General features: G+C 61.3%; 54 protein-coding genes and 2 pseudogenes (1 of these 56 running past the window's edge). 34 read left to right on the top strand and 22 right to left on the bottom strand.

Features of this window, described 5'->3' with window-relative positions:
* Positions 1–996: the 3' portion of an L-aspartate oxidase gene (locus ACMUVN_RS08970; protein ID WP_028758301.1), read on the top strand. It extends 546 nt beyond the left edge of the window; 996 of the gene's 1,542 nt are visible here — the last part of the coding sequence; its start codon lies beyond the left edge, outside the window; it ends in the stop codon at positions 994–996.
* Positions 996–1,895 carry a carboxylating nicotinate-nucleotide diphosphorylase gene (nadC, locus tag ACMUVN_RS08965; RefSeq protein WP_028758302.1) on the top strand — a complete coding sequence of 300 codons (900 nt, stop codon included), beginning with the start codon at positions 996–998 and terminating at the stop codon, positions 1,893–1,895. Before ACMUVN_RS08970 ends, nadC begins: the two co-directional genes overlap by 1 nt.
* A 4-nt stretch (positions 1,896–1,899) precedes the next feature.
* Here nadC and ACMUVN_RS08960 read toward each other — a convergent pair whose 3' ends face one another.
* The 5 genes from ACMUVN_RS08960 to ACMUVN_RS08940 form a co-directional block, all read right to left on the bottom strand.
* A complete protein-coding gene (locus tag ACMUVN_RS08960; protein ID WP_097622413.1) occupies positions 1,900–2,388 on the bottom strand; it encodes a VOC family protein in 489 nt (162 codons plus the stop codon).
* An 88-nt stretch (positions 2,389–2,476) separates the two neighbouring features.
* Positions 2,477–3,724: an ABC transporter substrate-binding protein gene (locus ACMUVN_RS08955; protein WP_028758304.1), complete on the bottom strand. Its 1,248-nt coding sequence runs from the start codon at positions 3,722–3,724 to the stop codon at positions 2,477–2,479.
* Positions 3,725–3,750: 26 nt separating this feature from the next.
* Entirely contained in the window at positions 3,751–4,851 is a 1,101-nt protein-coding gene (locus ACMUVN_RS08950) for an ATP-binding cassette domain-containing protein (protein ID WP_028758305.1), read from the bottom strand.
* 3 nt (positions 4,852–4,854) lie between these two features.
* On the bottom strand, positions 4,855–5,793 hold the full coding sequence (locus ACMUVN_RS08945; RefSeq protein ID WP_028758306.1) for a carbohydrate ABC transporter permease: 939 nt from the start codon (positions 5,791–5,793) through the stop codon (positions 4,855–4,857).
* Positions 5,790–6,686, bottom strand: a complete 897-nt coding sequence (locus tag ACMUVN_RS08940) for a carbohydrate ABC transporter permease (RefSeq protein ID WP_049816520.1) — start codon at positions 6,684–6,686, stop codon at positions 5,790–5,792. The genes ACMUVN_RS08945 and ACMUVN_RS08940 overlap by 4 nt, the downstream gene beginning before the upstream one ends.
* Positions 6,687–6,868: 182 nt before the next feature.
* Between ACMUVN_RS08940 and ACMUVN_RS08935 the strand changes: the two genes are divergently transcribed.
* From ACMUVN_RS08935 to ACMUVN_RS08895, 9 genes are all read left to right on the top strand, one after another.
* Complete coding sequence (locus tag ACMUVN_RS08935; RefSeq protein WP_028758308.1) at positions 6,869–7,681, top strand: aldo/keto reductase; 813 nt, start codon at positions 6,869–6,871, stop codon at positions 7,679–7,681.
* Between the two features lie 131 nt (positions 7,682–7,812).
* Complete coding sequence (locus ACMUVN_RS08930) at positions 7,813–8,253, top strand: VOC family protein (RefSeq protein WP_028758309.1); 441 nt, start codon at positions 7,813–7,815, stop codon at positions 8,251–8,253.
* 255 nt (positions 8,254–8,508) lie between these two features.
* Complete coding sequence (locus ACMUVN_RS08925) at positions 8,509–9,528, top strand: LacI family DNA-binding transcriptional regulator (RefSeq protein WP_028759029.1); 1,020 nt, start codon at positions 8,509–8,511, stop codon at positions 9,526–9,528.
* A 30-nt stretch (positions 9,529–9,558) separates the two neighbouring features.
* Positions 9,559–10,317: a sugar phosphate isomerase/epimerase family protein gene (locus tag ACMUVN_RS08920; RefSeq protein ID WP_028759030.1), complete on the top strand. Its 759-nt coding sequence runs from the start codon at positions 9,559–9,561 to the stop codon at positions 10,315–10,317.
* A gap of 263 nt (positions 10,318–10,580) precedes the next feature.
* The gene (locus tag ACMUVN_RS08915; protein WP_047611942.1) at positions 10,581–12,533 is read left to right on the top strand and encodes a BTAD domain-containing putative transcriptional regulator; all 1,953 of its coding nucleotides are present in this window, start codon (positions 10,581–10,583) and stop codon (positions 12,531–12,533) included.
* A gap of 106 nt (positions 12,534–12,639) precedes the next feature.
* The gene (locus ACMUVN_RS08910) at positions 12,640–12,783 is read left to right on the top strand and encodes a hypothetical protein (RefSeq protein ID WP_164735880.1); all 144 of its coding nucleotides are present in this window, start codon (positions 12,640–12,642) and stop codon (positions 12,781–12,783) included.
* A 13-nt stretch (positions 12,784–12,796) separates the two neighbouring features.
* The gene (locus ACMUVN_RS08905; protein ID WP_028759171.1) at positions 12,797–14,059 is read left to right on the top strand and encodes a YcaO-like family protein; all 1,263 of its coding nucleotides are present in this window, start codon (positions 12,797–12,799) and stop codon (positions 14,057–14,059) included.
* Complete coding sequence (locus tag ACMUVN_RS08900) at positions 14,056–14,799, top strand: TfuA-like protein (RefSeq protein ID WP_063475716.1); 744 nt, start codon at positions 14,056–14,058, stop codon at positions 14,797–14,799. Before ACMUVN_RS08905 ends, ACMUVN_RS08900 begins: the two co-directional genes overlap by 4 nt.
* 68 nt (positions 14,800–14,867) lie before the next feature.
* On the top strand, positions 14,868–15,134 hold the full coding sequence (locus ACMUVN_RS08895) for a hypothetical protein (protein ID WP_004668299.1): 267 nt from the start codon (positions 14,868–14,870) through the stop codon (positions 15,132–15,134).
* A gap of 37 nt (positions 15,135–15,171) precedes the next feature.
* Here ACMUVN_RS08895 and ACMUVN_RS08890 read toward each other — a convergent pair whose 3' ends face one another.
* The 6 genes from ACMUVN_RS08890 to ACMUVN_RS08865 all read right to left on the bottom strand — a co-directional run bounded on the left by ACMUVN_RS08890 (position 15,172) and on the right by ACMUVN_RS08865 (position 19,057).
* On the bottom strand, positions 15,172–15,576 hold the full coding sequence (locus tag ACMUVN_RS08890) for a helix-turn-helix domain-containing protein (RefSeq protein WP_028759063.1): 405 nt from the start codon (positions 15,574–15,576) through the stop codon (positions 15,172–15,174).
* Positions 15,577–15,928: 352 nt separating this feature from the next.
* On the bottom strand, positions 15,929–16,765 hold the full coding sequence (locus ACMUVN_RS08885; RefSeq protein WP_028759064.1) for an amidohydrolase family protein: 837 nt from the start codon (positions 16,763–16,765) through the stop codon (positions 15,929–15,931).
* Positions 16,766–16,877: 112 nt separating this feature from the next.
* Positions 16,878–17,489, bottom strand: a complete 612-nt coding sequence (locus ACMUVN_RS08880; protein WP_127429854.1) for an ATP-dependent Clp protease proteolytic subunit — start codon at positions 17,487–17,489, stop codon at positions 16,878–16,880.
* A gap of 42 nt (positions 17,490–17,531) precedes the next feature.
* A complete protein-coding gene (locus tag ACMUVN_RS08875) occupies positions 17,532–17,891 on the bottom strand; it encodes an SRPBCC family protein (protein ID WP_028759066.1) in 360 nt (119 codons plus the stop codon).
* Positions 17,888–18,202, bottom strand: coding sequence for an ArsR/SmtB family transcription factor (locus tag ACMUVN_RS08870; RefSeq protein ID WP_028759067.1), 315 nt, complete (start codon positions 18,200–18,202; stop codon positions 17,888–17,890). The genes ACMUVN_RS08875 and ACMUVN_RS08870 overlap by 4 nt, the downstream gene beginning before the upstream one ends.
* A gap of 69 nt (positions 18,203–18,271) precedes the next feature.
* A complete protein-coding gene (locus tag ACMUVN_RS08865; protein ID WP_047611921.1) occupies positions 18,272–19,057 on the bottom strand; it encodes an IclR family transcriptional regulator in 786 nt (261 codons plus the stop codon).
* A 315-nt stretch (positions 19,058–19,372) separates the two neighbouring features.
* Here ACMUVN_RS08865 and ACMUVN_RS08860 point away from each other — a divergent pair, with 315 nt between their 5' ends.
* The 5 genes from ACMUVN_RS08860 to ACMUVN_RS08840 all read left to right on the top strand — a co-directional run bounded on the left by ACMUVN_RS08860 (position 19,373) and on the right by ACMUVN_RS08840 (position 26,392).
* Positions 19,373–20,107 (top strand): SDR family oxidoreductase, encoded by a 735-nt coding sequence (locus tag ACMUVN_RS08860; protein WP_047611919.1) that lies wholly within the window; start codon positions 19,373–19,375, stop codon positions 20,105–20,107.
* Positions 20,108–20,318: 211 nt separating this feature from the next.
* Positions 20,319–21,596, top strand: a complete 1,278-nt coding sequence (locus ACMUVN_RS08855; RefSeq protein ID WP_097542613.1) for an L-fuconate dehydratase — start codon at positions 20,319–20,321, stop codon at positions 21,594–21,596.
* A 222-nt stretch (positions 21,597–21,818) separates the two neighbouring features.
* On the top strand, positions 21,819–24,398 hold the full coding sequence (locus tag ACMUVN_RS08850) for a caspase family protein (RefSeq protein ID WP_414815023.1): 2,580 nt from the start codon (positions 21,819–21,821) through the stop codon (positions 24,396–24,398).
* A gap of 402 nt (positions 24,399–24,800) precedes the next feature.
* The gene (locus tag ACMUVN_RS08845) at positions 24,801–25,115 is read left to right on the top strand and encodes a hypothetical protein (RefSeq protein WP_063475710.1); all 315 of its coding nucleotides are present in this window, start codon (positions 24,801–24,803) and stop codon (positions 25,113–25,115) included.
* A gap of 17 nt (positions 25,116–25,132) precedes the next feature.
* A complete protein-coding gene (locus ACMUVN_RS08840) occupies positions 25,133–26,392 on the top strand; it encodes a methyltransferase family protein (protein WP_063475709.1) in 1,260 nt (419 codons plus the stop codon).
* Between the two features lie 13 nt (positions 26,393–26,405).
* Here ACMUVN_RS08840 and ACMUVN_RS08835 read toward each other — a convergent pair whose 3' ends face one another.
* Entirely contained in the window at positions 26,406–28,013 is a 1,608-nt protein-coding gene (locus tag ACMUVN_RS08835) for a hypothetical protein (protein ID WP_063476233.1), read from the bottom strand.
* A gap of 151 nt (positions 28,014–28,164) precedes the next feature.
* On the opposite strand from ACMUVN_RS08835, the gene ACMUVN_RS08830 reads away from it, so the two are divergent.
* From ACMUVN_RS08830 to ACMUVN_RS08800, 7 genes are all read left to right on the top strand, one after another.
* On the top strand, positions 28,165–28,755 hold the full coding sequence (locus ACMUVN_RS08830; protein WP_047613358.1) for a hypothetical protein: 591 nt from the start codon (positions 28,165–28,167) through the stop codon (positions 28,753–28,755).
* 192 nt (positions 28,756–28,947) lie between these two features.
* Positions 28,948–29,325 carry a hypothetical protein gene (locus ACMUVN_RS08825; protein ID WP_097596037.1) on the top strand — a complete coding sequence of 126 codons (378 nt, stop codon included), beginning with the start codon at positions 28,948–28,950 and terminating at the stop codon, positions 29,323–29,325.
* A gap of 212 nt (positions 29,326–29,537) precedes the next feature.
* The gene (locus ACMUVN_RS08820; protein ID WP_414815022.1) at positions 29,538–31,487 is read left to right on the top strand and encodes a DUF4384 domain-containing protein; all 1,950 of its coding nucleotides are present in this window, start codon (positions 29,538–29,540) and stop codon (positions 31,485–31,487) included.
* Positions 31,488–31,509: 22 nt separating this feature from the next.
* The gene (locus tag ACMUVN_RS08815; RefSeq protein ID WP_414815021.1) at positions 31,510–33,126 is read left to right on the top strand and encodes a caspase family protein; all 1,617 of its coding nucleotides are present in this window, start codon (positions 31,510–31,512) and stop codon (positions 33,124–33,126) included.
* Positions 33,123–35,666: a trypsin-like serine protease gene (locus ACMUVN_RS08810; RefSeq protein ID WP_414815020.1), complete on the top strand. Its 2,544-nt coding sequence runs from the start codon at positions 33,123–33,125 to the stop codon at positions 35,664–35,666. Before ACMUVN_RS08815 ends, ACMUVN_RS08810 begins: the two co-directional genes overlap by 4 nt.
* A 13-nt stretch (positions 35,667–35,679) precedes the next feature.
* Positions 35,680–36,861 carry a serpin family protein gene (locus ACMUVN_RS08805; RefSeq protein ID WP_414815019.1) on the top strand — a complete coding sequence of 394 codons (1,182 nt, stop codon included), beginning with the start codon at positions 35,680–35,682 and terminating at the stop codon, positions 36,859–36,861.
* 37 nt (positions 36,862–36,898) lie between these two features.
* Positions 36,899–39,301 (top strand): protein kinase domain-containing protein, encoded by a 2,403-nt coding sequence (locus ACMUVN_RS08800; protein ID WP_414815018.1) that lies wholly within the window; start codon positions 36,899–36,901, stop codon positions 39,299–39,301.
* 219 nt (positions 39,302–39,520) lie between these two features.
* Here ACMUVN_RS08800 and ACMUVN_RS08795 read toward each other — a convergent pair whose 3' ends face one another.
* A complete protein-coding gene (locus ACMUVN_RS08795; RefSeq protein ID WP_063475702.1) occupies positions 39,521–40,000 on the bottom strand; it encodes a GNAT family N-acetyltransferase in 480 nt (159 codons plus the stop codon).
* Positions 40,001–40,099: 99 nt separating this feature from the next.
* Positions 40,100–40,789, bottom strand: a complete 690-nt coding sequence (locus ACMUVN_RS08790; protein ID WP_063475701.1) for an HAD family hydrolase — start codon at positions 40,787–40,789, stop codon at positions 40,100–40,102.
* A 162-nt stretch (positions 40,790–40,951) separates the two neighbouring features.
* Between ACMUVN_RS08790 and ACMUVN_RS08785 the strand changes: the two genes are divergently transcribed.
* The 3 genes from ACMUVN_RS08785 (at position 40,952) to ACMUVN_RS08775 (ending at position 42,159) form a co-directional block, all read left to right on the top strand.
* Entirely contained in the window at positions 40,952–41,227 is a 276-nt protein-coding gene (locus ACMUVN_RS08785) for a type II toxin-antitoxin system ParD family antitoxin (RefSeq protein ID WP_063475700.1), read from the top strand.
* A complete protein-coding gene (locus tag ACMUVN_RS08780) occupies positions 41,208–41,558 on the top strand; it encodes a type II toxin-antitoxin system RelE/ParE family toxin (protein WP_088930357.1) in 351 nt (116 codons plus the stop codon). The genes ACMUVN_RS08785 and ACMUVN_RS08780 overlap by 20 nt, the downstream gene beginning before the upstream one ends.
* Positions 41,559–41,847: 289 nt before the next feature.
* Positions 41,848–42,159: a DUF982 domain-containing protein gene (locus ACMUVN_RS08775; protein WP_414815017.1), complete on the top strand. Its 312-nt coding sequence runs from the start codon at positions 41,848–41,850 to the stop codon at positions 42,157–42,159.
* Positions 42,160–42,448: 289 nt separating this feature from the next.
* Here ACMUVN_RS08775 and ACMUVN_RS08770 read toward each other — a convergent pair whose 3' ends face one another.
* Both ACMUVN_RS08770 and ACMUVN_RS08765 read right to left on the bottom strand, forming a co-directional pair.
* Positions 42,449–43,183 carry a phosphotransferase gene (locus ACMUVN_RS08770; protein WP_047611895.1) on the bottom strand — a complete coding sequence of 245 codons (735 nt, stop codon included), beginning with the start codon at positions 43,181–43,183 and terminating at the stop codon, positions 42,449–42,451.
* A 175-nt stretch (positions 43,184–43,358) separates the two neighbouring features.
* Positions 43,359–44,330 carry a DMT family transporter gene (locus ACMUVN_RS08765; protein ID WP_029868327.1) on the bottom strand — a complete coding sequence of 324 codons (972 nt, stop codon included), beginning with the start codon at positions 44,328–44,330 and terminating at the stop codon, positions 43,359–43,361.
* Positions 44,331–44,767: 437 nt separating this feature from the next.
* On the opposite strand from ACMUVN_RS08765, the gene ACMUVN_RS08760 reads away from it, so the two are divergent.
* The gene (locus tag ACMUVN_RS08760; RefSeq protein WP_047614520.1) at positions 44,768–45,736 is read left to right on the top strand and encodes a DMT family transporter; all 969 of its coding nucleotides are present in this window, start codon (positions 44,768–44,770) and stop codon (positions 45,734–45,736) included.
* Positions 45,737–46,137: 401 nt separating this feature from the next.
* Here the strand turns inward: ACMUVN_RS08760 and ACMUVN_RS08755 are convergent, their stop codons facing one another.
* On the bottom strand, positions 46,138–46,407 hold the full coding sequence (locus ACMUVN_RS08755; protein WP_254956313.1) for a 4-oxalocrotonate tautomerase: 270 nt from the start codon (positions 46,405–46,407) through the stop codon (positions 46,138–46,140).
* A gap of 42 nt (positions 46,408–46,449) precedes the next feature.
* On the opposite strand from ACMUVN_RS08755, the gene ACMUVN_RS08750 reads away from it, so the two are divergent.
* From ACMUVN_RS08750 to ACMUVN_RS08740, 3 genes are all read left to right on the top strand, one after another.
* On the top strand, positions 46,450–47,334 hold the full coding sequence (locus ACMUVN_RS08750) for a LysR family transcriptional regulator (protein ID WP_029868325.1): 885 nt from the start codon (positions 46,450–46,452) through the stop codon (positions 47,332–47,334).
* Between the two features lie 206 nt (positions 47,335–47,540).
* Entirely contained in the window at positions 47,541–48,383 is an 843-nt protein-coding gene (locus ACMUVN_RS08745; RefSeq protein ID WP_063475697.1) for a dienelactone hydrolase family protein, read from the top strand.
* A gap of 166 nt (positions 48,384–48,549) precedes the next feature.
* Positions 48,550–49,083 carry a hypothetical protein gene (locus ACMUVN_RS08740; RefSeq protein WP_049813668.1) on the top strand — a complete coding sequence of 178 codons (534 nt, stop codon included), beginning with the start codon at positions 48,550–48,552 and terminating at the stop codon, positions 49,081–49,083.
* Positions 49,084–49,103: 20 nt separating this feature from the next.
* Here the strand turns inward: ACMUVN_RS08740 and ACMUVN_RS08735 are convergent, their stop codons facing one another.
* Entirely contained in the window at positions 49,104–49,871 is a 768-nt protein-coding gene (locus tag ACMUVN_RS08735) for an alpha/beta hydrolase family protein (RefSeq protein WP_028759184.1), read from the bottom strand.
* Between the two features lie 319 nt (positions 49,872–50,190).
* Entirely contained in the window at positions 50,191–50,433 is a 243-nt protein-coding gene (locus ACMUVN_RS08730) for a hypothetical protein (RefSeq protein ID WP_028758720.1), read from the bottom strand.
* A gap of 161 nt (positions 50,434–50,594) precedes the next feature.
* Here ACMUVN_RS08730 and ACMUVN_RS08725 point away from each other — a divergent pair, with 161 nt between their 5' ends.
* Positions 50,595–50,954 (top strand): hypothetical protein, encoded by a 360-nt coding sequence (locus ACMUVN_RS08725; protein WP_028758721.1) that lies wholly within the window; start codon positions 50,595–50,597, stop codon positions 50,952–50,954.
* Here ACMUVN_RS08725 and ACMUVN_RS08720 read toward each other — a convergent pair.
* Positions 50,951–51,136, bottom strand: a pseudogene (locus tag ACMUVN_RS08720) (transposase domain-containing protein); the annotation flags it as partial. The gene ACMUVN_RS08725 and the pseudogene ACMUVN_RS08720 sit on opposite strands and share 4 nt — an antisense overlap.
* A 58-nt stretch (positions 51,137–51,194) precedes the next feature.
* Positions 51,195–51,491 (bottom strand): annotated as a pseudogene (locus ACMUVN_RS08715) (IS66 family transposase); the annotation flags it as partial.
* 558 nt (positions 51,492–52,049) lie between these two features.
* Between ACMUVN_RS08715 and leuS the strand changes: the two are divergent.
* Both leuS and ACMUVN_RS08705 read left to right on the top strand, forming a co-directional pair.
* Positions 52,050–54,563: a leucine--tRNA ligase gene (gene leuS, locus ACMUVN_RS08710; protein WP_028758723.1), complete on the top strand. Its 2,514-nt coding sequence runs from the start codon at positions 52,050–52,052 to the stop codon at positions 54,561–54,563.
* Between the two features lie 21 nt (positions 54,564–54,584).
* Positions 54,585–54,725, top strand: a complete 141-nt coding sequence (locus tag ACMUVN_RS08705) for a GrpB family protein (protein ID WP_141677034.1) — start codon at positions 54,585–54,587, stop codon at positions 54,723–54,725.
* A gap of 29 nt (positions 54,726–54,754) precedes the next feature.
* Here the strand turns inward: ACMUVN_RS08705 and ACMUVN_RS08700 are convergent, their stop codons facing one another.
* On the bottom strand, positions 54,755–55,012 hold the full coding sequence (locus ACMUVN_RS08700) for a CrpP-related protein (RefSeq protein ID WP_028758724.1): 258 nt from the start codon (positions 55,010–55,012) through the stop codon (positions 54,755–54,757).
* Positions 55,013–55,387: 375 nt separating this feature from the next.
* Between ACMUVN_RS08700 and ACMUVN_RS08695 the strand changes: the two genes are divergently transcribed.
* The gene (locus ACMUVN_RS08695) at positions 55,388–55,993 is read left to right on the top strand and encodes a LysE family translocator (protein ID WP_063475696.1); all 606 of its coding nucleotides are present in this window, start codon (positions 55,388–55,390) and stop codon (positions 55,991–55,993) included.
* The last annotated feature ends 250 nt before the right edge of the window (positions 55,994–56,243 follow it).

Here is a 56,243-nt window from a genome sequence, read left to right as displayed (position 1 = left end):
ATTCTGCCGACATTGAAGGTGGTGCTCGCCACCGGCGGCATTGGCGGGCTCTACGACGCCACTACCAATCCGATGGGCAATTTCGGCCAGGGGATCGCGCTTGCGGCAAGGGCCGGCGCTGATCTCGCCGATATGGAATTCGTCCAGTTCCATCCGACAGCACTCGATTCCCGCCGCAGGCCGCTGGCGCTCATCAGCGAGGCGGTGCGCGGCGAGGGGGCCTTGCTCGTCAACGAACGAGGCGAACGTTTCATGGCCCGCACTCCAGGCGCCGAGCTTGCGCCGCGCGACGTGGTGGCGCGGGCGATCAGCGCCGAAATTGCCCGCGGCGGCAAAGTCTTCCTCGATGCCCGCATTGCTCTCGGCAACCGCTTTGCCACGCGCTTTCCCGTCATCTCCGCCCTTTGCGGCGAGGCCGGCATCGATCCGGCAAAAGACCTCATCCCGGTACGCCCGGCAGTTCACTATCACATGGGCGGCGTGGCCACGGTTGCAAATGGCCGCAGCTCGGTGCCCGGTCTCTGGGTCGCAGGCGAAGCGGCTTCGACCGGCCTGCACGGCGCCAACCGGCTTGCCAGCAATTCGCTGCTGGAGGCGGCTGTCATGGGCATGCGGGCGGCACGCGACATATCGGGCATGCCCGCAAGTGCTGCCGGAAGCGCCTTCACCGAGAGCCTGCCGGTGCCTGCCGATGCATCGCTCGTCCGGTCGATCGTCTCGCGCCATCTCGGCGTGCTGCGCAATGCCGGCGCCATTCATGGCGCCATCGCCGCCCTGCTGCCGCTTGCCGAAGGCAACAGCCCTGCCGCCGATCCGGCCATCGTCGCGCTCTCGATCGCGGTTTTCGCCAGCTTGCGGACGGAATCACGCGGCGCCCATGCCCGCACCGATTTTCCGCTGAAGCTCGGCGATGCAAACCGCCGCCGGATGCGCCTTTCCCAAGTGCTGGAGATCGCCCGCGCGACCCCGTCCTATTCCCTTGCAAGGAGCGCCTGATGAGCCTTGTTCCCCTTCCGCGCCTGATCGTCGAACCCTTGGTCAGGCAAGCGCTGCTCGAAGATCTCGGTCTTGCCGGCGACATCACCTCGGCCTCGGTCATCCCTGCAGATCACCGCTCGACAGTGGTGATGGCCGCCCGGCAGCCAGGCGTGATCGCCGGCCTCGATGCCGCGGAACTGGCCTTTTCCCTCGTCGATCCGGAGATCGTCATGCGCCGCCATCTCCAGGACGGCGATGCGGTCAAGCCGGGTGACGTGATCGCCACCATCGAAGGCCCGTCGCGCGGTCTGCTGAGCGCCGAGCGCACCGCGCTGAATTTTCTCGGCCATCTCTCGGGCATTGCGACCGTGACGGCCGGGATTGCCGCCGCCATCAGGGGCACCAAGGCTTCCGTCGCCTGCACGCGCAAGACGACGCCGGGGTTGAGGGCGCTGGAGAAATATGCGGTGCGGGCCGGCGGCGGCATGAACCACCGTTTCGCCCTTTATGACGCGGTGCTGATCAAGGACAATCACGTCGCCATCGCCGGCGGCGTCGCCGAGGCGATTCGCCGGGCGCGGGCCGGCGTCGGCCATATGGTGAAGATCGAGGTCGAAGTGGACACCCTCGATCAGCTGCGTGAAGCGATGGAGACCGGCGTCGACGCCGTCCTGCTCGACAATATGACGCCGGATCAGCTGCGTGAGGCGGTCGCCATCGTCGCCGGCCGGGCCATCACCGAGGCATCCGGCCGCGTCACGCCGGCAACGGCCGCCGCGATCGCGGCCTCCGGCGTCGATCTCATTTCCGTTGGATGGCTGACGCACAGCGCGCCGGTACTGGATATCGGGCTCGATTTCGTCGAGGCAGCGTCCACGGCGGTAACAGCCCCGAAACGGATTGCACAGGTTCTGTGACCCTTCAGGCGTGTTTCGGCTGGGCTTCCTTGTCGCTGTCGAATTCCAGCAACTCGATCATCACGCCGAGATCGGGCACCGTGTCATAATAGGCATAACGCCCATGGCCGCCGTCGAATTCGCCGCGCTGGAGCAGGCGGTGGCCCTTGTCTTCCAGATAGCGGTTTCGCTTGGTGAGGTTCTTCGTCTTGAAGGCGATGTGGTGGCAGCCGGGGCCTTTTTCCTCCAATAGATCACGCCAGGCGCTTTTCTCCGGGCCGGGCTGCAGGAACTCGACATCGATATTGCCGAACTTGAACATGATGATGCGGCAGCCGACCTCGGCGGGCTTGCCGTTATAGACAGCCTGCGCCTCATCCGGCTCGGCAGCCTTGCCTTCCGGCGGCACCGGTTTGCCGGTCAGATCCGAGAACCAGGCGGCGGACTTCTGCACATCGTCGGTCACGAAGCAGATCTGCATGACGGCATCTTCGTCGAGCAAACGCTTGTCCATCGGTATTTCCTTTCTGCGAAGGGGTGGGACGGCCCGCCATTTCGGAAACGGACCGCCCCTCTCAGAGAAACCGCGAGCCAGAACCGCTCTAGCCGAGAATGGTCTTGTAGTTTTCCTTGATCTTGGCGATTGCGTCGTCGACGCTCATGTCGGGATCGCTCCAGAAGTTGAAGGCCACGTCCCAGATCGAGTTCTCCCAGTCGGCGTCGCTGATGGCATGCGGGTTTTGCACCTGATGCTTCGGATCGGCAACGATGCGGAGCACTTCCTTGGAGCAGGCATCGAGACTGTCCTGCGGCGCATCGAGGCGCACCGGCGTCGAGCCCTTGGCCTTGGCGAATTCCGCCTGGACGTTCGGATCGACGACGATCGCCGCAAAGTCGAGTTCGGCCTTGTCCTTATCCTCAGGCTGGCCGCCGAGCAGACCCCAGCTGTCGACGCTGGCAGCCACGGCTTTTGCGCCGGGGATCTGGATGCAGCCGAAATCCTTGCCGGCGGTCTTGCCGGCCGCCAGCCATTCGCCCTTCATCCAGTCGCCATGGATCTGCATCAGCGCCTTGCCGGTGATGACGAGATTGGTGGTGAGGTTCCATTCGCGGTTGGCCGAGCCTTCGTCGGCTGCCTGTTGGAATTTGCGCAGATAGTCGAAGACCTGGCGGAATTCCGGCGTGTCGAAGACGGCGGGATCGGGCTTTTCGCCATAGATCCTATTGAAGAAGTCCGGTCCGCCGATCGTCGCCGCCAGCGCATGGGTGAGGTAACCCACCTGCCATTGCTGGCCGCCGACGGCCAGCGGAATGACGCCCGCCGCCTTGATCTTGTCGAAGTCGGCAAACATCTCGTCGAGCGATTTCCAGGCCGTCGGATCGATGCCGACTTTCTTGGCGACGTCCATATTGTAATAGACCATGCCGTCGATGTGCAGCGCGGTCGGCACCTTCATCACCTGATCGTCGACAACCATCGAATGGGCCACCGCATCCGGATACTTGTCCGGGTAGCCATGCTCCTTGAAGAAATCCGTCAGCGGCCGGCCGAGGCCGGCCTTCACCAGATCGCGATAGACGCCGGGATTGGACTCCATGAACAGGTTCGGTGGGTTGCCGCCGGCAACGAGGTTCATCAGGTTGACGTTGGAGCCGGTGTCATGCGGGATGGCGATGTCGGTCCAGCTGTCGCCTTTGGCTTCCAGGTTCTTCTTGAGCACGTTCAGCGCCGCCACTTCGGGAGGCGCCGACCAGGTGTGGTAGATCACGAGATCGGTCGCTTGCGCGCCGAGGGGAGCAGCGCCCGCAAGCATGGTGGCGGTGATGCCGGCAAGTATCCTGTTCATCATTTCCATTCCTCCCTTTGGTTGCTCATTCACATTCGTCGCCCGGTGCGGGCGTCAAAGACATTGGCCTTGCCGCGCGGAAAGTCGGCTCGCACCGTCTGGCCGGCACTGAGGCCGGCGGCGCGGTCCGGATCGACGCGCAGCGCCAGCAATTGATCGCCGAAGCCGAGATAGGCGGTGGCATCGGAGCCGGTGCGTTCGGCATGTCTGAGCGGCAGCTCGAAGCTTGCCGCTGCATGGGCGAGCGGCTGATCGGCGACAACGAAATGCTCCGGCCTGAGGCCGATGATGACCTCGGCGCCGTTTTCCGGCGGCTGCGAAAACGCGTAGTCGCCGAGATTGATGACATCGCCCGTATCGAAGCCCGCCTTGACGCAATGTCCATCCACCTTCAGCCGCGCCGGACGAAGATTCATCGCCGGCGCGCCGATGAAGCCAGCGACGAAAAGATTGGCGGGCTTGCCATAGATCTCGTCGGGCGTACCGAATTGCTGGATGACGCCGCCGTCCATGACCGCGATCTTCGTCGCCATGGTCATCGCTTCGATCTGGTCATGGGTGACATAGACAACGGTCGGCCTCAGCGTGTCGTGCAGCTTCTTGATCTCCAGGCGCATCTCGGTGCGAAGCTTGGCATCGAGATTGGACAGCGGCTCGTCGAAGAGAATGACGCCGGCCTGCTTGACGAGCGCCCGGCCGATCGCCACGCGCTGACGCTGGCCGCCGGAGAGCTGGCCGGGTTTGCGGGCAAGCAGGGGCTCGATCTGCAGCAGCCTGGCGGCAGCGGCGATGCGCCGCTCGACCTCCGCCCGGTCAAGGCGGCTGGCGGCAAGGCCGAATTTCAGGTTTCCGTAGACGGTCTTGGTCGGATAGAGCGCATAGGACTGGAAGACCATGGCCAGGCCTCGATCCCTCGGATCGAGATCGGTGACGTCGCGCTCGCCGATCGTGATGCGGCCGTCGGAGACTTCGAGCAGGCCGGCAAGCAGATTGAGCAGCGTGGTCTTGCCGCAGCCGGAGGGGCCGAGCAGCACCAGGAAATCGCCATCCTCGACCGCGAGATTGAGATCATCGAGGATCGTCACCGCGCCGAACGATTTGACGATATGTTCGAAGGTAATGCGCGGCATGGGTCAACCCTTGATCGCGCCGGCGGTGATCCCCTGAACGAAGAACTTGCCGACGAGGAAATAGATGACGAGGGGCGGAATGGCGGTGAGCAGGGCGGCCGCCATGTTGTCGTTATAGGCGACCACGCCTGTGGAGACGGTGATGAGATTGGCGAGGATGACGGTCATCGGCTGGGTGCCGAGCCCGCCGAAGGTGACGCCGATCAGATAGTCGTTCCAGATCGAGGTGATCTGCAGGATCAGCACGACGATCAGGATATTGCCCGACATCGGCAGGATGATCTCGATGAAGATCCGCCAGAAGGAGCCGGAATCGATGATTGCAGCCCGCATGATTTCCTGGGGAATATCCTTGTAATAATTGCGAAAGATCAGCGTCAGCACCGGCATGGCCAGCACCGCGTGCACCACGGCGATGCCCCACAGCGTGCCGTAGATGCCGATCGCCGCGGTGATGCGGATCAGCGGATACATGATGACCTGGAAGGGCACGAAGGCGCAGATGAAGAGCAGGAAGAGAAAGGCGTTCGCCCAGCGCACATTCCAGAGCGCCAGCGCATAACCCGTCACGATCGACAGCGCGATCGACAGGATCAGCGACGGGAAGAGGATCAGCACCGAATTCCAGAAACCGACCTTGAGGCCGTTGCAGTTGATGCCGGAGCAGGCCTTGTTCCAGGCGTGGTCCCAGGCTTCGAGCGTCCAGACGTGCGGCAGCGAAAAGATCGCGCCTTCGCGGATCTGGTCCATCGTCTTGAACGAGGTGACGACGACGACATAGAGGGGCACGCAGAAAAACAGCGCGCACATGGTCAGGAACAGCAATATGGCGACGGAGCGCCCGGGAATACGTTTCCTCTTGCGGGGGAAGAAGGGCTGGCGCGGGCCGGGTGAAGCCTTCGTCGCCTCGTCCAGCACGGCTGCCTGCGTCACCACGGTCATCGCGAACCCCCGTTCGCCCGGCGCTGCTGCCAGGTGGTGATCAGCACCAGCGGCAGGAAGATCAGCGCGGTGATGACGAGCATGGTGATGGCGGCGGCCGAGGCATAACCGATATTGCTCTTTGCCGAGAGCGCGTTGATGGTGAAATAGGCCGGCACCCAGGTGGAATTGCCCGGCCCGCCATTGGTCATCGCCACAATCACGTCATAGGCCTTGATGACCCCGAGCGAGAGCAGTATGGCGCAGGTGATGAAGGTGAACTTCATCATCGGAATGATGATCTCCAGATAGAGCCGCCAGAAGCTGACGCCGTCGAGGCGCGCGGCACTCCAGATTTCGGTGTTGATCGATTTCAGGCCGGCGAGCATCAGCGCCATGTAGAAGCCGGAACTTTGCCAGATCGAGGCGAGGATGATCGCGTACATGGCAGTCTCGGGGCTCGCCAGCCAGTTGAAGCTGACCGAGGTGAAGCCGAGGCCATGCAGGAAATTCTGAAGTCCGAGCTGCGGATTGAAGATCCAGCGCCAGGCAGCACCGGTGACGATCAGCGAGACGGCAAGCGGATAGAGGAAAACCGTGCGGAAGAAGCTCTCGCCGCGCCATTCGCGATCGATCATCGCGGCGAGGACGAAGCCGAAGACGATGGCAAGTGCGCTGCCGATACCGAGAATGACGAGATTGTGCAGGGAGATCGCCCAGCCGGCATCGTTGAAGAGCCGCTCATACTGGCGCGTCCACTCGCTCCAGTCGATTTCATATTCCGGAACGCGGCGGCTGCGGGTCAGCGAAAGCCATGCCGTCCAGCCGATCGCGCCGATGAATGCGACGAAGGTGACGGCGACAGCCGGCGCGAGAGCCAGCTGGGGCATCATCCGGCTCCAGCGTAGTTGCATCTCTTCCTCCCAGACCCAACGCTCCCACATCGGACCAAGCCCGATAAACAGGCTTGTATTATCGTTAAACTATGATCAAAAATGCCCATGCGTCAACCGAGGATTTTCGGCCGATTTCGCTCCGAAAGAACAGAAAGCTCAGCCAAACAAGCCAAACGCGACCGGAACGAGGGAGAAGACATATGGAAAATCAGCGACTTATACCGCAACTGGGTTTCGGCACCTATGGCCGCAACGGCAAGGAGGGCATCGACGCCATCCTCTGCGCACTGGAGACGGGCTACCGGCATCTCGATACCGCACAGACCTATGATACCGAATTCGAGACCGGCGAAGCCTTGCGCCGGTCCGCCATTGCGCGGGGCGAGGTTTTCATGACGACGAAGATCTCGACCGACAATTTCGGCGAGGGCAAGCTCATCCCGTCACTCGAAAAGAGCCTGGAAGCGATGCGCATCGACCAAGTCGACCTGACGCTCATCCATTGGCCGGCGCCGAACGGCGCCATTCCCCTGAAGGTCTATCTCTCGCAGATCGCCGAGGCGCAGGAGAGGGGACTGACGCGGCTGATCGGCGTCTCCAACTTCACCATCGCGCTGCTGCAACAGGCAGAAGAAATCGTCGGAAAAGGGCGGATCGTCAACAATCAATTCGAGCTCAACCCGCTGATACAGAACAAAAAACTAGCTGAATACTGTCAGCGGAACGACATCATCGTCACCTGCTATCTGCCGATCGCCCGCGGCACGCTTTCCGGGGATCCGGTGCTCTGCGCGATCGCCGGCAATCATGGCGCGACGGTCGAGCAGGTGATCATCGCCTTTGAACTCGCCAAGGGCTATTGCGCCATTCCGACGTCGGGCCGGGCCGAACGCATCCGTTCAAATTTCGCCGCCGGCAAACTGCGGCTGAAACAGGAGGAGATCGCCCTCATCGAGGCGCTCGATCGCAACCAGCGTACCATCGATCCCGACTGGGGTCCCGATTGGGATTGAATCCGCCGGCGGTTGACAATTCCGATCGCGACGTTCAATTGTGATTTTGTATTATCGTTAATTCAAAATTGGCTTCTGTTGATCGAAACACAGTTGACGGCGGCGCCCGGCGCTGCCGGTGAGGAGGAAACATGCTTGGAATAACCGGCTACGGCCATGTCGCCATCAAGGTCAAGGACCTCGACGCCTCGCTCGACTTCTACCGCGAACGCCTTGGCTTTCCCGAGATGCTGCGCCTGAAGAACGACGACGGCTCGACCTGGCTCGTCTATCTCCGCATCACCGACGACCACTATCTCGAAATCTTCCCCGGCGCCGAAAACGACCGGGCGCCCGGCTGGAACGCCAACGGCGTCAACCACATGTGCTTTACGATCGACGATCTGGATGCGACGGCGACAAGGATCCAGGCGGCCGGCATCAAGCTCACCGCCGAGATCAAACCGGGGCTCGACGGCAATCGCCAGGCATGGATCGAGGATCCCGACGGCAACCGCATCGAGCTGATGGAGATGCATCCCGACTGCCTGCAGTACCAGGGTATCAAGCGGCTGCGGGCCGAAGGAAAATGACGCCACGGCATAATTCCTTAGATCAGAATCGATTTCAGGATAAAATTATGCAGTAATTCAAAGCGTTACAGCGTCCTTTGCGCGTCTGAAGAGACGCGCGGCGCTGTAAAGGAGAGCCGCCGGACGAGGTCCTGCGGCTTTCTCTTCCACCCTCTCCCGGCGAAAGCTTCCGCTTCCCCCGTGGAAGCTTTCGCTTTCCACCGGAGGAGGTTATGGAAGGAAGATTGAGCATCAGGACATATAGCCGCCCTCACGATGACCAGATCGAGCGTCCGCCTCAAAGACATTGCCGACAAGACCGGATTCTCCGTGAACACGGTCTCGCTGGCGCTTCGCGGCAGTCCGCGCATTCCGGAGGAGACGCGCCAGCTGATCCGCAGCATCGCCGAGGCGCTCAACTACCTGCCGAACCATATCGCCAAATCGCTGGTCAGCCGTGAAACGAAGACGATCGGCCTCATCCTCACCGACATCACCAATCCGACATTGATGCGAACGGCGCAGGCGATCGAACTGGAGCTCGCCGACAAGGGCTACGGCACGCTCTTTGCCACCTCCAACAACGATGCGGAGGAAGAGATCAGGGCGTTGGAAATGTTCCGCTCGCGCCAGGTCGACGGCATGCTCATCTATCCCCGCAGCCACCGCAAGCTCGATCATATCCGCAAGATCCGCCAGTCGAATTATCCGATCGTGCTGCTGGTCGGCGATCCGGATTCCGGCATCGACGCGGTCTGCGTCGATGAGAGGCGCGGCGCCTACAAGGCGACGCGGCATCTGATCGACACCGGCCATCGCAGGATCGGCATCATCGACAGCGCCAATCCGCTCGGCAATCTGGAAAAGAGCGAAGGCTACCTGCAGGCGCTTTCGGAAGCCGGCATTGCCTTCGAGCCGGCGCTGACGGCCGACCCGCAGGGCCATTCCGTGATAAAGGGCTATTGGGCGATGGACCAGCTGATGAGCGTGGCCGACCGGCCGACCGGCGTCTTTGCCGCCAATGATTCCCTGGCGATCGGCGCCTTGCGCTGGTGCCAGAAGAACGGCGTCAACGTACCTAGGGATGTCGCCATCATCGGCTTCGACAATATCGAATTCGCCGAACATGCAGCCACGCCGATTTCGAGCGTCAACTACGCCGTCGACATCGTCACCGAGCTTGCCGTCGAGCGGCTGATGCGGCTCGTCGCCGCCAAGGATGCGCTGCCCGACCCGCGCGTTACCATGATCGAGCCGGATCTCGTCATCCGGGAAAGTACCACCGGCCGAAGCTGAGAACCGGGCCGGCGCGAAGGGAGCAAAGACATGCGCTATCCGATCTCCTACCAGCTTTATTCCTCGCGCAATTTTCCGCCGCTTTTTGCCCAGTTTCCCGAGCTGAAGGCTTTCGGCTACGATGCGATCGAACCCTGGCTTCCGGCCTATGAGGCCGATGCCAAAGCTTTCCGCACGGCGCTCGACGACGCCGGGCTGAAGTGCCACTGCTTTCATATGCCGCTGAAAGGGCTGGTCGAAGAGCCGCAGCGTTTCATCGACATCGCGCTGACGATCGGCGCCACTATCATGATCCCGCCCTATGTGGCGCCGGAAGAGCGCGGCACCGCGACAGATTATTGGAGGAACCTCGGCGCGCAGTTGGCCGAAGGGGCGCAGCAGGCGGCAGAGCACGGGCTCAAGCTTGCCTGGCACAACCACGATTTCGAATTCTTTCCGCTGGCCGACGGGTCACGGCCGATCGACCATATCTTCGACGGCGGCGGCGACAATGTCTGGTTCGAGATCGATTGCGGCTGGATCACCCGGGCCGGCGCCGATCCGGCGGCCGAACTCAAGAGATTCGTCGACCGCATCATCGCCATCCAGATGAAGGACATGGCGCCCGGAGGCACTACGGCGGAAGACGGTTGGGTGGCGACCGGCGACGGCATCATCGACTGGGAAAAGCTCGTACCACTCTTCCGTCAGACAAAGACTGAGCATATCGTCACCGAGCATGACAATCCGGCCGACTGGCGCCGTTTCGCGCGGCGTTCGATCGAACACATCAAGGCGCTCGGCCTGTAGCGCAACGCCGATTTGCTCGGGGACAGCCTGTGATACGGGCCGTCGTTAGCTCAATAACCTGCCGCCAGGGTACGCAAACCGCATCCTGACGGAAGTGTTGGCAAAGCATCTTCTCGGCGAGCGACATGCGAAAATGCAAATAATCGATGAAATTTCTTCTTTTTTATAGCAAAGCCGCTATGCGCGGCGGCTTTATAGCTTTAACATGATGTCTTGACCGCCGGTGCGTTTGCGCGCCTTGGCTTTCGGGGGTGAGAACCGAGATGCAACGGACATCCGGGCAAATGTCGACGAACAGGCTGTGCCTGCTCGGAAGACCGCGATTGCTGGCGGCGGGGAAGGAACTCCCCTTGCCGGAGAAGTCTTATTTTCTTCTCGCCATGCTTGCTGCCGAAGCCGATCTCGAACTCGACCGCGAAACCGTCAGGCGGCAACTCTGGCAATCGGAGCTGCCGGAAAAGCGGGCAGGTAGTCTGCGCCAGCTCCTGGCGCGCATCGAACAGAGCATTCCCGCCGACCTTCCGCCGCTGCTGGCCGCGACCCGAACCCATATCGGCCTTGCCGCCGGCTGGGAGGTCGATGTTCATATCCTGAAACAGAAAGGGCCGCTCGCACCCGAAGACGGCGGCCTCCTGAACGGCGAATTGCTCGAAGGCGTCAAATCGCCGACGCAGGGCGCCGAGGACTGGCTGACCTTCGAGCGCCAGCGCATCGACGAATTGCGCTCCACCCATCTCGCCCGGCTGGTCGAAACATCAGACGATAGATCTGATGAAGAGCAGGTCACGCTTGCCAGGCGCCTGCTGGAACTCGATCCTGCCAGTGAGACCGCTTATCGTGCCCTGATGCGCACCTATGTCAGGATGAACGATCCGGCAGCGGCGCGTCAGGCCTATCTGAAGTGCAAAAGCCAGCTGAAGGACGACTTCGACACCGAGCCGGAGGAAAGCACCACCGCTCTTGCCCGCGAACTGAACCTGGTGCCGGCGGCACAAGCGGCTTCAGGTCACTCTCAGCCGGGGCCGAACCTTGCGATCACTCTGCTTGGCCAGCCGCGCATCATCATCCTGCCGCCGGAAAGCATTTTTACCGATCCGCTGATGGAGCGCGTCGGCAGGGCGCTTCTCGAAGACGTCACCATCGGCCTCAGTCAGCAGCGCGGCTTCAAGGTGATCGCGGCGCATACGAGTCTGGAAATCCTCAGCCGTTCGATCGATCCGTCGCGCGCCGTGTCCGGTCCGCTCGACCTCAGCTTCGACTATGCGGTCTACGTCACCATCCAGGGTCGCGACGAGGATGTCTTTGCGACCTGCCGCCTGACACGGACGACGACATCGGAGGTGATCTGGGCCATCGAGTTGCCGCTGGTCATGCAGAAGATCAGCGAATCCTTCGCGCATCTGACGCGGCGGATCGTTTCCTCGCTCGCCGACACGATCGAGCGCCACGAACTGGCGATGCCGATCGGCGAGGCGCCGCCATCCGCCTATCGTCTCTATCTGGAAGGCAAGCGGCTGATCGCCCAGACCGATCTGCAGCATCTGCGCCAGGCGCGCAAATGGTTCAAATCCTCGCTCAATCGTTATGAGCATTTCTCGGCTGCGCATGCCGGCGTGTCGCGCGCGCTCGGTATGGAATGGCTGATCCGCGGCATGCGTGACAAGGAACTGCTCGATGAGGCGAACGGCGCTGCCCGGCAGGCGCAGCAGTCCGACCCGAACAGCGGCCGGGCCTACCGCGAGCTCGGATTCGTGGCGCTCTATCGCCGCCGCTTCGACGAAAGCCTGGAATATTTCCAGCAGGCCCAGGATCTCAATCCCAATGATGCCGACATCCTCGCCGATTTCGCCGACGCGCTTTCCCATGATGGTGATTTCGATCGGGCGCTGGAGCTCAGCCGCGCGGCCTTCAAACTCAATCCGCTGCCGCCGGACTATTATTACTGGAACCTCGGCGGCATCCATTTCATGCGCGAAGAGTATGAAATGGCGATCGAGGCGCTGGAACCGGTGAAGGCCAAGCAGGCAACCGCCCGCCTGCTCGCCGCCTCGCATGCTATGGCGGGCGATACGGCCAAGGCCAGGAATTATGCCAGGGTGGTGCTGGAAAACTTCCCCGATTTCCGCAGCGAGGATATCCGCCATTTCGTCCCCGATCGCGATCCCGCCTATACCGAACCGCTGATACAGGGCCTGCATCTTGCCGGTCTTCCCTGATTGCGCGGCCTTTTAACGAAGCCTGTAACGCTTAAATGACGCAGGTAATGTTTCCCTCTGATGGTTAACGGCAGCAAGGCGCTGCCCAACCAATCGGAGATGGAACATGAAGACGAATGCTGAAAGCACTGCAGTTCAGACACCGTCGCTGCGCTTCTCTGCAGCTGCCAGAGCAGCCATGAAGCAGGATGAACTCAACGTTTCCGCCAATGCGCTCGAGAGCCTGACGCATGCGCTGAGGTTCCGCTAAGGAACAAATCGGTATGTCCGCTTTCACCGACCTTGAAACGCTTGCCGGTGACCTCAAACGATCATCGGCAGGCGTCAGCGATTATCATGACCGCGCCGTCACGCCGGCGCAGACCTTCGCGGCCATTAGGCCGCATCTGCGCGAATTCGGCATCACCCGCGTCGGTCTGTTGACCGCGCTCGACGTCCTGAACATCCCCGTCGCCTTCGCAACGAGGCCGAACAGCCATACGCTTTCGGTCTTTCAGGGCAAGGGTATCGACAACGAGGCCGCCATGACCTCGGCGGCGATGGAGGCGGTCGAGACGCGGATCGCCGAAATTGCCCCCGCCGACCTGACGCAGGCGACCGTCGAGAGCATGCGGGCGGAGCGTGCCGCCATGATCGACCTCGACAATGTCGCACGCTGCGCGCCCGACGAGATCGGCAGCCGTCCCATTCCCTGGTGCTCCGGGCTCGACATCCTGTCCGGCAGCAGCGTCTTCGTACCCTGGTGGCTTGTCGGTCTCGACCATCGCGGCGAGAGGCCGCCGGGCTTCGAGCAGTCGAGCGATGGGCTGGCCTCCGGCAACACGCCGTCCGAGGCGGTCCTGCATGGGCTTTGCGAGCTGGTGGAGCGCGACGCCTGGGCCCTGACCCAGCTGAAATCGCCGGAGCGCCTGAAGGAAAGCCGCATCGACCCGACCTCCTTCGGCGATGCGGTGATCGACGTCATGACCGACCGAATCACCCGCGCCGGCATGAAACTGCTGCTGCTCGACATGACGACGGATATCGGTATTCCCGCCTTTTTGGCCGTCATCATGCCCGGCAATCTTTCCGACCGTGTCGACGCGCGCTGGTCGCATGTCTGCGGCGGCTGCGGTTGCCACCCCGATCCCGTGCGCGCCGCGCTGCGCGCCATCACCGAAGCGGCGCAGAGCCGACTGACTGCGATTGCCGGCAGCCGCGACGATTTCTCGCCGCGCATCTATCAGCGGCTCGACAGGAGTGCGGCGATGCAGCAGGTGGTCGAACTGTGCGAGGGCGACGGCCGGATGCGCCCGTTCCAGCCCCGTCATCATCGCAAGGCGACGATCCAGGAGACCATCGGCCATATTGCCGACCGGCTGGTGGCCACCGGCATCGAGCAGATCGTGGTCGTGCCGTTTCCGCACCCGGCCCTGCCGGTCTCCGTCGTCAGAGTGATCGTGCCCGGCCTGGAGGTCGATATCTCAGGCCAGTACATCCAGCTCGGCATGCGCGCCGTCAACACCATAAGGGGAGCCGAATCATGAAGGTGCTGTTCGTCGGCCCGAGCCTGGGCAGCGATCTTGCCGCGGCAAGGGCGATGTCTTCCTGCATCGACTTCCGGCCGCCGGCCGCTGCCGGCGACATTCTGAAAGCGGTTGAGGACGGCGCCACCGCGATCGGCCTCGTCGACGGCTATTTCGGCGATCTGCCTTCGGTCTGGCACAAGGAAATTCTGTACGCGCTCGAACACGACGTCGCCGTTGCCGGCGGCGCCAGCATGGGCGCGTTGCGGGCAGCCGAATGCGCCCCCTTCGGCATGGTCGGGCTCGGCTCGATCTTCGAGGATTATGAGTCCGGGCGGCTGCTCGACGACGAGGCCGTCGCGCTGGTGCATGCGCCGCAGGAACTTGGCTGGCTGCCGCTTTCCGTGCCCTGGGTCGATTTCGAGCCGACGATCGATGCGCTTTACGCCAGCGGCGAGATTTCACCCGGCGAGCGCAAGAAGCTTCTGCTTGCCGGCCGTTTCCTGCATTTTTCCGAGCGCACCTATGCGAAGGTGGCCGACGAGTGCCATTTCCGTAAACCGCGCCGCGACCTTATCCTCGCCGCCATTCGCGGCAACCGCGTCGAGCGCAAGCGCAACGACGCGCGGCTGGTATTGGAATGGCTGCGCAGGGACAAATTCCTTCCCGTCAACCGTGACTGGCACTTTGCCGCAACCTCGCACTGGGAGCTCCTGCACGCCGAAGTCACGCGCAATGCGGTTGCTGTAACGCTTGAATAACGGTCGCGGCACAAAGATGCAGTAGTGGATGGAATCGTAGGGTTTCACGGCCAACGAAGGCGGGAACGATGTTTGAACAACACAACGAAGGTACAGGCAGCGAATACGCAAGGATCTTCCGGCTGCTGTCGGCAGCCAAGGAGGAGGCTGAAAAGCTTCAGCTGCGTAATCTGATGCACCTGACGAACATGGCGCTGCTGCAGGTCGTTATCGATTGGGACGGCATAGATCCCGACAGGGAGCTTGACGTCAATCTCGAGAAGCTGCTCGGCAGCAAAGCCAAGATCGCAATGAAGGATGCCAGCGAGAATCTAATTCTGATCGATCGCCATTGACCCTCATGCGGCCCGTTGGATTGCGTGAAGGACCGGTTTATTCGGCCGCGTCAGCGTCCAACTGTTCGGTGTTGGCGATCGCCTGGACGAGCTTCAGAATCTTCTTGCGAAGAGCTTCGTTCTTGATCGAAAAGAACGCCGCATTGAGAAGGACGCCTTCGCGCGAAATAACGAATTCCTCGCTTGGAGCAGGGTTGTCGTTGGCCGTAGCAGGGGTCGACAGGTCGTCGAAAAACGTCCTGACATCGACCTTCAGCGCGCCGGCGATTTCGACCAGCATGCTGGCGGAAACGCGGTTGGAACCCTTTTCGTATTTCTGGATCTGCTGGAACGTTACGCCGACACGATCTCCCAGTTCCGTCTGAGAAACTTTCCTCAACAGACGCTGGATGCGGATCGTCTTTCCGACGTGAACATCTACTGAGTGCGGTTCTTCTTTCATTTATTTCCCTCCTGATACAGCGGAGATCTGGCCATTTGCCATATCTCCGCCTGACAACTTTTACCCGAGATGAATAAAGCTAGCAATTGCTCGGTTGTAAGTCGTCCCAAACCGATACAACGCGTCTGCGTCATTATCTCACCACACATCACCAGCAAAAAACATGCCAAAGTAGCACTTTTGCCGGGCACGTCATTATTTTCGTGATGTTGACGCCTGTCGGCGGGGCGTGTGCAGCGAATCCGGGGGTGATATGCATAAAAACAATGAGCGAAGAGCGTTGCTTCACCCGGTCCATGCAAATGCGCTTTAAGTCTTTGATAACCACTGCGCTCTTTTGGGGCGGTGCTTTTTAGAACGCCCAGAGACGCTGCGCATTGGCGAAAAGCAGCTTCGAGCGCTCGGCCTCACCAACGCCGGAAAGCATCGCATGGGTCGCCGCGACCCAGGTGGAGAGGCCGCCGCCGAGCGTGCAGACCGGCCAGTCGCTGCCCCAGACGACACGATCCCAGCCGAAACTTGCGATCACATGTTCGATATAGGGCCGCAGCGTTTGCGCGGTCCAGGTCTCGGCATCCGCATAGGCAACGACGCCCGAGACCTTGCAGACGACGTTCGGCCGCCGGGCAATCTCGGATATGCCGGCCTTCCAGGGCTCAAAGGCATTCGAGCGGATATCGGGCACGCCGCAATGGTCGAGCACGAACTGCACATCGGGCGCGAGATCGACGAGGGCCGCCACTCGGCCCGCCTGATGCGGCAAGGTGCAGAGGTCGAAGGTCAGGCCGCTGCCGCCGATGCGCCGGATGTTTTCGCGGAACAGGGCGCCTTCGGAGACATCGTCAGGCACGACATGCAGCACGCGGCGGAACCCCTTGACGAAAGGATCGGCCTTCTGTCGCTCGAGATAGGCGGCAAAACCTTGCTCCTCCGGTCGGCAGGAGGCGATGGCGCCGGCAAGCAGACTGCCTTCCTTTTTGGCGATGTCGGCAACGTGATCGGTCTCGGCCTGCATGGCGGCGGGATCGACGTCGACCTCCATATGCAGCGCCGTGGTGATGCCGCAGCGCCGGGCCTCAGTCGCATAGGTTTCGTAGAGGAAATCACGATCGAGAGCGGGCGCCTGGGCAAGCCAGGGATAGGGCAGCGCCGACCGATCGATGATGTGCAGATGGGTGTCGATGAACACGCTCTCTCCTCCAAGAGTGGTTTTGCGGCAACCTATCCCTGGTGAATGGATTGTTCAAATAGAAATTCCCGGCGGTTAAAAATTCCAACTTTTGTTGGATTTCCGCGACAGCTTATAGGCTGGCCGTGTCTTCCCGAACCGTTAGAATACGGTCGATAAGACCCCATTCCAATGCTTCTTCCGCCGTCATGAAACGGTCGCGATCCATCCCGCGCTCAAAGTCTTCATAGGAGCGTCCGCAATGCTGCGCATAGAGCCGCGTCATGCGCTGCTTGGTCTTGAGGATTTCTTCGGCGTGAATCAGCATGTCCGAAGCCTGCCCTTGGAAGCCACCGGAGGGCTGGTGAATGAGGATACTGGCGTTGGGCAATGCAGCTCTTTCGCCGGCCTCGCCTGCCATCAGCAGGAACGATCCCATTGACCGGGCTGTCCCCATGCAAAGCGTATGAACCGGCGCGCGGATAAAGCGCATGGTGTCATACATGGCGAGGCCGCTGGTCACGGCACCGCCCGGCGAATTGATGTAAAGATTGATCGGCTTCTTTGGATTCTCGGCCTCAAGAAACAGCAACTGCGCGCAGACCAGAGCGGAAACGGTGTCGTTAACCTCGCCGTTGAGGAAAATGATGCGTTCGCGCAGAAGACGGGAGTAAATGTCAAAAGATCTCTCTCCTCTGCTGGATTGTTCTATGACCATAGGGACGAGTTGCATCGCTTCGCGCATCGGCGAACTCCAATCTTCCAGAATTTAAGGGGGCTTGCCGCGTCAGGCGGCGAGCATAACGGGCGGACTGTTGCTGTTCGCGGCCGCTTTCGCCATCCGGTCGAGCCTCGCGTCGGTCAGTTCGTGGATAATGCGCAGGCGGGTGCCGCCGGTCGCGTTCGGGACGATCGTGAACGTCACCGAGCTCTCAAGGAAAGGTGGAGCATTGTCGCGCAGGCTGTAACGGACTTCCTCGCCAGGTGTGATAGTGGCCGGTTCGGGATCGGCCAAAGCGTCTTTTGGCAACCAGTTTTCCCGAAATTCGGGGATGCTGATTGCACGCCAGACCTTGTGCGGCGGTTCATCCAGATCGAATTCCAGTTCGATGCCGTCTTTATGCTCGGTGGCCTTTCCGTCGTTCATTGGTCCATATCCTTCAGCAAGACCTTGAGAGCTTCGATGCGGGCAGGCCAGTAGGCACGATATTTCGCCAACCATTGCGCGATGAGAGCCAGTCCCTCCGGATCGACTTCGTAATTCACGAAACGCCCCTGCCGTTCTTCCCTCACGAGCTTTGCGCTCCGCAAAACCGAGAGATGTTGCGACATTGCCGGTTGACTGATCTCCATGCCCGCGCGCAAGGCGCTGGCGTTCATGCCGCCCGCCGCCAGCTTCTCGAAGATCGCGCGGCGGGTTGGGTCGGCCAAGGCTCGGAAAATGTCATTCTCGATCATGCCGACACATAAGCACGAACTTATGCGATTCGCAAGTCTGCTTCGCGACGGGCTTTTCCGAGGGGCCCTTCAGCCGGAATGGCCGACATCGGCGCCGGCGAGCAGCGAAAGCTGGGCGGCGGTCTTCTGCACCAGCATGATCGTCTGGGTGATATCGGGCGCGGACGGCGCATTGACGAGCGCGATGAACGGGCAGGTGAGGGCGGCGATGCAGCGTCGGTCCGGCCCGAGCACCGGGGCGGAAAGATTGTAGACGCCCGCCGTCTGGGCGCTTGCCATCATCTCGTAGCCGCGCTCGCGGATCTGCTCGAGGCGGTCGTAGAATTCGGGCCCGAGTTCGATGTCGGCGCGGCTGCGCACATGTTCCGAGATCATCATCTCCCGCTCCTCCTCGCTGCGGAAGGCGAGCAGCACATGCCCCGAACCGGTGTCGAAGAGGCTGATATGGGCGCCGATGCGGATCGAGAACCCCCAATAGTCAGGCGCCTCCTGTTGAGCGATGACAACCGCCGCACCGCGATCGAAGACGGCAAGGTGATTGGCCTGGCGCGTGCGCTGGGCGAGATCGCGCATCAGCGGCGTGGCATAGGAGGCGAGCCGGCGCACCGGCGCGTGCAACTGGGCAAGACCGAAGAGCTTCAATGTCAGCGAATAGCGATCGCCGTCCAGCCGGGTGACGTAACCGCGGCGCACCAGGCGATCGAGCATGCGGTAGAATTCATTGGGGCTGCGGTCGAGCCGCTTGGCGATATCGGCCTGGGTGAGGCCGGTATCGACACCGGCGAGCAGTTCCAGGATATCGAGGCCCTTGTCGAGGGCAGGAGCGCGGTAGCGGTCTGACTCGTCGGTCTCCATTCCTTCCTCCTGTGAATACCATTCTGCATATACGCAGAACTGCAGCCGGAAAAGGAAAACTTCACGCTTGACCCTTGGCCAATCGTCTGTTTGTCTATAAACAGACAAATCATGACTGAAGACGTCGCCCGATATCAGGTGAAACCGCGTGGCCTTCCCGGCACCAGGACTGGGCGGCAAGCCGCCAACAATATCTTGCCGGACGACCGTCGAAGCGCGCAAAATGAGAAAAGGCCCGAGCCTCGCCCCCGAGCCTCATCAAGACAAACCGCATTCCGTCGTCCAGCATAGACACTTCCAGAAAAGGCCCGTGATATGACAAACAGACTTTCCGGCAAGACCGTTCTCATCACCGCCGCCGGCCAGGGCATCGGCCGGGCGACGGCGACAGCCTTTGCCGCGGTCGGCGCCAAGGTCCACGCGACCGACATCAACACCGAGGCGCTGGCGACGCTGGCCGCCGAAACCGGCGTTTCCACCCACAGACTGAACGTGCTCGAAGACGATGCGGTCACGGCCCTCGTCGCCGAGATCGGCGCTGTCGACGTGCTGTTCAACTGCGCCGGCTTCGTTCATGCCGGCTCTATCCTCGAGATGAAGGATTCCGATCTCGAATTCGCCTTCGACCTCAACGTCAAGGCGATGATCCGCACCATCCGGGCCGTGCTGCCGGGCATGATCGAACGCAAGGACGGGTCCATCGTCAACATGGCCTCTGTCGCCTCCAGCATCAAGGGCGTGCCGAACCGCTTCGCTTATGGTGTCACCAAGGCGGCGGTAATCGGGCTCACCAAATCCGTGGCCGCCGATTACGTCGGCCAGGGCATTCGCTGCAACGCCATCTGCCCCGGCACGGTTGAAAGCCCGTCGCTGCAGGACCGCATGCGCGCCCAGGGCGATTACGATGCGGCGCGCGCCGCCTTCATCGCCCGCCAGCCGATGGGCCGGCTGGGCTCGCCGGAGGAGATCGCCGATCTCGCCGTCTATCTCGCCGGCGCGACCTATACGTCGGGCCAGGCGATCGCCATCGACGGCGGCTGGACGATCTGATTGAGAGCAGTTCCAGCAGAAATGCGCAGCGGTTTTCCCAGGCAAAGCGCGAAGCGCTTTTGCCGGGAATTGCGTAAAACAAAGACCTAAAGCGTGAGAAGCGAATCCGAATGATTGCGACGCACTTTGGCCGATCACGCGGCCGGCAGCACCGCCGGCCGATCCGGCCGCCGCCATCGGCCCCATACAATTATAATCGGGAGGAACAACCATGACCCGCATCACCGATCTTCGCGTCTTCGATCTTCGCTTTCCCACGTCGCAAAGCCTGGACGGATCCGATGCGATGAACCCCGATCCGGACTATTCGGCCGCCTATGTCATTCTCGATACGGACGCGCCTGATCTTGCCGGCCATGGCCTGACCTTCACCATCGGCCGTGGCAACGACATCTGCTGCATGGCGATCAAGGCGATGCGCCACCTCGTCGTCGGCGCCGATCTTGCCGAGATTCTTGCCCATCCCGGCCGGTTCTGGCGGCATCTGACCAGCGATAGCCAGCTGCGCTGGATCGGCCCGGACAAGGGCGCCATTCATCTGGCGACCGGCGCGGTCGTCAATGCCGTCTGGGATCTGCTGGCCAAACAGGCCGGCAAGCCGGTCTGGCGGCTCGTCGCCGAAATGTCGCCGGAAGAGATCGCCGATATCGTCGATTACCGCTATCTCACCGATGTGCTGACCCGCGACGAAGCGGTCGAGATCCTGAAGCGCGCCGAGGCGGGCAAGGCCGAACGCATCGCCATCCTCGAAAAAGACGGCTATGCCTGCTACACGACTTCGGCCGGCTGGCTCGGCTATGGCGACGAAAAGCTCCGCCGCCTCTGCCAGGAGGCGATCGACGCCGGCTTCGACCATATCAAGATGAAGGTCGGCCGCGACCTGGAAGACGATATCCGCCGCCTCAGGATCGCCCGCGAGGTGATCGGTCCCGATCGTTACCTGATGATCGACGCCAACCAAGTCTGGGATGTCGGCCAGGCGATCGACTGGGTCAAGGCGCTCTCCTTCGCCAAGCCTTTCTTCATCGAGGAACCCACGAGCCCCGATGATGTCGCGGGCCACCGCAAGATCCGCCAGGCGATCAGCCCGGTGAAGGTCGCGACCGGCGAGATGTGCCAGAACCGCATCATGTTCAAGCAGTTCATCGCCGAGGGCGCGATCGACATCGTGCAAATCGATTCCTGCCGCATGGGCGGGCTGAACGAGGTCCTCTCGGTGCTGCTGATCGCCGCCAAGTTCGGTCTGCCGGTCTGGCCGCATGCCGGCGGCGTCGGCCTCTGCGAATATGTGCAGCATCTGTCGATGATCGACTATGTCGCCGTGTCCGGCACCAAGGACGGCCGGGTCATCGAATATGTCGACCATCTGCACGAACACTTCCTCGACCCCTGCCGGATCGAGAACGCCGCCTATATGCCGCCTACCTTGCCGGGCTTCTCTATCGAGATGAAACCGGCCTCGATCAGCAACTATACGTTTCGAGGTTAAGGAAACTTCGCCGCCGCATGTTAAATTCCTGATTTCGACAGTCTTTCTTGTCGATGACGGGCTTCCAATCTGACGGGACTGCTCCAATTCACTTGGCGGCGGCGAAGCTTGCTTTTTGAAGCGCCGAGGAATATTTTCAAACTGTGAATGCGGAGGGGGCCCAGCACCAGCAGGCCAGCAAATTTTATTGAACTCTGGACAATAGATGTTTGCGATCGAGCCATGCCCAAGTTTCACCATGTCAGGAGACTGTGCGCTTATTTGCTGATCGTCGCGGCAATGCTGCTGTCGATCGGCACCGTACATGCCGCCATCACGGAAGAGAGCGGGCGCCGCGTCGCCCTGGTCATCGGCAACTCGGTCTACAAGACGCTGCCTTCGCTTCCCAATCCCGCCAATGATGTCGAAGAGGTCGCCAGCACGCTGCGGGCGGCCGGTTTCGACGTGACGATCGGCGTCAATGTCGACCGCATCGGGCTTGAGGATACGGTGCGCCGTTTCCTGCGTTCGACCAGCAATGCCGAGGCCGGCCTGATCTATTATTCGGGCCATGGCATCCAGGTCGGCGGGCAGAATTTCATCGTGCCGGTCGATGCGACCCTGGAGACGCCCTATGACGTCGAGACGCAGACCATGCCGCTCGACCTGATCCTCAACCATCTCAAGCAGAATTCGCGGGTGCAGCTGATCTTCCTCGACGCCTGCCGCAACAATCCCTTCAACGCCCAGAAATTCTGGATGGCCGAAAAGCTGGAACCGGTCGGCGCCACGCGCGGACTGGCGCGCATCGACAGCGATCTCGGCAGCCTGATCGCCTTCTCCACCGAACCGGGCCAGGTGGCGCTCGATGGCACCGGCGCTCTCAGCCCCTATTCCGAATCCTTCATCAAGCGCGCCAGCGAACCCAACAAGGAAATCCGCCAGGTCCTCACCGATGTGCGCCGCGATGTGATCGCCATGACCGGCGGCAAGCAGGTTCCGTGGGAAAACTCCTCGCTGACCGACAGCTTCTATTTCATTCCGGCGCCACCGCCGCCGAGCGTCGAACCGATGCAGCAGGTGAGCGTGCCGGAGGGAGCCGCCGCCACCAAACTGCCGATCGCCCCGCCGCATGACGAGACCGGCTCGGCGCTGCTCGTCACCCTCAACCAGCTTCCAAAGACCGGCAAACTCAGCTTCGACGGCAAACCCGTGGAGCAGGGCGCGAAGATACCGGCCGCAGCCCTGACGGCGCTGACCTATGATTCATCCGGCGTTGCCGCCGGCACCGTCGGCCTGATCGGCTATACCGTCAGCGACCCCTATGGCCAGGCGACGCAGGGCGTGGTGGCGATCACCGTCTCGGCGGATGCCGGCGCCAAGCTCGCCCAGTTGGAACAGCAAAAACAGGCGCGGCTTGCCGATGCCGATGCCTATTTGAAGACCTTGCCGCGCGACGTCAGCGCAACGATCGGCGTCGGCCCCGTCGAAGCCGGCCTGCCTGCCGTCCCGGCATCGGCCACCGAAATGACCTTCAAGGTCGCGGCCCTGCCCGACAAGGGCACACTGCGCGCCGGAGAGCGGGTGATCGGGCTTGGCCACGTGCTGGAGGCCGCCGATATTCCGGCGCTTTCCTACGAGCCGCAGATCGGCACCGAAAACCAGCCTTTCGCCCTGACGCTACAGGCCGCCAATGACGACCTGGCGCCGGCCACCATCACATTCAAACCGGCGCTCGACGCCTGCGACACCGCGGCCGCGGCACCCCTCGACCTGCAGGGCGTGACCGCCGGAAAACTGCCGAACGAGATCGACCCCGCCTCCGCACTGCCGGCCTGCACGGAGGCGGTCAAGGCTTATCCCGAGGTGGCGCGTTTCGTCTACCAGCTCGGCCGCGCCCAGCTTGCCAATCGCGATACGAAGACGGCTTTTGCCACGATCACGAAGGCGATGGATGCCGGGCATGTCCGGGCGATCTATGAACTGTCGAGCCTTTACGAATTCGGTGCTTCCGTCCCGCGTGACGCAGCCAAGGCAAGCGAGATCGCCAAGGGTGGTGCGGCCAAGGGCGATCCCTTCGCCCTGCACAGCTACGGCAAAGCCCTCTACTACGGCCGTGGCACCAAGGCCGATCAGCAACTGGGGTTACGCCTGATGCTCCAGGCCGCAGATCTCGGCCATACCTACGCGATGAACGAGCTCGGCTATATCTTCCTCAACGGCGTCAACGTTCCAGCCGATCCGGAGCGGGCTATCCGCTTCTACGAGGCTGGCGTCCAGCGCAACGACATCTATTCGTTGAACAATCTTGCGCTCGTCTACCGCTTCGGAAAGGGCGCACCGGAGGATCTTCCCAAAGCGATCGAGCTATTCACGCGGGCGGCAGAGGGCGGTCAGCCCTATGCCCCGACAAACCTCGGACGCATGTACCGCGACGGTGTCGGCGTTGCCGCCGACAAGGCGGAAGCGGTGAAGTGGCTCGAGATGGGCGCAGAACGCGGCGACTATTGGGGTGCACTCGACCGCGCCATTCTGGCGAAAGAAGCAGGCACGGACGCTGACAGCCTTGCAACGGCGGCACGTTATTTCGCGCTGGCCACCGCCATCAACATGCCGGGCAGCGGCGACCCGAAGAACCAGGCAAAGGCGGAACTCAAGACCTTGCCCAATGCTGCAAAGAAGAAAGCGGAAAAAACTTTCGTCGCTGAGTTGACCACTCAGGAGCAAAAGGCGCTTCCGAAGACCAAGTCGCTCGACGACAGGCTCGTTCAGCTCGCTAAGGCGACATGGGTAAAGCGAAATCCGAGGTACGATCTCTTCTAAACCGGCGATCTGGGGGCGCCCTTCATGACAAGAAAGCTCATCATCCGTGTTCTGCTTTGCTCGACATTCATCGCAGGCTCAGGCGCGATCTTGCAGAGCTGCATCTTCGACCCTGGCGCCAGGACACTGTTCGCCAGTGAAGAGCCGGCTAGGAACGCCACGCCGGCCAGGAATCCCACTTCCACCGTCAGAAAAGTGCCCACAACGATCAATCAACCGGCTTTCGCCCGCTCTGAGAACCGTTCCGGTGGGAATGCCGGCTCTGGCTCCAGCGGCTCCTCTAGCTCTAGCGGTTCCTCTGGCTCTAGCGGTTCTTCTGGTTCAAGCAGTTCTTCTGGTTCGAGCAGTTCATCGAGCTCCAGCGGTTCATCGAGCTCCAGCGGAGGCTGGTCCGATCGCCGCTTGAAGACTGATATCCGTAGGCTCGGCACCTCGGCTGAGGGCATACCGGTCTATGCTTTCCGGTACATCTGGGGCGGCCCGATGTTCGTCGGCACGATGGCCCAGGATCTTCTGGCAATTAGGCCTGAGGCCGTCATCGCCACCGGATCGGGTTACTATATGGTCGACTATGACAAGCTCGACATTGCGATGATCTCGCTGCCGGAGGATGCGCCTCGGCTAACGGATGAAGCAACCATGATGCTTGCGGCGCAGGCGTCGCGGATACGCTCTCCGGTCTCCGTTCGACAACCTTCCATGCAGCCGGCAATGTAGTCGAGAAAGCCAAGCGCGTGCCGATCCCCCAGGACAGGGATACCGTTACCGGGAGCCCTCTCGTCAGCCAGGCTGGGACCCTTGTCGGCGTTCTCATCGGCATTGCGCTCTCGGCCTATCTGCAGCTTGAGCCCGGCAAGGCGATGGCGCTTGTCGTGTTCTGCCTTCTCCTGGCATGGATTCTCGTCGAAGGTACGCCAGCCGCTCGTCGGGTCTGGGCATCGCGAGAAAGACGGAACGAGGCTCCCGCCACCTTCTGGCGGCGCATCGGAACCAAGCTTGTCGGCCTCGCAGCACTTTTGGGTGTGGTCGTCATTGCCTGTTCGGTCTTTCCGTTTTTCACGCAGTCGTCGGCGGTCCAATGGTTCATCGAAGCCAGCCATACGACCATCCCCATTTCCGTCGCGCTGGCTGCTGCTACCATCCTCTACATCGTAGCCACCGATCAGATCGCCGAAGAGCCCGACGATTACCTCCATCAGGTCGGGCGCGCGGTGCTGATCCAGGATTTTCGTGAGGAGGACGTGCTGTTCGCATTGCGCCTGCTCGCAATCAAATGCTTCTTTCTCGTGCTGATGTTCTCGGGCGGCATGACCGCTCTTGCCGATCTCGCCGACAAGCCGGCTTGGGCTTATCCGCCGCTCTCGGCGGCATGGTTCGAAGGTCTCATGCGGCTTGTCTTTCTCCTCGACGTCGTGCTTGCCGCCGGTGGTTATATTGCCACCTTCAAGCTTTTCGGCTGGCATGTCAGGGCGACGGAGACGACGGCGCTCGGCTGGCTGGTCTGCCTCATCTGTTATGAGCCGTTCTTCCCGGCGATTTCACATACTTTCGTGCCCTATGGCGACGGGCCGGGCTGGGAGACGGTGATCCAGGAGGGGTCGGCCATCTTCATCCTCTGGAGCGTCGCGACGCTGGCCTGCACCGTGATCTACGTTTGGGCGACTGTCGCTTTCGGGCCGCGATTTTCCAACCTCACTCATCGCGGCATCATCACCTCAGGTCCCTATCGTTTCATCAAACACCCAGCCTACGTCTCGAAGAACATCTCCTGGTGGCTGTTTGCATTTCCCAGCTTCATTGCCAGCGGCCTTGCGGAAGGACTTGCCCGGGCCGGCATGCTGGCGATCGTCAGCCTTATCTACGTCATGCGCGCCCGCGCTGAAGAGCGCATGCTGAGCCGGGATCCCGCCTATCGGGACTATGCCGAGAGCGTTGCCGCGCATGGCCTTCTGGCGATGGCGAAGCGCCGATTGGCGTCAAAGCCGGCAGCCTGACGCTGCCTTTCATTCAACCATCCAGCCCCCTGAAGCGCACCGGCTGGTAGCCGCGCATCAACAGGCTGCCGAGCGAATAGGTGTTGCGGCAGACGCGGCCCTTGCAGGCGTTCGGCGAGGCCTCCATCACCTCCACCTTGCGGTCGTCGGTGAAGCGCATGAACAGCAGCACATGCGAGCCCGGCTTGTTCAGCGCGTCGCCCGGCCGCATCGACCAGGGGTCGGAAAGGCGCTTGGTGATGCCGGGGATGGCGCGCGTCGTCACATGCATCTTCAGGCCCCAGGCGTCGCTGACGAAGCCGGAGCAGTCGACGCCGAGGATGTTGGATTGCGGCGCGCTCTTGGTGCAGACATTGCCGGCGGTCTGGCCCTTTTCCACCCCGCCGATGAAATTCTCGAGCGGCGTCTTGCAGCCCCAGCAATAGGGAACACCCTTGACCGTTTGGCCGCGCTTGCCGATCAGGTAGGTCGGGCGGCGCAGCCGGTTCATGTTGATGCAGCCCGGACCCGGATCCTTGCCATAGGCCGTCGGCGTCACCAGCCAGTTCAGCGTCTCGAAGCCGATGGCCCGCTCGATGACGTCGCTGCGCGATTTCGGCACGATCGCCACCTTCGGCGTCTTGCCGGGTTTGCCGGCATTCGGCTGCTTGGCGGGGCTGGCGACGGCAAGCTTGCGGCCGGGCTCCCTGCCGTCGAGCCGCAGCACCTGCGCCCGGCTCTCCAGCGATCTTAAATAGAGCACGTCGCCACGCGGGCCGATCGCCACGAAACGCCTGGAGAAGACCGTGCCCGGTTCGATCGGCAGGTCGTAGACGCGGTCGATTGCCCCGTTCGGCGTGAACCGCACCACCAGCATGCCGGTGCGTTCGGGCCGGTCGGCCGGCACCAGCTCGACCAGCGCATAGGGCCTGCCTGTTGTGTCGATGTCGAGCAGTTCGACGGTGCCGATCCGCCCTTCGGAGGTCAGCTGCAGCGACAGGAAATTCTCCTCCGAGCTGCTGCGCCGCAGCAGGATCTCCGCCTTGTCGTTGGCAGCCGAGACTTCGGCGACGATATCGCCGAGCCCGCGGCTCGGCACATATTGCTTGACCGGCGGGCGGACCTCGGGCCGGCTCACGCTGCGGCCGATCTCGTCGATGATGCTGTTCAGCGGTCCGGGCGATACCGAGCCCATCGAGGCAAAGACCGAGCGGGTGTAGTCGTCGGCATCGCCGCCGCCGTCGACGGCGCGCAGCGTCTGCGACCGACCGTCGGCATCGGTGGCGCGCTCGAGCGGCACGACGCCATCGGACCAGAGGTAGAGTTCGTTGTGGACGACGGCGAGATCCTCCGGCGTGGCATTCTCCGGCAGCGGCAGGATCTCCGGATCGGCCTGCGAACGTTCGGCGTCGACGGCGAGCACGCGGCCGTTGTTCTGGTCGAGAATGTAGATGGTGCCGTTGTCACCGACGGTGATCGCCGCAGGCCCGGATGCCTCCACTTCCTCGTTGGACGAGATGATGCCGACCGAACGCGCGCCGTCGCCGCTGCGAAGCTCTATGATTGTCGTGTCTTTGGCAAGACCTGGCGAGGCGACTGCAAGTGCCGCGGCAAACAGAATATGCGACCCCAAACCACGCATTGCCTCGACCCTCGAAAAGACTGCCAAGCCATTCAAAATGGTAAGATAGATGCGTCCCATCAGCAAGCTGTTGCTTTCCAAACGATTTGGAGATCTGCGCCTGGAATAGTACAAGATCATCGTCTCGAAGATATGCTGGCAGGAAATGCTTATGCTGGAATGGAACGGTGACGAACTGGCGCTCGACATCAGCCTGCTGGAGCAGGTGCGCGCCGCACGGATAGGTTTTTCCGATCGCGTCTGCGCGGCATCTGCCAGCAAGGACGACAAGCATCTGGCGCAGCTGCGCTCCGAGCCGACTTATCTGATGGCCGAGTTCCTCTATTCGATGAAGGTCTTCGGCATCAACACGGCCGAGGATATCGAACGCTTCGCCGATCTGCACAATGACTACGTGGTTTCACTGACCCGCGATCCGGCCAAGCTGCAGCGCCTGGGGCTGTCACAGGATCGGGCGCTCGCCTCGATGTTCACCGCCGACACCAAGCCGCGGCTGATCCAGAACTGGGCGGAAAAATCAGGCGCGATCGACCAGTCCAATCTCGCCCGTTTCCTGGTCGCGGTGATGTCGAGCGAGACCTGCCGCAAGACGCTGATCGATTTCGAGACGGCGGGCTTCATGCAGCGCAAGCGCTCGCCCTACGGCACCATGGTCGTCTGGTCGACGGGGATGATCGAGGAGATCTTCGGCGAGATGCTGCGCGACCTGCGCCTCAGTCTGCAGCAATTGAAGATCCTCTAATGCATGTCGCCCGGAAGTGTGCAGCGGTTCCGGGGCAACGACATGCATAAAACAAAGAGCGAAAGCGCCTCTGCCAGTCGATTTCAACCCTCCCAATCGATTGGCGCCAAGCGCCGTTGCCATCCTCCCAGCCTCTCCCTATTGTCGGGGCGCTTGTCGCGTAATGGCGCCCATAAGACGGATGTGACGACGATGACGAAATCCTGGCTCATAACCCTGTCGATCGGCCTGCTGCTGGCGCTGCAAATGCCTGAGCTTAGTCAGGCCGGCCCGGTCGAGGATGCGCTGGCGGCGCGCAACCCCGCGCTGGCAGCGTTGCGCCAGCAGGACGAAAAGGCCTTTGCTGCGGCGACCGCCATCATCGCCGAACATGAGCGCGCCGAGGGGCTGGCGCCCGGCGAAGGCAAGCTGCCCGATGCGACCTCGCCCGGCCGCGACATGGGCGCCGGCCCCGGCAAGGAATTCGCGATCGACAATCCGGATATTCTCTGGCTCTACAATTCCTCGCCCGAGGGAATGAGCGACCTGATCTCGATTTTGAAATCAGCCGGGCAGAAACCCAAGAACTAACCGCATCCCAGCCATCCGAACGGACTATAATAGCCGCCGGATATTGCCGAGCATGAGTCTTGCTTACCTCTTTGCCTTGATGGATTCTTTCGGGCTCCAAATAATTTGTAACCCTCCCTCAAGCAAGACGGGTGAAACCATCCCAATTTCGCCGGTCAGTGCTATTCTCATCTTCAACACAGTGTGAGATTGTTCGAAGAGGAGGTTTTCCAATGCTGAACCGTAAAGCCATCCTAGCAGCAGCCACCTTTCTTTCATTCTTTTCGGTGGTTCCCGCCGTCGAGGCGCAGAACGAACGCACACTGACCGAAGCGCCGGCCCAGACCGGCCCCGTCAGCATCACCTTCGATCGCGCCGAGGCCAAATACGCCATCGGCGAAGTGGTCGGCCTCTTCATCCAGTCGAGCGAAAACGCCTATGTCACGGTGCTGAACGTTTCGCCGAACGGCGCGGTGGTGAAGCTTTTCCCAAACAAGTACCAGACCGATGCGCTCATCGGCGCCGGCAAGCGTGTGCAGGTGCCGGATCCGGCAAGCGGCGCCCGGCTGCAGGTTTCAGGTCCGGTCGGCCAGGAGCAGATCAAGGTCTTTTATTCCTCCAAGCCGCTGACCATCTTCGCCGATCTCGGCGGCAGCGGCAGCGGCATGTTCCGCTCAATCGACGGCGGCATGGATGCCGTGTCCCGCAGCCTTGAGGAAGCCCGCAGCCTCGGCACCAAGATCAGCAGCAAAACGCTGATGCTGACGACGGTCGATAGTCTGTCCGCGGCTCCTCCCGTCGCAACTGCCCCTGCCGCAAAACCCGCACCGGTCGAGCAGGCTGCAAAGCCGCCCGTTGCACCGAAACCGGCAGCCGCGCCGAAGCCGGTGACGAAACAGGAAGTTGCCAAGAAGCCGGAAACGGCGGTGGAAAAACCGAAGCCCGCTGCGCCGAAAAAGGTGGCGCCGAAACCCGTCGAGCAGGCCACCACACAGCCGCCGAAGAAATACAAGATCGTCACCAATCTGGCGCCCGGCCAGGAGCTTGCCGCCGACGAACTGGAGCTGATCGGCCCTGCCGACACAACCTCATCCACCCGGCCGACCCAATATAAGCAGCCGACGCAGTACAAGCAGCCGGCCCAGTCTTCTCAGACCAAGATGCCGAAACTGCCGATGCCGCAGATCAAGATGCCGCAATTCAAGCTGCCCGGTGGCTTCAGCATCAAGATGCCGCAGCTGAACCTTGGCCGTTCGGCCGAACCGGATCAAGCCGGCGAGGAGATCGAGGTCGCCAACGCCGATACGCCTGTTTGCACCGCCCTTCTCGACAAGCTGAACACCGCCGTCGCCGCCAAGGATATCACCGCTGCCGCTTCCGAGGCCGATGCGATCGCCGTCAGCGCTGATTGCGGCCAGTTCCAGGTGAATGCCCAGCGCCGCGTCGCAGCCCTCAGGCTTTCCGCCGCGCAGGAGATGATGGCCGCCGATAGACCGGTCGCCGATTACGAACCGCTGCTTGTCGCTGCCGACAGTCCGCAGGTGCTGTGGCAGGCTTCCGCCACGCTCGGCGAGATCTATTTCTCCGCTCGCCGCTTCGCCGATGCCGCCGCCGGTTACCAGCAGGCGATCGAGATCATCAAGAACGAGACCCGCACGCCGAAGGCGCCGCCGGCCGAAACGATTTCCGATCTCATCCAGCGCGCCGCCCAGGCCCGCATCCTTGCCGCGAATCCTTCGAGCGACAATCCGCAAGGCAGCTTCGTGCCGGCCGAGAAGGATCACCGCAGCGGCGTGCTCGGCGGCATCTATTCCGAGAATGTGCGCGGCATCGTGCCGGTCTCCATTCCGGTGCCGATCACCTTCGATTTCGACAAGTCGAGCTTCACCTCGATCGGCACCGAGGCCGCCGAGGAACTGCTGGAAGCGCTGAAGGAGCAGAAGCCCGGTCGCATCATCCTCGTCGGCCATACCGACCGGCGCGGCGCTGACGATTATAATCAGAAGCTGTCCGAGCGCCGCGCCCAGGCCGTCGCCGATTTCCTGAAGAGCCACGGCATCGACGCGACGATCGATGCCGAGGGCCGCGGCGCCTCCGAGCCGGTCGACGTGACCGCAACCGCAAACCTCACCGAAGACGATGTCGATGCGTTGAACCGGCGCGTCGAATGGCGCCGCGAATAGCGGGGGCGAGGGGAGTTTGGCCATGTCCGCATCCGTTTCCATGGCCGCCGCATTAGCCCTCCTCACGCTGGCGGCCACCGACAGCCTGGCAAGGACGATCGAGGCGCCCGAGCGCGGCGCGGTCCGGGCGGTGCTGGTCGGCATCGATCTCTATCGCAATGTCCCGCCGCTGCATGGCGCCGTCGCCGATGCCGAGGACCTTTCCCTGTCGCTGCGCTCGGTCGGCGTCGAAGACATGACGCTCCTGAAGAATGGCGCAGCCGATCGCGAGGGCATTTTTCAAGCGATCGGGGCCGTGACGGAGCGGGCAGGGCCTGGCGACCTCGTCGTGCTCGGCATTGCCGGTCACGGGTCGAGCGAGCCGGAACGCGTCAAGGGCTCGAAACCGAGCGGCCGCGACGAGGTCTATGTGCTGGCCGGCTTCGACACCCGGCTGCCCGGATCGCGGGAGCGCATCTTCGGCGACGAGTTCAAGGTGCTGATCCGCAACCTCGAGGCCAAGGGCGCCGATGTCGTCTTCATCGCCGATACCTGCCATGCCGGCGGCATGACCCGCGACGTCGATCCGCGCGGCGCCGAGATCACCTGGCGTCAGGCGCCGTCCTATACGATCGAGGAGGATGACCTCGCGCCGATCTCGACGACGGCGGATGCGTTGTCCACCGGCTTCGATTTCAAACGGCTGACCTTCCTTGCCGCCGTCGACGAGAACACCAAGTCGCCCGAGATCACGATCCCCGGCATTCCGCAGAAGCGCGGCGCGCTGAGTTATGCCACCGCCCGCGCCTTCGAGGGGGCTGCGGACCGCAACGGCGACGGCGCCGTCAGCCGCCGCGAACTCTTCGAATATGTGCGCCAGGCGGTCTATCAGTTCACCGACCAGCGGCAGAACATCTTTACCGAAAGCCCGCCCGGAACCGATCTCGACCGTGCGGTCGTCTATGCCTACGAAGGGGCGGGGGCGCAGGCGGTGGCGGAGAAATCAAACACTCCGCTGCCCACCGAGCCCGCGCCGATCAGCGTCGCCGCCCTGGGGTCCGAGCCGGTTCTGCAGGGGATCGACGCAGCCGTCACGCCATTCAAGGTGACCGAGGGTGCCGATGCCGAACTCGTCTTCGATCCGGAAAATCGCGAGGCGATTGCCGGCGGCGATGTCGTCGCCTCCGGCGTCGGCGCCGGCGACATGCCTTTTGTCGTCGACCGGATGGCCGCGCTCGACACGCTGAAGCGGCTGTCGGAGACAAACCCGCAAACCGTGCGCGTGACGCCGTCCGACACCGTCCATGGCGAAGGCGAGCGCGTCGGCGTCACAGTTTTGGATCTATCGGGCCGCAAGCTCGTGCTCTTCGACGTCACCGGCGATGGCACCGTGCAGTTCCTCTATCCCAACGAGAAGGAGGCCGATGCCGAGATGTCTCAGACCTTCGACCTCGATCTTTCGGTCGTCGCGCCGTTTGGCACCGACCTGCTCGTCGCCGTCACCTCTGAAACCCCGATGCCGCAGCTTGTGGAGTTCCTGAAGCAAAACGACAGGCGCCGCACGGCCGGCAATATCGCCAGGCGCCTCGGCGAATTCCTCCCCGAGGGCGCCCGCGTCGGATTTACGGTCCTCTATACCTCCGCCGGAGCCAAGCTATGAGCACGTCGATCAGCAGGGTCCTCACGATTGCCTCCGTCATGCTGCTTCTGACCTCTCCAGCTCTTGCGCAGCAGGATACCGATTTTGCCGGCGAGGATGGCGGGCGCGTCATCGGCGGCCAGGCGGCGAGAAAAGGCGAATGGCCCTGGCAGGTGAAGATCCTGGCGCCCGACCCCGAACAGCGCGGCCGCTTCGGCGGCCATTGCGGCGGCTCGCTGATCGCGCCGCGCTGGATCTTGACGGCCGCCCATTGCGTCACCAGCGGCCGCTCCGGCAAGCAGGATCTCTTCGCCCGGGATCTGCTGATCGTCGAGGGCAAGTCGAAGATCGACAAGGTGATCGCGGTCGACGGGCCCGACAAGCCCGGCCTTGCCGTTGATGACGTTGTTATCCACGAGGATTTCGACCGCAAGGTCTTCGCCAACGACATTGCCCTCATCAAGCTCGCCGAGCCCGCCAAATCGAAGCCGGCGATCCTTGCCTCGGCCTTGGATGAGGCGGTGGAGGCCGCCGGCCACCCCGCCGTCGTCACCGGCTGGGGTTACACTAAGGCCGACCACGGCTGGGATGACAAATATCTGCCGACCGAACTGCAGGAAGTCGAACTGCCGATCGTCCCGCGCGAGGACTGCCGCGCCGCCTATCGTGACAGCTCGATGCGGATGAACCCGATCGACGAGCGCAATGTCTGCGCCGGTTATGCCGAAGGCGGCAAGGATGCCTGCCAGGGCGACAGCGGCGGACCGCTCGTCGCCCAGCGTCCCGACAAAAGCTGGATCCAGCTCGGCATCGTCAGCTGGGGCGCCGGCTGCGCCGAGGCCGAACATTACGGCGTCTATACCCGCGTCGCTGCCTTCCGCGGCTGGATCGCCGTAAAGACCGACGGCGACGTGCCTGATGTCGAAGGATCGGCGACAGGCGATCAGGTCGCGTCCGCCACCACCGGCGCCGGAACGAAGCAGCAAAAATCCGGGCAGGAAGAGGCCAACCTCACCATCACGTCGCCGCCCGCCGGCGATACCCCGCCCGCCGGCAATAGCGCGCCTGCCGGCACGACTGAAACGCCAAGCCCCGACATGCCCGCGGACAAACCCGTCACCGGGCCTGCAGACGCCGAACCCGACGTCCAATCCCCGACCGTCCAGACGCCAGTGATCCAAGGCTCCCCCGGCGATCGCGCGCTGCTGATAGGCATCGACGATTACGAGATGCGCGAGGCCAAATTGACCGGCTCCGCCAGCGACGTGAAGGCGATGCAGGTCTTCCTCGCCAAGACGCTCGCCTACCGCCCGGAACAGATCCACACATTGACCAACCGCAAGGCGACCCGCGAGGCGATCCTGGCCGAGATCGACGACTGGCTGGTGCGCCAGTCGACGCCGGGAAGCCGTGTCTTCCTCTATTTCAGCGGCCAGGGCTCGGAGGAAATGGGCGCCGAGGAAACGACGAGCCCGACGCTGGTGGCAGCCGATGCGAAACTGGTGCGCGAGGGTGGCAAGGTGACGGTCACCAACCAGATCCGCGAAACCGAGATCGCCGCACGGCTGAACAGCCTCAAGGACCGCCGCGTCACCCTGCTGATCGACGCCTGCCATGTCGGCCCCGGCAGCCGCAGCGCGGTCGCAGCACCCTCCGGCACCGTGCGCTGCCTCGGCCCGGCACTGGCAGCCATCGAACCGCCGAACAAGTCAGGCAAGGAAGCGAAATTCTCCTTCGGTGGCGAAAGCGCCATGGTCTGGTCGGCCGTCAATGCAGGGCAGTGGGCGCTCGTCGATCGCGAGGCCAAGCCGGCGCTCGGTGTTTTCACCCGCCACTTCATCGAAGGCGTGCAGGATGGCGTGGCACGCGCCGCCGACAAGCCGAATGTCAGCAATGCCGCCCTTCTCGATTATGTCCGGCGCAAATCCGACGAATATTGCCGGACGCATGCCGAGGATTGCCGCTTCACGCCGGTCCCGCAATTCTACGGCCTGCCGGATGCGCTAGGCCGCGACGTGATCACCGGCGAGGAGGCGAAGACGCCGGTCGCCGCCGTCGAAAATACGCTGAAGAGCGACAATGAGGCCGGTGTTGCCGTCGACATGCTGCCCGGCACCGCCGTCAGCATCGGCGACAAGGTGGCGATGCGCGTCTCTACCAAGAAGTCCGGTTACCTGATCCTGGTCGATATCGACGCCGCCGGCAAGCTGACGCAGCTCTACCCGAACAAGCGCTCGATGGGCCTGAAGCCGACGGCCAAGAGCGGCGACAACCGGCTCGATCCGGCCCGGCCGGTCGTCGTGCCCGATGCGCGCAATCCCTATATCGGCTTCGAATATCAGGTCGAGGGTCCGGCCGGCGTCGGTATGGTCGTCGCCATCCTCAGCGACAAGCCGATCGAAGTGCTCGACCTGCCGGATGTGCCGACACCGCTGGTCGGCCAGCGCGCCGCCTTCAACTATGTCTACGATCTCGCCCGAAGCCTCAGGATCGTCGGCGACGACGAGACCGGCGCCCAGGGCAAATGGTCGTTCGCTTCCAAATTCTATCGCATCCGCTGAAGAGGAGCGAACCATGCCGAAATCCACTCTGCTGGCCGGTCTTGCCGCTTCCCTGATGGCGTTTGCCCCAGTCCATGCCGGCGAGACCGGCGACAGCAAGGCGGTGCTTGCCGCCCAGGCGGGGCTTGCCGCCGAGCTCATCGACCGCACCCTGGCAAAGGAAGGGGCGGCCAATATCATGGTGTCGCCGGCAAGCCTTGCGGCCGCCCTCGGTCTCGCAAGCCTCGGCGCCTCCGATGAGGGCAAGGCGGCAATCGCCAAGAGCCTCGGCTTCGCCGGCGAAGTGAAGGGACCGGAAAAGGTGCTTGCCGCCATGACGGGGGAAAAGCCGGCCGCGGCCGATGCGCCTTTGGCGACGGCGGTTGCGATCGTCTTCGACGACAGACTGGTGCTCGTTGCCGATGCGCTTCCCATGCTCGCCGGTCACCGGGTCAAACCTTCGATCGAGGATCTCGACGGGCCGAAATCGGTCGAGAACATCAACGGCTGGGTGAAGAACGCCACGCGGGGCGCCATTCCGTCGATCCTCGACGCACCGCCCGGCGGCGGCTTCGTCAGCCTCGGCGCACTCTCCTTCAAGGCGCGCTGGAAGACCTCCTTCGAGAAGGAGAGCCCGGCAAGCCCATTTCAGCGCCCGGATGGCTCGACGATTTCGGTGCCGATGATGCATCTTGCCAGCGACGGGCAGAGGTTTCGCTCCGATGAAAAATTCACCGCCGTCGATCTTGCCTATGCCGGCGAGAGCTACAGCATGGTCGTGGTGGCGGCGCGCTCCGGCAAGGGTGTCGGCGGCACGGATCTGAAGGCGCTCGCTTCCTGGCTTCAGGGCGAGAAATTCGAGGCCGCCAAGGGCGAAATCTTCCTGCCCCGCTTTTCCCTGAACGACGGGCGTGATTTGATGCCGGTACTGAATGCGATGGGCGTGGCGCCCGAGAAGGCCAAGGATGCGGGTTTTCCGGGTTTCACCAAGGAAAACATCCGCTTGTCCCATGTCCTGCAGAAGACCATGATCAAGGTTGACGAAAACGGCACGGAGGCGGCGGCAGCCACGGCTGTCATCACGGAACGCAGCATCGAGCCGACACTTGTTCGCGTCGTCGCCGATGCCCGTTTTGCCTTCGCGCTTCGCGATACGAAGACCGGTCTGCTGCTCGCCGCAGGCCTGATCGGTGACCCGCTTCTGGCGGGTGAATAGAATTCGGTTTCATGAATGAATGCAGGGGGACACGTGCATGAGAAGTGATCTGATCGCCCGCTACACGATCGGCGAGCCGATCTATGAAAACGAGTTCATCGTCTATCCCGCCCAGGACAAGCGGATGGACCATGCGGTCTTCATCGTCACGCCCGATATAGCGCTAAAATTGGACAAGGCGCGTTTCGAGCGCGTCTGGACCTCGATCAACGAGGCCAAATCGCTGACGGCGCGGCGCTTCGTTGAAATCGAGGACCTCATTCCACCGTCGCCGGAAGACGACAATTTCTATATCGTCGAGAAGCGGCCGTCGAAGACGCTGCACCAGTATCTCGACGAAACGGAGATGGTGGCCTACGAGCGCGCCGTCGAGATCGGCCGCCACATCCTCGAGGGCCTGGCGACGCTGCACGGCGCCGGCTACGCCCACAATGCCCTGACCGACCAGTGCATCTATGTCTCCGAGGATTATTCCGGCCTGTCGGTCCGGATCGGCAACCTGCACCTGATCTCCAAGATCGGCGAACATATCATCCCGCCCTATGTACCGGAATTCGGGGCGCCGGAGATCTATGCCAGCGGCACCTTCTCCGCCTCGCCGGCGCTCGATATCTACGCCATGGGCATGATCGCCTACAAGCTCTTCCTGCCGCGGCAGACCTATGCCAGCGTCTTCGACAGCGTCATGGTCTGGGAAGACGAGCACCAGCGCGAGCAGAGCTGGAAGAACATCCATCTCGACCCGTCCAACGTTTTTCCCCGCCTCGATGTGCTGATCCCCGGTTTTCCCGAGGGTCTGGCAAGCCTTGTGGAAAGGATGCTGAGCCGCGACCCGGCCGGGCGACCGCGCACAGGCGCCGATGCGCTGGGCGAATATGCCCGGGTGACCACAGGCATCCAGCCGATGTCATGGGATCCGCGCGGCGGCATGCAGCAGCCGGAACCGCCGAAGCCGAAAAAATGGACGCTGGCCAAGCTCTCGATGACCGGAGCGCTGCTCTTGATCTGCATCGGCGTCGGTGTCGTCACCATCCCCAAACTGCTGCGCCCGGATCCGAAGCTCGTCGCCGATGTCGGCACCTGGAAGAAGGAGGCCGAAAGCCGCAAACAGAAGGCGATCGCCGCCAAGGCGCCGGAGCGCCCCTCCGGCGACCAGGCGAAACTCGCCTATGACACCGGTGCTGCGGCGCTGACCTCGGCCGATGCGCTGCTCAAGGATGAAGACTACGACAAGGCCCTTCCGGGCTATCAGACGGCCGCCATCAATCTCGGCAATGCGCTGATCGCCATCTCCAAGGAGAATGCCGAGACGGCAAAAGCTGCCGCCTCTGCCGCAGGCGGCGACAAGGCGCCGGGTTTTGCCGAGGCCGATACCAAGATGAAGACCGCCGCCGAGGCCGCCGTCGCCAAACAGATGCATGCTGCCGTCGGCGCCTATGACGAGTCGAAAACGACGTTTGACGATCTCGCCAAGGCGCTCACCGCGCTCACCGCAGCCGAAAAGGACGCGGCGGCCAAACGCGAAACCGTCAACCGCATCGGCGCCGGCGATAGCCCCGACGTCGCCAAGGCGAGCGGGCTGATGACCGAAGCCAAGGCCAAGGCCGAGCAATGGCAGACGCCGGCCGCGACCTCAGGCTATGGCGACGCCGCCAAACTCTTCGACGCCGTCATCGCCGACGTCATGGCGGCGAAGGACGAGGCCACCGCGCTGAAGCAGAAAGTCACCGATCTCAACGCCTCGATCGCCACCCGCGCCGGTGCGGCCGATCCGACGCTTGCAGCCCTCGCCCCGAAGATCGGCGAGGCCGACGGCCGCTACACCGCCGAAGCCTACAAGTTGGCGGTCGCAGCCTACCAGCCGATCCTTGCCGAACTCGAGGCTCTGTCGGCGCGCGGCTTCTGCCCGGTTTCGCAGGCTCTCGCCTTCGAGACCGTCCCGGCCGGAAGTTATTCGCTGGAGAATGTCCGGCTGATGACCTCCTCGATGAAGGAACTCGGCGGCATGCTCGGCGTTGCCAATGGCGCCGTGAAGATCGACAAGTCTTTCTGCATGCAGACGAAGGCCGTCACCCGCGCCGAAATGGCGGAATATTACACCGCCATCTCAGATCCCGCCGCCGCCCAAGCCTATGGCGGCAATCCGCAGCAGCCCGCCGACGACGTGCCGCTTGCCGTGGCGCAGAACTATACCGCCTGGCTGTCGAAACAGCTGAACGCCCCCGTCCACCTGCCGTCGGCAACCGAATGGATGGCAAGTGCGGCGAAGATCCCGCCGGAAAAACTGCCCGATAACGGCGACATCATCCTGCAATGGAGCGCCACCCCCTGCGAAGCCGGCGGCAACGTCGCCTTCATGGCGCAGGAGGGCTCCACCTTCGTCGTCTGCTCGGATGCTTCGGCCGGCGGGATTTTCCGGGTTACTGCAGAATTGCGGTGAGGATCGGAAGGGTGGAGATTGAAGGGGGAAAGCTGGGTGCCGCTGACTATCGGCTGCGCGGGATGATGCGCCCGCCCGACCGCGATGGGACAATGTCGATTATCGGCAATGTCCCGTTCGGGCCGCGTCGCGGTCAGCCAGGCTGATGGCGATCAAATCCCGAACGGCGTGCAAGTCCGTCAAGACGCAAGCGCCGCGGCCAAGAAAAAATAGAGAATTCTAGCCGCGGGCAAACGCCGCCAGCGTCTCTCCCGCCATCCGATAGCGGATCCATTCCTTCTGCGGCTCCGCGCCGATCGCCTCATAGACGCGGATCGAAGGTTCGTTCCAGTCGAGCACACTCCATTCAAAGCGGCCGCAGTTCTTCTCTAGCGCGATCTGTGCGAGGCGCCGCAACAGCGCCTTGCCGGCTCCCGAGCCGCGCGCGTCCGGTGTTACGTAGAGATCTTCCAGATAAAGGCCGTTCTTCGCCTGCCAAGTCGAATAGCTGAAGAAATAGACCGCCATGCCGATCGCTTGGCCTTCGCGTTCGCAGATCAGCGCATGCGTGACCGAACCGTCGCCGAAGATCGCCGCACGCGTGCTCTCCTCGGTCGCCTCGACCTCGTGGATCGCCTTTTCATAGTCGGCCAATTCGCGGACGAATCGCAGGATCGTTGCCGCGTCTGAAGGCGTCGCGGGGCGTACGGTAAGGGTCATGTGAAGGCTCCTGATCTGGCGCTCCAGATGAAAGAACCGTCCCGACCTGTCAACTGCATGACGTGCAGAGTGCATCTGTAGGCCTGCAGTTTTGTTCCCTCACGGCTCCACGGCGGCTCCCGCCATCGAGATGGCGATCAAATCCCGAACAGCGTGAAGATCCGCCAAGATGCAAGCGCAGCGGCCAGGAATATCCGGAGCCGGCTGAGCCAGATCAGGCACCATGATGGTCATCGCTCCCGCGACTGATGCGGAGAGAACTCCATTTCGGGAGTCTTCCAGGGCAACGCATTCCGATATGGGCAGGTTGAGCCGCTCGGCGGCCAGCAGGTATGGAGCGGGATCCGGTTTTCCCACCGTGTAATCGCCATAGGCAATAATGGTTTGGAACCGGCCTTGCAGCCCGGCGGCCGAAAGATGCGCCTCGACGGCCGTCCGATCCGATGAGGTGACGATGGCCGAAGGGATCCGCGCTGCCTCGAGGAAGGATAGGATTTCCGGCAAGCCTGCTTTCGTTCGCAAATCCGTTTGCACCATCTGCGTGAAGAGTTCCGAAGCCTGCCTCCAGAGATCCTCCAGAGGGGCATCCTTGCCGAACCGGGCCAACAGGAGTTCGCGCACACGGGAAGCCGGCAAACCGATGGTTTCAAGATAGGCCGAGAGAGGCAATTCGAAACCCGCATTCCGTGCAGCCGTGATCGTCGCATCTCGATACAGAGCTTCGGTATCGAACATCAATCCGTCCATGTCGAACAGAACGGCTTTGGGGGCACGGGGCAGGCGCTGCATATATGGCTTTCGACAAAGGGGATTCGCTTGAGTGTATACTGGCTTGCCGTGACTGCACCATGGCCTATGGGTCGTCACCGTCATGACGAATAGAGGGAGGGGTTCCGGCAGATCGACAAATATGCTACTGAGTAGTAAATTCGGCTCAATGGAGATAAACCGATGAGTGTCAAATCGTCGATCTCGCTGACCGACCAGCAGGACGCTTTTGCCCGTTCGCTGGTGGAAAGCGGCCGGTATTCCAGCATGAGTTCCGTTCTTCAGCAGGGCTTGGAACTCCTCCGCCAAAAGACGGAGGCTGAGGCCGTCGAAACGGCAGCGCTTCGCGAATTGGTCCATCGGCGTTTGAAAGGCCCGATGATTTCCACGACGGAAATGGAAATCCGCGTCGAGGCGATGATCGAGCGGAAGCGGCGGGCTGTTCGTGTGGACCCTTGAATATTCCGAGGATGCCGAACGCGATTTTGAGTTGATTTTCGACCATCTCTTCGACGCCCATGTCGAACTCGGAGACTTGGCCGACGAGGCGTTGGAGCGTACCGCTGAACGAATCCGCAAATTGCGTCTCGAAATCGATCGTCTCGTCGATACGCCTTATATCGGGACATTGCGGGCCGACATTTACCGTGGAATCCGGTTTCTTCGGCGGGATAAGGCGGCTATCTGGTTCGTGCCGGTGGAAAGTCGTCGCACGATCACTATCGCTGCAATTTTCTACGGCGCGCAGGACCATATCAGACATATGCTCGCACGTATGCTGGCTGGATAAGGTCCCTATATCCCGAGTCTGGTGGCAGTTGCTACGCTTCGTCGGAATGCATGGTTCAAAAACGCCTTCCATGATTTCCGAACATGTGGACGGCCTTTCCGCCCCAGGGATGTCACCTGTCGACGCAACGCAGGGCGCTCCGAGATAAAGCCACGGGCGCCATTTTTCCTGATTCCACAGCCTCGCGTTCAAGCGGTGCCTCTCGACAGTTTTCAATTCCAAATTTCAAAATACGCGCGTATATTGATCGCGGGGACTGTAGTACCCGTGCCTTGAGGGGTCGAGGACAATGTGCTGGAATACATCATCAGCATTTACGCCGGTCGGATTCGCTTTGCGAGGACCGGCATCTCGCAAGATCGTATGGACGCTGGGCGACGCGGCGCGTCTCCTGATCAACGACTGGCCTTGCGATGACGGCGAGGAATATGTGGCTGCCGTGAAAGCCTGCGTCGACGCATTGAGCGGGAAGATTGCCCCGGAACAATTCCGGGAAGCGCTTCTGCGTGCGGCCGATGAGGCGGGGATCGCGGCTCTATCGCTCGTCCCGCGGGGACTGGGAGAGCGGCGGCCGGACCTTCCTCCGATAATGCTAACCTAGGCCGTATTTCCAGGGGCTACCTGCCTATCGACGTCAGGCTTGCGCCGGGAGCGGCCGTCGCTGATGCATGTCGCCCGGAAGTGTGCAGCGGTTCCGGAGGTACGACATGCATAAAAACAAAGAGCTAAAGCACGTCGCTTGAACCACGTTTCATGCGACGCGCTTTAGAGCAATTTCAGGAAAAGTGCGAAGCGGGTTTCCCAGGCAAAGCGCGAAGCGCTTTTGCCGGGAATTGCGTAAAAACAAAAGAATAGAGCGGTTCTGCGCTTCCGTTAAAAGCTGAACCGCTCTAGACCGCTCGAACTTCGGCAAGTCGCTGTTTCGCGTATTCGTCATCCCAACAGACGGCGGCTTCCCATGCGGCCGATGCTTGCGCGGCGATGTCATACGCCCCGGCTTCCAGATCGGCAGCATTATGGGGCAAGACGAGGTCAAGGTCGGGGACGTCGATATGCGACTCATCCCAGTCGATCAGTGCGACGCGGTCCGTGGTCATGCGGATGTTGGCAGGGTTGTTGGGATTACCGTGGACGACGCGTGTCTCACGTCCGACAAGCCGTGCCCACGCCGCGCGGCATCGAGCGACGCCATCTGGCGGCATCGCGGCAAGGTCGATCCTCGTCCCCGTCTCGGCATGCAGGAGGTCCGTCGAGGATCGCCACCCTGGGCGCTGCGGCCAGCCTTGCGTCAAACGATGCAGTTCGCGGAGGGTCTCGGCGACACGACGCCAGTCGCCCTCGGTCTCGGGTGGTCCGCCATGCATGTATGTCATAACCATCAGGCCATCCGCGAATAGCCGGCCGTCGTCTGCCGGGATCGGCACCGGCACGCTCAGACCTTCACGGTCAAGGTGCCGGAGGAGTTCAACCTCCCACGCCAGATCAGCATTGCTCCTGGTACCCAGACGACCGACTGCAAGTTGCCCGTGGATGTGCACGCTCCAGACATCATTGGCGACCCCGCCAGCCAGCCGTTCGATGCGAACCGCGTCCTTGCCCCACAGCTCCAGTGCTTCCCATCCCACTCGCGGCACCCTCGATCAACCCGATTGAGACTTGGGTAAACCAAGCGCAGGATCGGGACAACACCCGGTCGCATTGCGCCCCATATTGCTCATAGAACCACCTGGTTCCTTTTTCCGAAAGCGGACATGGCACAGGTTTGAGAAGCGGTCATTGGGAAAGCCATTGCGTTCGTACTCAGGCTTTGGTCGCCTCCGCTCTGGTCGTTGGCTTCAGCAAGATGATGAGAAGCAAGCCGGCGACGATGAGTGCCGCGCCTTCGAGATGATAGCGTTGCAACTGTTCGCCGAGGAACAGGTAGGCGAGCACGGCGATAAAGATCGTCTGGATGTAAAGCAGCACGCCCGCCCGCGCCGCACCCAGGGCCTCGATGCTGCGATTGAAGAGATAATACATAACCGCGCCACCCGGGATCGCGACATAGCCGAGCGCGATAAGGCCGCTGGCATTCAGCGTCGAGCGCTCGTCGGAGACAAGCTCAAACAGGTAGAAGGGCAGCGCCGTCAGCACCGCTGCACCGAGGAGCAGCACCAGGAGCGCAAGGCGATTCACATCGAATTTCGCGCGGCGGAGCAGGACGGTGTAGAGGCTGAAACAGAACGCGCCAGCGACGATCCACAACTCCCCGGGATTGAGGTCGAGACGCAAGAGCGCAGCCGGGCTGCCCTTGACGATGATGACCACGATCCCGAAAAAGGCGAGGATCGATCCGATCACCTGCCAGCGTCCCATCGGCTCAGCCAGAATGAAACGGGCAAGAATCATGGTGATGATCGGGATCAGGGCGATGATGATGCCGGCGGTCGTGGCATCGGCATGTTCAAGGCCGACAAAAATCAGGCCCTGGCAGACGCCAAGCCCCACACCGCCGATGGCGAGCAGCTCGAGGCCGCGAGCCCGCACAAGCGCGACCATGGCGCCGAAATGCCGGTACACGATGGGCATCAGGATCGCCCAGGCGATCAGCACGCGCCAGAAGCAAAGCGCCCAGGGCGGCATCTCCGAAGAGACCCATTTCGCGGCGATATAGACGCCGGCCGACAGCAGCCAGCAGAAAACCCCCACGGAATAGGCGGCTGCAAGCGAACCGCCCGCCGCCTGTTCCGTCCCGACCGTGTCGCGATGGACCGCCAAGACATGTATCGCCATGGCCCAGTTATGCCACAATTCCCGTGCGCTGCACAGATGAAGGCGGCGGTATCCCTGGTTGCGAAGCCGCCGTCTGCTGGCGGGACGAGTATGCAGTCAAGCGGCTTGCCGAAGTTCGCCCGGTCTGAGCCGTTGCGGCGGGAAATCGGCTCCCCTGAAGAAGCGGCACGGCCGTCTGCGTGAATCCCATCCCGATGAAGCAGCGATGACCGCTTCGAAGCGTTGCACACGCATCGCGGCCCTTGCGATTCTGCACCGTTTCGTGATCCGGGTGATGCGTATCGAGAGGCTGGCTCTCATTTTCCCCGGCTACCGACCAGGGCGCGTGGCCGGTAAATTTTCTCCATTCGATCAAGCATTTCGCTTGACTGCCAAACGGCATACTCGGTGTCGCGGAGACCAGGACTCGGTGACTCAACGTCAAAAGGGTGAACATCATGGACAGACTTTTCTATGTTGGCGTGTCGGCCGCTCTCTTTGCGGCCTTTGCCTTTTCGCTCAATTTCGTCGTGCCCTTCATCATCGGTGACTATTCCACCTTTGATTTTGCCCTCATCCGTCACGTCGTCTCGGCACTCGTCGGGCTTTACATTCTGTTTTCCGAGAAGGGTGTCATGCGCCACCTCACGCTTCGAAACTGCCTGCAAGCCATCTGGCTCGCCTTCGTCGGCTATGTCGGCTACTTCCTGACAGTGACCGGAGCGGCCCTCTTTGCCGGCCCAGTCATCGCTCCGGCCTTTCTCGGGCTGGTGCCAATCGTATTGATGGTCATTGGCAATCAGCGTCAGGCATCATTGCCATGGCGATCCCTCATGGTGCCTCTGGCACTGGTGCTGGTCGGTCTTGTTCTCGTCAATGGCACGGCATTCACGGCCGAAGGACTGGACTCTGTGCAATCATTGTGGATTGGCGTGCCGCTGGCGCTTGCTGCCGTGGGCCTTTGGGTCTGGTTCGCGCTTTCCAATCAGGCGGCACTCGCCGCACGGCCGGACATGCCCTCCGGCGTGTGGTCGGCGCTGATATTGGTGGGCGGCGGCGTCTTGATGCTGGCCTTCTATCCCATCGGTGCCGCAATGGACCTCTTCCGGCTTCCTATATTGGGATTCGGCTGGAGCGCTGCCAGCAACCTCTATGTCTGGGGCACAACTCTCGCGCTGCTGGCCACCGTGGGCGGCGTCTGGGCTTGGAATATCGCCTCCCGCAGCCTGCCGGTTGCCTTGGCCGCGCAATTGATCGTCTCAGAGACTGCCTTCGGCGTGATTGGCGGACTTGTCGTGCATGCCCGCTGGCCAACTCCGATCGAAGTCGCTGGGGTTGTCGTGCTGATCGCCGGCGTCGTTCTGTCGGTTCGGATTTTCTATGATCGCCAATTTGCATCTGCAAAGAACGTGCTTGCGAACGAGTGACAGCTGGACACAGGGCCTAAAACAGGCGCAGGCATCAGAGATGCAACCACGTTCAACGTAAAATCCGCTTTTGACGCAAACATGCCGCCTCGCCACTCAGATGTGTTGTCCGCTTTCAAGTCACCGCTTGGCTCTACGACTGATATGAGGACGCCAAGCAGCCTTCGCCTTCAACACCGAAATGTCCGCTTAGAGCCGAACTCCGCCATGGCTCAGATGCACCAAAAGCAAACTCCCCGGTGAGGTCGGCTGTCCAAAGGCTTGCGTGCGGTGGAGTGGCGGCGGCCAGTAAAATCACCGGCCGCCCTTCACATTCAGCAGGGAGCCGAGGGCCGGCTCCCCGTCCTATACCATGGCGGCGGCGGCCCGCAGCTCGAGCCTTCGGCATAGCGGGTCGTCTCTCAGGCCTCGGATTTCAGCTTGCCGCCGACCGCCCAGGAATCCTTGGCGATCTCCGTTATCAGGATTTCCAGCGATTCCGGCGGGCACGCCAGGGTTTCGACGGCGGCCTTGGTTGCTTCGCGCGCGAAGGCGCGTTTCTGATCGTCGGTGCGGCCGGGATGCATCTGCAGGTGAAGAATGGGCATGGTCTCTTCCTTGGTCAGGTTGGTGATGTCCGTCGTCTTGGCGCGGGCGTGATGACCATGTTGTAAATTCGTCGGTTGATAAATAAGCTGTTGGTATCGTCATTCGAAACCAACAGGTAGGCAATCGTGGACAAGCTGGCCGGCATGGCGATGTTCGTCAGGGTCATCGACAATGGCAGTTTCGCGGCGGCCGCGGAGATCGCGCAAGTGTCGCCTGCCATGGTTGCCAAGCACATCAAGACGATCGAGACCCGGCTCGGGGCGAAGCTGATCCATCGCACCACGCGGCGCCATCAACTGACAGAGGTCGGCCAGCTCTATTACGAGCGCTGCAAACGCGCACTTTCCGAAGTGGCGCTGGCCGAAGCTTCGGCGAGCGAACTGCAATCGGCGCCGCGCGGCCGGCTTCGAGTGGTTGCGCCGGTCAGCTTCGGCACGCAAGTCTTGGTGCCGGCGCTGATCGATTACCAGAACGCCTATCCCGACGTCAGCATCGAACTGTCGCTCGACAACAATGTCCATGATCTCGTCGGCGAGGGGTTCGAGCTCGGCATCCACATCGGCCCGCTCGCCGACAGCGGCCTGGTCGCCCGCCCGCTCACGCCCTACCGGCGGATTCTCGCTGCCTCGCCGGACTATCTTGCCCGCCATGGCCGGCCGGCCTCGCCGGAGGCTCTGGCGAACCACCTCTGCCTCGGCCACTCCTATTGGCGCATGCAGGATCGCTGGCACCTGGTCGGGCCGGGCGGCGAACTGCGCGATGTGTTGATCTCCGGAAAATTCTCGACCAACCAGGGAGCGGCGCTGCGCATGGCAGCACTCAGCGGCGCGGGAATTGCGCTTCAGCCGGAACTGCTGCTCGCCGCCGATATCACCGAAGGACGGCTTGAACGGGTACTGCCGGAGTGGTCCTACAAGCCCGTCCCGATGCACCTCGTCTATGCGCCGAACCGGCGGCCGACAGCGATGTTGCGGACGGTGATCGATTTCCTGATGGGACGGTTTGGCTGACGACGCTCGGCCAAGGCCGATGTCGCTCGTAAGGTTTAGCCTTGAGCTCTGTCCCCGGCTCCGGACTTACGCCTGGGGATAATCATTGAAGGCGACTATTTGCCGCGCCGCTTTAAAGCCTATGGACGTCGAAGTTTCCGCATCTAGATGATGATCGGTTGTGGATAGCGTTTGATCAACTGCCTGTCTCCCAGCGGAGCAACTCAATGCAAATCACAAAGCTTGTTTTCGGACTTTTGCTCATCGCTATCGTGCAGCCTGACCCTTCGGCTCACGCCGACGAGTTGGTGCGATTTGACAGCGCAGTCGTAAAGCCAAGTCCATTTCTGGAACGCAAGGCAAGGGAACAAGGTGTCAGTCTCCCGCAGGCCCAAGTCACGCACTTGCTGGGATATCTAAGCCGACCACAGGGAGATGGTCCCTTTCCGGCTATCGTCGTCATGCACGGTTGTGGCGGTATCCATGAGAACGTCAAGACTTACTGGCCGCAGCGGTTGACCTCATGGGGATATGTCGTGCTGGTGGTCGACAGCTTCACGACCCGCAACATCGACAACACCTGTGAGAGCTATCTTCCTGACCGGGTATTCGATGCCTACGGGGCTCTCGATTTCCTATCAACATACACCTTCGTTGATGCCCGACATGTGGGGCTGATGGGCTTTTCCGCTGGTGGCATCGCGACGCTGGAAGCCACGAAAGCCGAGGGCAACGAACAGTTCATGGATCGGAAGTTCGAGGCTGCAGTCGGGTACTATCCGGTTTGCGCTCCCCACGAGGGCGATGCGACGGTGCCAACTTTGATCCTCATTGGCGACGTGGACGATTGGAGCCCAGCCGAAAGGTGTCGGCAGAGGGTTTCTCACATCAGTGGCAAAGGTCCGCCGATCGAACTCGATATCTATCCAGGTGCGTACCATGCCTTCGATGCTCCAGACGTCACAGTGGCAAAGACGGCATTCGGTCATCGGGAAGAATATAACGCGCCTGCTGCCGAGCAGTCCTTCATCAGAGTGAAGGCATTCCTGCACGAGTATCTCTCGAACTGAACGAGCTGGCGGCAATTTGGCGGCGACGCGGGCTCGATGATGCGTCAGTCAGGTTCGCTTGCCGGCGATCAGCGGTGCTGATCGTTCTCGCCTTCCAGCCAGGCAAGCTTCGGGGCTGAGACCACTCAACTCGGATTCGATGCAATAAAGTTCACCGATCGGCTTCATGTTTGAAGCCCATCAGCAATCTACCCTCATTGAAGCGGGACAAGAGATGGACGGAATATTCATCGTAGGCAATGGCGGAAGTGGCAAGTCCTGGCTGGCCGGGCAACTAGCCCATAAATTGCAAATCCCAGCAGTTCATCTCGACGATCTTCATTGGCTACCGAATTTTGCCGGAGAGCGTCCGCGTGATGAGCGCGACCGACTGGTGACCCAGGCTGCTGGCAACAGCTCTTGGGTGATGGAGGGTATTTACGGTTCGATCCTCAGGCAGGTGATGACGCGTGTGACAACTCTCATTTGGCTCGACGTCTCTGACGATGAGTGTATTTCAAACCTTCTGCAACGAGGCCAGACCGGCGGCGGGACCGTGGAACAGTTCGAGGAATTGCTGGAATACACGCGTGGTTACCGTCTTCGGAAGAACCACATGAATTCCTTCGACGCACATCAACGTTTTTTCGAGGAGCATCCGTTGCAAAAGGTAAGGCTGTCCAGCCGCTCGGATGTTGCGACCTTCCTGGCGACAATCTGAAGCCGAAGCTACGCGCCGCCTTAGTGATAGGTCACGATGGGATGGAACATCCTTTTCAGGAAGGGGCGGAGAGCTTCCTGCACGTGGCTCCTTGGAATTTGATGCCCACACTCAAACATGTGAAGCGTCACCGGGACGCCTGCATTGGATAGAGCTTTTGAGAACAGTTCAGCATGGGCAACCGGCGCACGGTCGTCATGCTTTCCATGCAGCAACAGCGTCTCCGACCGAACTTCGGGCGCGTAATGCAGCGCAGAGCGAGCCAGAAAGGCCTCTCTCGACAGGCCCGCCTCCTTCTCGATAGCCCACCGCAAACCGTCTGAACTCGCGTGATAAGCGACTTCAAGATCGTAGACGCCGCCCGAGAGAATGACTGCTCGCAGATCAGAAATCTGGGTGGCAACCATTGCCGATGCAACGGCGCCACGACTGTTTCCATAGAGGACCATTCGGCTAGGGTCGACGGAAGGCTGTTCCCTCAGGAAGCCGAGAGCCGCAATGATCGCCTGCTGAGTTTTGGGACCGCAGAAATCTGGAGGCCCATCTGACGCCCCAAAACCGGGCTGCGAGACTGCCGCCGCAGTGATATTCAAACCAGAACAGAACCGAAGCAACGCGCCGCTATCGACCGCCTCTATCCCTCCAAGCAGACGGCCACCCTGGTTGCCGTGGACAAACAGGATTGCGCCTGCGGGCGTTTCGCTTGCGACCTGAGCTTGAAAGAGCTCGACCGTGGCTCCGTCACCCCGATCAATGAGATGTCGAGTTACTACCGGCATAACCACCATCAGGTTTTCTCGTGCGGGACAGACAATAGTACAACTTTTGGTATTGGCAACGTCCGGTGATCGCCTTCTGCATACGGCGACTGCGGAATATCCAGGCCGCACTGAGTGTGGAGTTCTCGAATCCCCCGTCCGTGGGCTGAAACATGCCCAATTCATCCCGAGGACTGGTCGAGATGCCTGTCCCACGACAGACAGTTACAAGCCCGCCTTGCGAAAGTTGACAGGTTGAAGCTGTTTGGGAAAGCTTGCTTAGCAGTTTTCCGCTAGACATAGCTTTCACAACGAACGCGGATAGGAAGTAAGCGTCCGGTGGTGACGGCTATGCGATTGTGAGGATAAGAACGGCGACCACAACCACCCACGGGATCAAACCGATCCATCCTGCCATAGGAGCTTGGCAGATCAGTGAGCCATCGGGGACGCGTTTGAAGCCCAGCCAGTTAAATCCCGTCTCGGTCGAGGATATGGCTTGCACGCGCACCTTCCCGCCGGTGATGAGCGGCAACACGAGCCTGGCGGTAGTGTAGCCAATCACCTCAAAAATAAAGTCGATAATGATCAAATCAGGGCTCCGGTGTGATGTTTCACGGCAACAAGGCGTCAATTCGGTTGATGGGATAATCGGCGAGTAAGCGTCCGGTTAACTGGTTTTCCAAGTGCATGATGGCGTTTCCTGAGGCTGTAATGCTACGATAACAGCTCCGGCGTGAAGAGGTTGAGCTTGTGGTGCGTGCGATTGTTTTGCTTTTGGTCGGGACTCTGGCAACGCCGAGTTACGGCCAGGGTCCGGCGGAGCTTGGACCGAATACAAACGAGCATCCTTTCCAGTGTGGAGCGGCCTTTGCGATCATGGCTAAGGTCTATCAGGAAGCCGGAGATGCCAACAAAGCCGGAGATTACCAAACAAAATTCGATAAGCTAGCTGTCCAGGCTGAAGGCATTTTCGAACAATCTCATCGACCTAAAAGCGATGCAGAAGCCTACATGCAGAAGCATGTAGATTCCTTGGCCGCTATTGCTGAGAAAGACGCCGCGCTCGTAATCAATTTTGCCCGACGTTGCGACCAGCGCTTTCCTGGTTAGATTCGGTTAGCTGCGGTGTTCCATGGCAATAGCTCACCGATTGTGTAGATGGGATGATCGGCGATGCGGGTAAGGATGTCCCGCAGATAGGCCTCTGGATCGAGACCATTGAGCTTTGCGGTTTCGATCAGTGACAGGATGGCGGCGGCCCGTTCTCCGCCTTTTTCTGATCCGGCGAACAGAGAAGGTGGCCAATTGCTGCTTGGGATGTTGCCCCTTACGATCCGGACTGAAGAAGTAGCAGGCTGCCGGTGGTGTCGTGTCACCGTGGGGCCGACCGTCGCGAACATAGGTCCACAGTCGGCCAGTCTTGGTCTTGTCCCTTCCAGGCTCCAGCACAGGAACACTGTATCATCGCCATGACGTCGATGACCCGCGAATACATGCTCTTGAAGCTTCACCAGCAGCGGCTCCAGCAATGTGCTGGCTGCCGATCCAGTCTGGCATAGTTGAACGGCTCAGATCGACGCCTTCCCGAGCATAAATCTCTGACTGGCGATAGAGTGGGAGGTGATCATAGTATTTGGCGATCAGCACATCGAGGGGACGGTTGGGATGACGGCAGTCATCGTGAGCACTTAAAAAAACCGGAGTGTGGCCGTTGCCGCTGGCCCAACTGCATGGCCGTCAGGTAGGCCAGCGGATCGATGGCCGGATTGACAGATGTAGACACCACCATGCGACGGGTGGATCTATGTATCCGGCTGTAGTCAAGGGATACACTCTTGGCAGAAGCAATCATATAGGGCATTCTTAGTTCATGATGACCTTCGCGAGCAAAGCAGCACGCGTGCGTATTCTCGGCGCACGACTTACCAACCCGGCCTCCTGACTGGAGCCGGGTCAATCCTGCTATTTGCCTTTCATTTCATCTGCCTGGGTCGTCATCCATGGACGTTGGAACGTCTTCCTCGCCTCATCATTCAATCACCGTCGAAGCGCGGCTGCGGCTGGCGAATTCGCATGCATGTCGACTTAGCGGCGGCTGCCGGAAATCATCGCAGTACCGGCAGCCGTAGCTGCTCCTGACATCCTTAAAAGCGAGCCACATTCAAAAGACGCCACCAATGAGTTGGTCGGCGCGAGGAGCGGCGCATGCCCTACGATCCACGGGCCATTGAGCCCAAATGGCAGGCCTATTGGGCCGAACACGATATCTTTCGAGCGGAGTTCGAGCCGACCAAGCCGAAATTCTATGCACTCGATATGTTTCCGTATCCGTCAGGCGCTGGGCTGCATGTCGGCCATCCCCTGGGTTATACGGCGACTGACATCCTGTGCCGCTACAAGCGCATGTGCGGATTCAGTGTGTTGCACCCGATGGGATGGGATAGCTTCGGCCTGCCAGCGGAGCGCCATGCGATGCGCACAGGCGTTCATCCGGCTATCACGACCAAGCGCAATATCGAGACGTTTCGCGGCCAGGTGCAACGACTGGGTTTTTCCTACGACTGGAGCCGCGAACTCGCCACCACCAATCCCAACTATGTCAGGTGGACGCAGTGGATTTTCCTGAAGCTGTTCGAGCGGGGTCTTGCGTACCAGGCCGAGGTGGCGGTCAATTGGTGTCCGGCTCAGAATGCCGTGCTCGCCGACGAGGAAGTCAAAGACGGGCGCTACGTCGAGACCGGCGATCCGGTGGTCCGCCGTCAGATGCGTCAATGGATGCTGCGCATCACCGCATATGCCGACCGGTTGTTGGATGGCCTGGATGATCTCAATTGGCCAGAAAGCCTGAAGGCGATGCAGCGCAATTGGATCGGCCGTTCGGCAGGAGCCGAGATTGCCTTTACTGTCGATCCTGGCGGCACGGAGATCGTGACCTTCACAACACGACCCGAAACCCTGTTTGGTGTGAGCTATATCGTCGTCGCGCCGGAGCATCCGTTGCTGCCTGCTATCGTGACGGGGGAGGCCCGAGCTGCGGTGGAAAGCTATGTTGAGCAGTCTGCAGTCCTAGATGAGACGTCGCGCGCCGATGCAGGACGCGAAAAGACCGGCGTTTTCACGGGTGCTTACGCAGTCAATCCGGCAACAGGGATCCGGCTGCCGATCTGGGTGGCAGATTATGTTCTGAGTGGGTACGGCACTGGTGCCCTCATGCCGGTTCCAGCCCATGATGCGCGTGATCATGCTTTTGCTGTTGCTCACGGCCTGCCGATCACGCGCGTGATCGAGAGCGACCAGGACGTCGAGCGCGTGGCCTACGAGGGCAATGGGCGGATGGTCGGTTCCGGTTTTCTGGATGGCCTGGACGCGCCTGCAGCCAGGCAGACGATGGTTGCCTGGCTGCAGGCCAACGGGGCAGGTAAAGCGAAGGTCACCTATCGCCTGCGGGACTGGCTTTTCTCGCGTCAGCGTTATTGGGGTGAGCCGATTCCGGTGCTGCATCTGGCCGACGGTTCGGTGGTGCCTTTGCCTGAAGAATGCCTGCCGCTGCTGCCGCCGGAATTGGATGACTATGCACCGACGGCTGATGGAGAACCGCCACTCGCCCGGGCGGAGGACTGGGTGCAAACGACGGTGCCTGGCACCGACCTCCCGGCAAGGCGGGAGACCAACACGATGCCGCAATGGGCCGGCTCATGCTGGTACTATTTGCGGTTCCTCGATCCCCACAATAAGCGTGAACTGGTGGGGCATGAGGCCGAACGCTACTGGATGCCCGTCGATATCTACGTCGGCGGGGCGGAGCATGCCGTCTTGCACCTGCTCTACGCTCGCTTCTGGCACAAGGTGCTTTACGATATCGGGGTCGTATCGACCGAAGAACCATTTCAGCGCCTGTTCAATCAGGGAATGATCCTCGCCCACTCCTATCGGGATGTGGCTGGCCGATATTACGAGCCGTCTTCCGTAACCGAAAAGGGCGGACGATGGTTTGCGGGCTCGGTCGAGGTCCATCGCGCCGTCGAGAAGATGTCCAAGTCGCGTTTGAACGTCGTCAACCCTGATGACGTCGTCGACGAATATGGGGCTGATGCGCTGCGGCTTTACGAGATGTTCATGGGGCCACTGGACGGAACCAAACCCTGGCAGACGGAGGGTGTGAAGGGTGTGCGCCGGTTCCTGGATCGAGCATGGCGCATGGTCTGTGATGAGGCTGATGGACTGCATCCAGCCGTGCGGGACGCCATCCCTGGTTCGGAACTGCTGCGCTTGCGCCATCAGACGGTGAAGTTCGTCACCGAAGATATAGAAGCCATGCGCTTCAACACGGCCATCGCCCGTCTGATGGAATTGTCTAACGCCCTTGTGGCAGCGACCGAGCGGCCGCGCGAGGTCGTCGAGACATTGATTTTATTGTTGTCCCCGTTCGCTCCTCACATTGCCGAGGAGTTGTGGAGCAAGCTTGGTCATGAAGGGACACTGGCTTTCGTTCCATGGCCAAGTTTCGATCCTGAATTGGCGGAGGAGGAGATGCGCGAGTACGTGGTGCAGATCAACGGGAAGGTTCGTCACCGTTTCCGAGCGGCGTCCGATCTGGGGGAGGGTTTGCTGGCGGCAGCTCGATCAGAGCCTGAGGTGGTGACTTTGCTTGCCGGCAGGACCGTTGTGAAGGAAATAGCGGTCCCGGGTCGATTGGTGAACTATGTCACAAAAGGGTAAGGTTTGCTTCAAGGAGCAACGATGGCTGTAACCAGCAAAAACTCAATTTATGACAGCCGCTGGCCGTCTATGTTTCCTGCTGAGAAACAACGGATCGCGGGCTGCTTCGAGGGTGATGTCGCATTGTTTCACCAGCGCCCGAACACGACGCTTGGCGTTTAACTCAGGCATCGTAGCCAAAATTAACAACGTCACGCATCGAGCGCACCTCGTTTGGCAATCGAGATCAGCTCTTTGAAGTGAGTCACAATTCTACCTTCACGGCTGGCGTCCTCCGCTTCCCAACCGAACTTCCACGCGTCGTGACGCGCAAGCCAATCCCCCAGAGCAGCGCTATCACCGGTCGGCATCCTATGGGCCGCGAGGTATGGGTTCTCGTGAGCCTTCAGTCCGAGCACCCGCGCCCTCGAGCCTGCTTCCTGTAAATCGATCAGCTCTTCAATTGTCATACGCGATCCCCCACGATGGCGTCGACGGTAGCATCGAAGTCCGCGCATGCAAGCGAATGCTAAATTATGGGTTAATTTGGGACAGTTGCGAGTGGAGAGCGCCTCTGGTCGGTCGGGCGTTGCACCGGAGTGTCAATGCTTCCTGTGCTTCATACTTGCCCCGCCGCCAATTGATCGCAGGAGCAGCAAATAAATCAGACGTACTGCCTAATTTCAGCACACCTCCTGACGAATTTATACGCAACCATAAGTGTTGATTCTAGAATTTTTTACACGTAATAATGCGCCCGCTGAGCGCTACAAGCAGATAGGAGCGGAGTACTTTCAAGACGGATATTGCAAGTTCGACGAGTTAACGGAGCAAAGGAGCGCATGATGGACCTACAAACAGTTCTGACGTTTAGCTTGGCCTTCTTCGTATTCGCGGCAAGCCCTGGCCCTGACAACCTGACGATCCTGTCGAAGACCGTGTCCAGCGGCCCGGCGCAGGGCGTCGCCTACGGGGGCGGCGTCGTTTTTAGCATCTTCCTGTTCGTCATCTTCTCGGCCATCGGCTTCAACGCCATTGCTCAATACATGAACGAAAATCTGCGTTTCATCCAATATGTCGGCGCTATCTACCTGATTTACACAGGGGTCACGATGTGGCGTTCGAAGCCGAACATCAAACCTCGTGTGATGAGGGGCGGCCTGATCCGCCTGTTCATTACGGGTTTTCTTCTCAATATCTCCAATCCCAAAATGCCGATTTTCTATCTGGCGCTACTGCCGGGCGTCTTGGGCATCCGGCCACTGACCATCCCCGACACCGTGGAACTGCTGGCGGTCATAGCCCTGATAGAGGTGGTCGTAGTCGGAGGACATGTGCTCATCGGCTATAAAGCGAAAACGGCACTGACCGATCCGAAAAAGATCGGCATCCTCAACCGTGGCGCTGGAGCTTTGATGGTCGGGGCAGGGGTGCTTGTCGCCAGCAGATGATGCCGCCTCGAAGGCGTAGCCCCGAATAGTGACGCGATGACGGAAGCCCACGATGCGATAAGAGAACGTGCGGGGATGGCTGACTGGCATCAACGGCTTGTCGGCCCCGAAAGGTCAGAGGACTTCGAACGTCCGCTTCGGGCCGGAGAACGAACCCGCTGCGCGGGAGGGCGTCTGCGGTTGAGATAGAGGGCATAGGCTGGAGGTTGCGCCTGGATTGAACGTCGTCCGGCAAGGGCGGAGCATGACG

This window comes from Rhizobium sp. IY2, from assembly GCF_047532935.1.
Classification (GTDB): Bacteria; Pseudomonadota; Alphaproteobacteria; order Rhizobiales; family Rhizobiaceae; genus Rhizobium; species Rhizobium anhuiense.
This window is presented reverse-complemented; position numbering and strand designations above follow the sequence as displayed.

Excerpts from the sequence above, each read along its gene's own strand:
- ACMUVN_RS08820 (WP_414815022.1), top strand. The coding sequence starts at position 29,538 with ATGCTGAACCGTAAAGCCATCCTAGCAGCAGCCACCTTTCTTTCATTC.
- ACMUVN_RS08925 (WP_028759029.1), top strand. The coding sequence starts at position 8,509 with ATGACCAGATCGAGCGTCCGCCTCAAAGACATTGCCGACAAGACCGGA.
- ACMUVN_RS08810 (WP_414815020.1), top strand. The coding sequence starts at position 33,123 with ATGAGCACGTCGATCAGCAGGGTCCTCACGATTGCCTCCGTCATGCTG.
- ACMUVN_RS08765 (WP_029868327.1), bottom strand. The coding sequence starts at position 44,330 with ATGGCGATACATGTCTTGGCGGTCCATCGCGACACGGTCGGGACGGAA.
- ACMUVN_RS08825 (WP_097596037.1), top strand. The coding sequence starts at position 28,948 with ATGACGAAATCCTGGCTCATAACCCTGTCGATCGGCCTGCTGCTGGCG.
- ACMUVN_RS08805 (WP_414815019.1), top strand. The coding sequence starts at position 35,680 with ATGCCGAAATCCACTCTGCTGGCCGGTCTTGCCGCTTCCCTGATGGCG.
- ACMUVN_RS08920 (WP_028759030.1), top strand. The coding sequence starts at position 9,559 with ATGCGCTATCCGATCTCCTACCAGCTTTATTCCTCGCGCAATTTTCCG.
- ACMUVN_RS08870 (WP_028759067.1), bottom strand. The coding sequence starts at position 18,202 with ATGATCGAGAATGACATTTTCCGAGCCTTGGCCGACCCAACCCGCCGC.
- ACMUVN_RS08735 (WP_028759184.1), bottom strand. The coding sequence starts at position 49,871 with ATGGTGGTTATGCCGGTAGTAACTCGACATCTCATTGATCGGGGTGAC.
- ACMUVN_RS08795 (WP_063475702.1), bottom strand. The coding sequence starts at position 40,000 with ATGACCCTTACCGTACGCCCCGCGACGCCTTCAGACGCGGCAACGATC.
- ACMUVN_RS08900 (WP_063475716.1), top strand. The coding sequence starts at position 14,056 with ATGAAGGTGCTGTTCGTCGGCCCGAGCCTGGGCAGCGATCTTGCCGCG.
- ACMUVN_RS08790 (WP_063475701.1), bottom strand. The coding sequence starts at position 40,789 with ATGCAGCGCCTGCCCCGTGCCCCCAAAGCCGTTCTGTTCGACATGGAC.
- ACMUVN_RS08705 (WP_141677034.1), top strand. The coding sequence starts at position 54,585 with ATGGCTGTAACCAGCAAAAACTCAATTTATGACAGCCGCTGGCCGTCT.
- ACMUVN_RS08785 (WP_063475700.1), top strand. The coding sequence starts at position 40,952 with ATGAGTGTCAAATCGTCGATCTCGCTGACCGACCAGCAGGACGCTTTT.
- ACMUVN_RS08835 (WP_063476233.1), bottom strand. The coding sequence starts at position 28,013 with ATGCGTGGTTTGGGGTCGCATATTCTGTTTGCCGCGGCACTTGCAGTC.
- ACMUVN_RS08905 (WP_028759171.1), top strand. The coding sequence starts at position 12,797 with ATGTCCGCTTTCACCGACCTTGAAACGCTTGCCGGTGACCTCAAACGA.
- ACMUVN_RS08860 (WP_047611919.1), top strand. The coding sequence starts at position 19,373 with ATGACAAACAGACTTTCCGGCAAGACCGTTCTCATCACCGCCGCCGGC.
- ACMUVN_RS08960 (WP_097622413.1), bottom strand. The coding sequence starts at position 2,388 with ATGGACAAGCGTTTGCTCGACGAAGATGCCGTCATGCAGATCTGCTTC.
- ACMUVN_RS08930 (WP_028758309.1), top strand. The coding sequence starts at position 7,813 with ATGCTTGGAATAACCGGCTACGGCCATGTCGCCATCAAGGTCAAGGAC.
- leuS (WP_028758723.1), top strand. The coding sequence starts at position 52,050 with ATGCCCTACGATCCACGGGCCATTGAGCCCAAATGGCAGGCCTATTGG.
- ACMUVN_RS08895 (WP_004668299.1), top strand. The coding sequence starts at position 14,868 with ATGTTTGAACAACACAACGAAGGTACAGGCAGCGAATACGCAAGGATC.
- ACMUVN_RS08695 (WP_063475696.1), top strand. The coding sequence starts at position 55,388 with ATGGACCTACAAACAGTTCTGACGTTTAGCTTGGCCTTCTTCGTATTC.
- nadC (WP_028758302.1), top strand. The coding sequence starts at position 996 with ATGAGCCTTGTTCCCCTTCCGCGCCTGATCGTCGAACCCTTGGTCAGG.
- ACMUVN_RS08800 (WP_414815018.1), top strand. The coding sequence starts at position 36,899 with ATGAGAAGTGATCTGATCGCCCGCTACACGATCGGCGAGCCGATCTAT.
- ACMUVN_RS08935 (WP_028758308.1), top strand. The coding sequence starts at position 6,869 with ATGGAAAATCAGCGACTTATACCGCAACTGGGTTTCGGCACCTATGGC.
- ACMUVN_RS08945 (WP_028758306.1), bottom strand. The coding sequence starts at position 5,793 with ATGACCGTGGTGACGCAGGCAGCCGTGCTGGACGAGGCGACGAAGGCT.
- ACMUVN_RS08955 (WP_028758304.1), bottom strand. The coding sequence starts at position 3,724 with ATGATGAACAGGATACTTGCCGGCATCACCGCCACCATGCTTGCGGGC.
- ACMUVN_RS08830 (WP_047613358.1), top strand. The coding sequence starts at position 28,165 with ATGCTGGAATGGAACGGTGACGAACTGGCGCTCGACATCAGCCTGCTG.
- ACMUVN_RS08915 (WP_047611942.1), top strand. The coding sequence starts at position 10,581 with ATGCAACGGACATCCGGGCAAATGTCGACGAACAGGCTGTGCCTGCTC.
- ACMUVN_RS08865 (WP_047611921.1), bottom strand. The coding sequence starts at position 19,057 with ATGGAGACCGACGAGTCAGACCGCTACCGCGCTCCTGCCCTCGACAAG.
- ACMUVN_RS08740 (WP_049813668.1), top strand. The coding sequence starts at position 48,550 with ATGTTTGAAGCCCATCAGCAATCTACCCTCATTGAAGCGGGACAAGAG.
- ACMUVN_RS08875 (WP_028759066.1), bottom strand. The coding sequence starts at position 17,891 with ATGAACGACGGAAAGGCCACCGAGCATAAAGACGGCATCGAACTGGAA.
- ACMUVN_RS08815 (WP_414815021.1), top strand. The coding sequence starts at position 31,510 with ATGTCCGCATCCGTTTCCATGGCCGCCGCATTAGCCCTCCTCACGCTG.
- ACMUVN_RS08910 (WP_164735880.1), top strand. The coding sequence starts at position 12,640 with ATGAAGACGAATGCTGAAAGCACTGCAGTTCAGACACCGTCGCTGCGC.
- ACMUVN_RS08950 (WP_028758305.1), bottom strand. The coding sequence starts at position 4,851 with ATGCCGCGCATTACCTTCGAACATATCGTCAAATCGTTCGGCGCGGTG.
- ACMUVN_RS08700 (WP_028758724.1), bottom strand. The coding sequence starts at position 55,012 with ATGACAATTGAAGAGCTGATCGATTTACAGGAAGCAGGCTCGAGGGCG.
- ACMUVN_RS08890 (WP_028759063.1), bottom strand. The coding sequence starts at position 15,576 with ATGAAAGAAGAACCGCACTCAGTAGATGTTCACGTCGGAAAGACGATC.
- ACMUVN_RS08760 (WP_047614520.1), top strand. The coding sequence starts at position 44,768 with ATGGACAGACTTTTCTATGTTGGCGTGTCGGCCGCTCTCTTTGCGGCC.
- ACMUVN_RS08745 (WP_063475697.1), top strand. The coding sequence starts at position 47,541 with ATGCAAATCACAAAGCTTGTTTTCGGACTTTTGCTCATCGCTATCGTG.
- ACMUVN_RS08855 (WP_097542613.1), top strand. The coding sequence starts at position 20,319 with ATGACCCGCATCACCGATCTTCGCGTCTTCGATCTTCGCTTTCCCACG.
- ACMUVN_RS08775 (WP_414815017.1), top strand. The coding sequence starts at position 41,848 with ATGTGCTGGAATACATCATCAGCATTTACGCCGGTCGGATTCGCTTTG.
- ACMUVN_RS08880 (WP_127429854.1), bottom strand. The coding sequence starts at position 17,489 with ATGCGCGAAGCGATGCAACTCGTCCCTATGGTCATAGAACAATCCAGC.
- ACMUVN_RS08940 (WP_049816520.1), bottom strand. The coding sequence starts at position 6,686 with ATGCAACTACGCTGGAGCCGGATGATGCCCCAGCTGGCTCTCGCGCCG.
- ACMUVN_RS08850 (WP_414815023.1), top strand. The coding sequence starts at position 21,819 with ATGCCCAAGTTTCACCATGTCAGGAGACTGTGCGCTTATTTGCTGATC.